Annotated in this window: 45 protein-coding genes (1 of these 45 cut by a window edge); 31 read left to right on the top strand and 14 right to left on the bottom strand. The window is 72.0% G+C overall.

The features are described 5' to 3' along the window. The 10 genes from IEZ03_RS16270 to IEZ03_RS16225 form a co-directional block, all read left to right on the top strand. Positions 1-477, top strand: the final stretch of a protein-coding gene (locus IEZ03_RS16270; protein ID WP_221480679.1) for a MalY/PatB family protein. Its footprint begins 597 nt before the window's first position; only the last 477 of its 1,074 coding nucleotides appear in the window; its start codon lies beyond the left edge, outside the window; its stop codon occupies positions 475-477. A gap of 375 nt (positions 478-852) precedes the next feature. Next, positions 853-1,998: a transposase domain-containing protein gene (locus tag IEZ03_RS16265; protein WP_184883639.1), complete on the top strand. Its 1,146-nt coding sequence runs from the start codon at positions 853-855 to the stop codon at positions 1,996-1,998. A gap of 648 nt (positions 1,999-2,646) precedes the next feature. After that, entirely contained in the window at positions 2,647-3,672 is a 1,026-nt protein-coding gene (locus IEZ03_RS16260) for a ParB/RepB/Spo0J family partition protein (protein ID WP_229808330.1), read from the top strand. 401 nt (positions 3,673-4,073) lie between these two features. Beyond that, on the top strand, positions 4,074-5,105 hold the full coding sequence (locus tag IEZ03_RS16255) for a DUF1702 family protein (protein ID WP_184883643.1): 1,032 nt from the start codon (positions 4,074-4,076) through the stop codon (positions 5,103-5,105). Between the two features lie 110 nt (positions 5,106-5,215). Continuing rightward, complete coding sequence (locus IEZ03_RS16250) at positions 5,216-7,204, top strand: CRTAC1 family protein (protein WP_184883645.1); 1,989 nt, start codon at positions 5,216-5,218, stop codon at positions 7,202-7,204. Then, positions 7,201-8,187 carry an enediyne biosynthesis protein gene (locus IEZ03_RS16245; RefSeq protein WP_184883647.1) on the top strand — a complete coding sequence of 329 codons (987 nt, stop codon included), beginning with the start codon at positions 7,201-7,203 and terminating at the stop codon, positions 8,185-8,187. Before IEZ03_RS16250 ends, IEZ03_RS16245 begins: the two co-directional genes overlap by 4 nt. Continuing rightward, on the top strand, positions 8,184-13,967 hold the full coding sequence (locus tag IEZ03_RS16240) for a type I polyketide synthase (protein WP_184883649.1): 5,784 nt from the start codon (positions 8,184-8,186) through the stop codon (positions 13,965-13,967). The genes IEZ03_RS16245 and IEZ03_RS16240 overlap by 4 nt, the downstream gene beginning before the upstream one ends. 5 nt (positions 13,968-13,972) lie before the next feature. Further along, complete coding sequence (locus tag IEZ03_RS16235; RefSeq protein ID WP_184883651.1) at positions 13,973-14,422, top strand: acyl-CoA thioesterase; 450 nt, start codon at positions 13,973-13,975, stop codon at positions 14,420-14,422. Next, the gene (locus tag IEZ03_RS16230; RefSeq protein WP_184883653.1) at positions 14,419-14,949 is read left to right on the top strand and encodes a flavin reductase family protein; all 531 of its coding nucleotides are present in this window, start codon (positions 14,419-14,421) and stop codon (positions 14,947-14,949) included. Before IEZ03_RS16235 ends, IEZ03_RS16230 begins: the two co-directional genes overlap by 4 nt. A gap of 225 nt (positions 14,950-15,174) precedes the next feature. Next, the gene (locus IEZ03_RS16225; protein ID WP_229808329.1) at positions 15,175-15,987 is read left to right on the top strand and encodes a hypothetical protein; all 813 of its coding nucleotides are present in this window, start codon (positions 15,175-15,177) and stop codon (positions 15,985-15,987) included. A 120-nt stretch (positions 15,988-16,107) separates the two neighbouring features. On the opposite strand, the gene IEZ03_RS16220 is transcribed toward IEZ03_RS16225, so the two are convergent. Then, positions 16,108-16,926 carry a class I SAM-dependent methyltransferase gene (locus tag IEZ03_RS16220; RefSeq protein ID WP_184883657.1) on the bottom strand — a complete coding sequence of 273 codons (819 nt, stop codon included), beginning with the start codon at positions 16,924-16,926 and terminating at the stop codon, positions 16,108-16,110. 64 nt (positions 16,927-16,990) lie between these two features. Continuing rightward, entirely contained in the window at positions 16,991-18,292 is a 1,302-nt protein-coding gene (locus IEZ03_RS16215; RefSeq protein WP_184883659.1) for an ABC1 kinase family protein, read from the bottom strand. Positions 18,293-18,435: 143 nt separating this feature from the next. Here IEZ03_RS16215 and IEZ03_RS16210 point away from each other — a divergent pair, with 143 nt between their 5' ends. Further along, positions 18,436-19,470 carry an alpha/beta hydrolase gene (locus tag IEZ03_RS16210; protein WP_184883661.1) on the top strand — a complete coding sequence of 345 codons (1,035 nt, stop codon included), beginning with the start codon at positions 18,436-18,438 and terminating at the stop codon, positions 19,468-19,470. Between the two features lie 95 nt (positions 19,471-19,565). Here the strand turns inward: IEZ03_RS16210 and IEZ03_RS16205 are convergent, their stop codons facing one another. The 3 genes from IEZ03_RS16205 to IEZ03_RS16195 all read right to left on the bottom strand — a co-directional run bounded on the left by IEZ03_RS16205 (position 19,566) and on the right by IEZ03_RS16195 (position 22,333). Further along, a complete protein-coding gene (locus tag IEZ03_RS16205; RefSeq protein WP_184883663.1) occupies positions 19,566-20,297 on the bottom strand; it encodes a hypothetical protein in 732 nt (243 codons plus the stop codon). 57 nt (positions 20,298-20,354) lie between these two features. Beyond that, on the bottom strand, positions 20,355-21,008 hold the full coding sequence (locus tag IEZ03_RS16200) for a winged helix-turn-helix transcriptional regulator (protein ID WP_229808328.1): 654 nt from the start codon (positions 21,006-21,008) through the stop codon (positions 20,355-20,357). A gap of 98 nt (positions 21,009-21,106) precedes the next feature. Then, positions 21,107-22,333 carry an acyl-CoA dehydrogenase family protein gene (locus tag IEZ03_RS16195; RefSeq protein ID WP_184883665.1) on the bottom strand — a complete coding sequence of 409 codons (1,227 nt, stop codon included), beginning with the start codon at positions 22,331-22,333 and terminating at the stop codon, positions 21,107-21,109. Positions 22,334-22,606: 273 nt separating this feature from the next. Here IEZ03_RS16195 and IEZ03_RS16190 point away from each other — a divergent pair, with 273 nt between their 5' ends. The 8 genes from IEZ03_RS16190 (at position 22,607) to IEZ03_RS16155 (ending at position 32,777) form a co-directional block, all read left to right on the top strand. Beyond that, positions 22,607-23,488 carry a maleylpyruvate isomerase family mycothiol-dependent enzyme gene (locus IEZ03_RS16190; protein ID WP_184883667.1) on the top strand — a complete coding sequence of 294 codons (882 nt, stop codon included), beginning with the start codon at positions 22,607-22,609 and terminating at the stop codon, positions 23,486-23,488. 199 nt (positions 23,489-23,687) lie between these two features. Beyond that, a complete protein-coding gene (locus IEZ03_RS16185) occupies positions 23,688-25,157 on the top strand; it encodes a hypothetical protein (RefSeq protein WP_184883669.1) in 1,470 nt (489 codons plus the stop codon). Positions 25,158-25,207: 50 nt separating this feature from the next. Continuing rightward, positions 25,208-25,858, top strand: coding sequence for a DUF6461 domain-containing protein (locus tag IEZ03_RS16180; RefSeq protein ID WP_184883671.1), 651 nt, complete (start codon positions 25,208-25,210; stop codon positions 25,856-25,858). A gap of 134 nt (positions 25,859-25,992) precedes the next feature. Next, positions 25,993-26,538 carry a hypothetical protein gene (locus IEZ03_RS16175; RefSeq protein ID WP_184883673.1) on the top strand — a complete coding sequence of 182 codons (546 nt, stop codon included), beginning with the start codon at positions 25,993-25,995 and terminating at the stop codon, positions 26,536-26,538. Then, positions 26,538-29,252, top strand: a complete 2,715-nt coding sequence (locus tag IEZ03_RS16170; RefSeq protein WP_184883675.1) for a LamG-like jellyroll fold domain-containing protein — start codon at positions 26,538-26,540, stop codon at positions 29,250-29,252. Before IEZ03_RS16175 ends, IEZ03_RS16170 begins: the two co-directional genes overlap by 1 nt. Continuing rightward, on the top strand, positions 29,249-30,175 hold the full coding sequence (locus IEZ03_RS16165; protein WP_184883677.1) for a polyprenyl synthetase family protein: 927 nt from the start codon (positions 29,249-29,251) through the stop codon (positions 30,173-30,175). The genes IEZ03_RS16170 and IEZ03_RS16165 overlap by 4 nt, the downstream gene beginning before the upstream one ends. After that, entirely contained in the window at positions 30,172-32,205 is a 2,034-nt protein-coding gene (locus IEZ03_RS16160; RefSeq protein ID WP_184883679.1) for an NAD(P)/FAD-dependent oxidoreductase, read from the top strand. Before IEZ03_RS16165 ends, IEZ03_RS16160 begins: the two co-directional genes overlap by 4 nt. 62 nt (positions 32,206-32,267) lie before the next feature. Next, the gene (locus IEZ03_RS16155; protein ID WP_184883681.1) at positions 32,268-32,777 is read left to right on the top strand and encodes a hypothetical protein; all 510 of its coding nucleotides are present in this window, start codon (positions 32,268-32,270) and stop codon (positions 32,775-32,777) included. A gap of 87 nt (positions 32,778-32,864) precedes the next feature. Here IEZ03_RS16155 and IEZ03_RS16150 read toward each other — a convergent pair whose 3' ends face one another. Then, positions 32,865-33,470: a TMEM175 family protein gene (locus tag IEZ03_RS16150; RefSeq protein ID WP_184883683.1), complete on the bottom strand. Its 606-nt coding sequence runs from the start codon at positions 33,468-33,470 to the stop codon at positions 32,865-32,867. 119 nt (positions 33,471-33,589) lie between these two features. Between IEZ03_RS16150 and IEZ03_RS16145 the strand changes: the two genes are divergently transcribed. Further along, on the top strand, positions 33,590-34,882 hold the full coding sequence (locus IEZ03_RS16145; RefSeq protein WP_221480680.1) for a serine hydrolase domain-containing protein: 1,293 nt from the start codon (positions 33,590-33,592) through the stop codon (positions 34,880-34,882). Positions 34,883-34,898: 16 nt separating this feature from the next. Here the strand turns inward: IEZ03_RS16145 and IEZ03_RS16140 are convergent, their stop codons facing one another. The 3 genes from IEZ03_RS16140 to IEZ03_RS16130 are packed head-to-tail and all read right to left on the bottom strand — an operon-like array spanning position 34,899 to position 36,370. Further along, the gene (locus IEZ03_RS16140) at positions 34,899-35,519 is read right to left on the bottom strand and encodes a dihydrofolate reductase family protein (protein ID WP_184883685.1); all 621 of its coding nucleotides are present in this window, start codon (positions 35,517-35,519) and stop codon (positions 34,899-34,901) included. Then, on the bottom strand, positions 35,519-36,025 hold the full coding sequence (locus IEZ03_RS16135; RefSeq protein WP_184883687.1) for an SRPBCC family protein: 507 nt from the start codon (positions 36,023-36,025) through the stop codon (positions 35,519-35,521). Before IEZ03_RS16135 ends, IEZ03_RS16140 begins: the two co-directional genes overlap by 1 nt. A 3-nt stretch (positions 36,026-36,028) precedes the next feature. Beyond that, the gene (locus tag IEZ03_RS16130) at positions 36,029-36,370 is read right to left on the bottom strand and encodes an ArsR/SmtB family transcription factor (protein WP_132046011.1); all 342 of its coding nucleotides are present in this window, start codon (positions 36,368-36,370) and stop codon (positions 36,029-36,031) included. 230 nt (positions 36,371-36,600) lie between these two features. Between IEZ03_RS16130 and IEZ03_RS16125 the strand changes: the two genes are divergently transcribed. The 5 genes from IEZ03_RS16125 (at position 36,601) to IEZ03_RS16105 (ending at position 45,487) form a co-directional block, all read left to right on the top strand. Further along, on the top strand, positions 36,601-38,685 hold the full coding sequence (locus IEZ03_RS16125) for a serine/threonine-protein kinase (RefSeq protein ID WP_184883689.1): 2,085 nt from the start codon (positions 36,601-36,603) through the stop codon (positions 38,683-38,685). A gap of 17 nt (positions 38,686-38,702) precedes the next feature. Next, positions 38,703-40,859 carry a serine/threonine-protein kinase gene (locus tag IEZ03_RS16120; protein WP_184883691.1) on the top strand — a complete coding sequence of 719 codons (2,157 nt, stop codon included), beginning with the start codon at positions 38,703-38,705 and terminating at the stop codon, positions 40,857-40,859. A 118-nt stretch (positions 40,860-40,977) separates the two neighbouring features. Next, entirely contained in the window at positions 40,978-43,227 is a 2,250-nt protein-coding gene (locus tag IEZ03_RS16115; RefSeq protein ID WP_184883692.1) for a BTAD domain-containing putative transcriptional regulator, read from the top strand. 119 nt (positions 43,228-43,346) lie between these two features. Next, entirely contained in the window at positions 43,347-44,660 is a 1,314-nt protein-coding gene (locus tag IEZ03_RS16110; RefSeq protein ID WP_184883694.1) for an endo-1,4-beta-xylanase, read from the top strand. Positions 44,661-44,713: 53 nt separating this feature from the next. Then, the gene (locus IEZ03_RS16105; RefSeq protein WP_184883696.1) at positions 44,714-45,487 is read left to right on the top strand and encodes a P-loop NTPase family protein; all 774 of its coding nucleotides are present in this window, start codon (positions 44,714-44,716) and stop codon (positions 45,485-45,487) included. Positions 45,488-45,520: 33 nt separating this feature from the next. Here IEZ03_RS16105 and IEZ03_RS16100 read toward each other — a convergent pair whose 3' ends face one another. Next, on the bottom strand, positions 45,521-46,891 hold the full coding sequence (locus IEZ03_RS16100) for an erythromycin esterase family protein (RefSeq protein ID WP_184883699.1): 1,371 nt from the start codon (positions 46,889-46,891) through the stop codon (positions 45,521-45,523). A gap of 242 nt (positions 46,892-47,133) precedes the next feature. Between IEZ03_RS16100 and IEZ03_RS37945 the strand changes: the two genes are divergently transcribed. From IEZ03_RS37945 to IEZ03_RS16085, 3 genes are all read left to right on the top strand, one after another. Continuing rightward, a complete protein-coding gene (locus tag IEZ03_RS37945) occupies positions 47,134-47,745 on the top strand; it encodes an SLAC1 family transporter (protein WP_221480681.1) in 612 nt (203 codons plus the stop codon). Positions 47,746-47,946: 201 nt separating this feature from the next. Continuing rightward, complete coding sequence (locus IEZ03_RS16090; RefSeq protein ID WP_184883701.1) at positions 47,947-48,576, top strand: TetR/AcrR family transcriptional regulator; 630 nt, start codon at positions 47,947-47,949, stop codon at positions 48,574-48,576. 170 nt (positions 48,577-48,746) lie between these two features. Continuing rightward, entirely contained in the window at positions 48,747-49,385 is a 639-nt protein-coding gene (locus IEZ03_RS16085; RefSeq protein WP_184883703.1) for a hotdog family protein, read from the top strand. 50 nt (positions 49,386-49,435) lie between these two features. Here IEZ03_RS16085 and IEZ03_RS16080 read toward each other — a convergent pair whose 3' ends face one another. From IEZ03_RS16080 to IEZ03_RS16070, 3 genes are all read right to left on the bottom strand, one after another. Then, positions 49,436-50,530 carry a CaiB/BaiF CoA transferase family protein gene (locus IEZ03_RS16080; protein WP_184883705.1) on the bottom strand — a complete coding sequence of 365 codons (1,095 nt, stop codon included), beginning with the start codon at positions 50,528-50,530 and terminating at the stop codon, positions 49,436-49,438. 69 nt (positions 50,531-50,599) lie between these two features. Then, positions 50,600-51,655 carry a phosphotransferase family protein gene (locus IEZ03_RS16075; RefSeq protein ID WP_184883707.1) on the bottom strand — a complete coding sequence of 352 codons (1,056 nt, stop codon included), beginning with the start codon at positions 51,653-51,655 and terminating at the stop codon, positions 50,600-50,602. Continuing rightward, positions 51,652-52,674: a DUF7064 domain-containing protein gene (locus IEZ03_RS16070; protein WP_425117539.1), complete on the bottom strand. Its 1,023-nt coding sequence runs from the start codon at positions 52,672-52,674 to the stop codon at positions 51,652-51,654. The genes IEZ03_RS16075 and IEZ03_RS16070 overlap by 4 nt, the downstream gene beginning before the upstream one ends. A gap of 205 nt (positions 52,675-52,879) precedes the next feature. Here IEZ03_RS16070 and IEZ03_RS16065 point away from each other — a divergent pair, with 205 nt between their 5' ends. Continuing rightward, the gene (locus tag IEZ03_RS16065; RefSeq protein WP_184883711.1) at positions 52,880-53,329 is read left to right on the top strand and encodes an MBL fold metallo-hydrolase; all 450 of its coding nucleotides are present in this window, start codon (positions 52,880-52,882) and stop codon (positions 53,327-53,329) included. Positions 53,330-53,432: 103 nt separating this feature from the next. On the opposite strand, the gene IEZ03_RS16060 is transcribed toward IEZ03_RS16065, so the two are convergent. After that, on the bottom strand, positions 53,433-54,632 hold the full coding sequence (locus IEZ03_RS16060; protein ID WP_184883713.1) for an ABC transporter substrate-binding protein: 1,200 nt from the start codon (positions 54,630-54,632) through the stop codon (positions 53,433-53,435). Positions 54,633-54,926: 294 nt separating this feature from the next. On the opposite strand from IEZ03_RS16060, the gene IEZ03_RS16055 reads away from it, so the two are divergent. Together IEZ03_RS16055 and IEZ03_RS16050 are read left to right on the top strand one after the other, a co-directional pair. Further along, positions 54,927-55,793, top strand: a complete 867-nt coding sequence (locus IEZ03_RS16055) for a branched-chain amino acid ABC transporter permease (RefSeq protein WP_184883715.1) — start codon at positions 54,927-54,929, stop codon at positions 55,791-55,793. Positions 55,794-55,795: 2 nt separating this feature from the next. Further along, positions 55,796-57,670: a branched-chain amino acid ABC transporter ATP-binding protein/permease gene (locus IEZ03_RS16050; protein WP_184883717.1), complete on the top strand. Its 1,875-nt coding sequence runs from the start codon at positions 55,796-55,798 to the stop codon at positions 57,668-57,670. Position 57,671: the final 1 nt, after the last annotated feature.

Raw genomic sequence — 57,671 nt, 5'->3', positions numbered from 1 at the left:
TCCGCGACGAAGGCGTTCAACATCGCCGGCCTGCGCTGCGCGGTCGCGCACGTCGGCCCGGCCGGGCTGCGGGAGGCCCTCGACGGCCGCCCGCCCGACTACTTCGGCATCGTCGACGTGCTCGGCGTGGAGGCGACCAGGGCCGCGTGGGACGAGGGCGGCCCCTGGCTGGCCGCGCTGATGGACCACCTCGCGGCGAACCGGGACCTGGTCGCCGGCGCCCTGGCGGCCCGGGCCCCGGGCATCGGCTACCGCCCGCCGCAGGCGACGCACCTGGCCTGGCTGGACTGCCGGAGTCTCGGGACCGCGACCGATCCGGGGGTCTTCTTCCGGGAAAAGGCGAAGGTCGAGCTCAGCTCGGGCGAAAGCTACGGGCCGGGCGGGACGGGATTCGCCAGGCTGAACTTCGCCACCTCCGCCTCGATTCTGTCCGAGATCCTGAACAGGATGGCGGAAGCCGTCGCCGACGAGCGGTAGGCGCCGCTCTCCCGGTGGACTACTGCTCGGGTCACATGATCACCCCGAACCGACGTCCAATTTCGCAGCGGTTACCGCGGTGAACCGATCCGGCATTCCGCGGAGCGGATGTGCGCTCTGGCCTGAATGATCTCCAGAGTCGGGTAGTCGAACGCCCGAAGTTTCCCCGGAGCTCACTCGCGTCCCGATTTCGTGTCGCGCAAACGTCCACGTGGCTCACCGCACATCTGGCCACAACTTGCCCTTGACTGCCCAAAAGACATCTTCACTTGGGCGGTGACGTGCACGAATGGCTCACGCGCCGAGACCGGGCCGAGCGAATCGTCCTCGGAAGATCACGGTTCACGAGTGGCGCCGCCGAGCAATATCGTTTACATGGCGAGGCCCCCGCAGGTCGGCGACCTGCTCGCGGACCGGATTGCCGTTGGTGTACTGACCAGCGGCTTTCCGCCGGAGCTCGTCGATCGCGTGGTGGACAGGTTCGGCGTGCGGGAGCGGCGCACCCGCGCGCTCCCGGCCAGGCTCATGGTCTATTACGTGCTGAGCATGGTCGTGTTCTTCCACCTCGGCTACAGCGAGGTCTGGGACAGGCTGGTCGCCGGGCTCAGCTGGGCGCACCCGTTCGCCGCCGTGCCGCCGCGCGGGATGCCGCCCACCCCGGCCGCGATCACCTACGCCCGTAAGCGACTCGGCTGGCGGGTGATGGCCGTGCTGCTGGAGGAGGTGAGCCGGCGGGACGTCCAGGGGGATCCGGGACGCCCGCGCGTCGGCGGGATGCGGCCGGTGGCCCTGGACCAGGTACCGCTGCACGTGCCGAACACGCCCGGGAACGTCAGCGTGTTCGGTCACCCGCTCGGCGGCCGGGGGGCCGGTCCGCTCCCGCAGGTCCGCGTGGTGGCGCTCGCCGAGTGCGGGACGTCCGCGATCCTCGGCGCGGGCATCTCCGGCACGGCCTCCGACGGAACACCGCTGGTCCGCCGGCTCCTGCGGAAGCTGGCCCCCGGTGACCTGCTGCTGCCGGGCGGCGCGGGCTTCCCCTACGACCTGCTGGAGGAGGTCATCGCGGCCGGCGCGCACGTGCTGTGCCGGGCGGGGCCCGAGGAGGAGCTGCCGCGGCTGGGAACGCTCCCGGACGGGACCTACCTCTCCCGCCTCGCGGTCCCGGACGGCTCCGGCGGCTCCGTCGCCGGCCTCGTGGTCCGCGTCATCCCCGGCACCGCCGAAGGCGGGCCGGGGGCGCAGGACGCGGGGCGCCCCCTGGTGACCGACGTCCTCGATCCCGGAACGCTGCCGGCGGCGGCGGGCGGCGCGGCGTACCGCTCCCGCTGGCGCCTGGAGGACTGCTTCAGCACGCTCGACCTGCTGCCACCCGAGGGAGCCGCGGTGACGCTGCGGTCCCGGGACCCGGACCTCATCCACCAGGAGGCGCTCGCCATCCTCTGCTGCTACCAGGCGGTGCGGCTCCTGGTCGACGACCGGTCGGCCGACCGGAGCCGTTCCCCGGCGATCCCGTTAATTTAACGCCATTGCGGTCTCTACAGGTCGATACAGGTTGATACCAGTTCAGACCGGTGGATGCCGGACGGTGTCCGGCCGTTCGGCGGTGCCCCGGCCCGCCGGTCCCGCGCATCCTCGCCGCCGCCGCGCCGAAGCCCGGCCGGGCTACCGCCGAAGAGGCCGCCGGCGTGCCCTGCCCCCGGTCCGCCACGGGGATCAGGCGGGCTCGCCAAGGTGATCTACCTGCGCCTGAACGGCCCGGCCCCCTGCCGTCGCCGGGGTGGTACTCGAGGTACAAGCGTGACATGAAAAAACCCGTGGGCCGCTTCCCATATCCCTGGTCCACATGAGTCACATCCGGCGCCGCAGGCCATTGCGGCTCAGCAGGACCAGGAAGCGGCGGATCATGCCTGCCAGTGGCCCGGTGGCTAACTTAAGACCCTTTGGCCAGGGGGACACGGCAGGTCCGAAAAAGGCGCTGGTCACGGGTTCCGCCCGGCAACGGCCCTGCGCATAATCGCTGTGGGCTCGCGAGCAAGGCGTCAAGGTCTTGGAGGGACGATGACATTGTCCAGTACCGAAGCCGGCCGCCCGATTACCCGACCGCCCGCCGGGAGAAGGAGGGACTCCCCGGCGAACCGCGAAATACGCCTCCAGGTGGAAGGTCCGGTCGTGGAGCCCGCCGGAGCCGAAGAGCCGGCCCCGTTTTCCGCCTCCGACCCGGACTTGCAGACCGTTCCGCTGAGTGCGCTTTTACCAGCCGACTCGCCCCGGCTCGCGGGGGAGGACGAGAAGCACACGCGCCGGCTCATCGAGATCGAGGCCGAACTGCCGCCCATCCTCGTCCACCGCGGCACCATGCGGGTAATCGACGGCATGCACCGCCTTCGCGCCGCGCACGCGAGCGGCAGGAAGGAAATCCGGGTCCGCTTCTTCGACGGCGACGAAAATGAGGCATTTCTGCACGCCGTCAGGGAGAACGTCACGCACGGCCTCCCGCTCAGCCTGGACGACCGCAGGGGCGCCGCCCGGCGGATCATCGCCGCCAACCCGAACCTCTCCGACCGCGCCATCGCCGGGTGGACCGGGCTGTCGGACAAGACGATCAGCGCCCTGCGGAAACGCTCAAGCGCGGAAACCCCGCAGTCGAGCAAGCGCATCGGCGTGGACGGCCGGGCCCGCCCGCTGAACAGCACCGAGGGCAGGCGGCGCGCGATGGAGTTCCTCACCGCCCACCCGGACGCCTCGCTGCGGGAGATCGCCGCCGGCGCGGGCATCTCGGTCGGCACCGCCCATGACGTCCGCAAACAGCTGCGGCGTGGCGAAGACCCTATCCGCTCCCACCCGTCCGGTGCCAGGCCGTCCGGGACCGCTCCACCCGGCCCTTCCCCGGCGTCCCGCCAGGTCATCGCCGTGCGGCGGCCCGCCCGCGACATCGCCGGCTTCGATCCCGGACCGCTGCTGGAGAGCTTCCTCCAGGACCCGGCGATCCGGCAGTCGGAGTCCGGCCGCGGCATGCTCCGGTGGCTGCACAAGCACGTGGTCCGCGAGGCGGACGTCGAGCAGCTCGTCGACGCGGTCCCGCCGCACCGCGCCGACTGCCTCATCACCTTCGCCGAGCACTGCGCGGGGGTGTGGCACTCCATGGCCGACCGCCTGGCGGCCAAGCAGCACCTGCACGACAACCCCGGCGCCTGACAAGGCCGCCGCATTGGGCCGCCCGACCGGGCCGCCTCGCTCCCTCCCGCCATCATCGGACCGGCACCGGAACGCCGGACCGGAACCCTGCCGGCCGGTGCCCGGGAGCCGGTGCATTCAACCCGTGATCGGCGGGGAGATAAGTGCCGGATTCGGCCGCGCCCGCGTCTCAGGATCGCGGCGCGGCCGAAGCCGCCGGCCCGCTCGGATCGTCCCTTAAGGCTCTGAATGGACGACCGGCAATTGCGTTGAGATCCAGCTTCCTGTTCGCCTGCCGTGATCGAGATCGGAGGCTCGAAAGGGTGCAGATAATTCGCCGGGGGCAACGTAAAATCGCCCGGTAAGTTGTTGTGGTCAGTCGGCCTCAGGCAGCGAACGATCTCCACGTTTGAGAGAAATCGATGACTTTCGCCACGGGACGTGCCCTCCATAAAATGCTGGCGCCGCCGCCGACCGAGGTCACCTTTGCGGTGCGCGGCTTCCATACCGGGCAACCGCAGGCCCGCGACTATCTGGAGCAGATCGGCCGCTGGTTCCTCACCGGCCTGGAATACGGCATGACGGTGCCGGGAGAGCACGAGATCGCGGCCCGCCTGGAAACGGTCGCGCGGGAGGGGCGCGGTTTCGCCTATGAAGGCGCCTCAATGGCGCTGGCGATTCTCGACGGCCTTCTTCCGGGCCGCGGCGGACGCCTGCACAGGTTCATCGCCGGCCCGGCGGCGCACCATGTCTATACGGCGCATATCGGGGCCGGCTGGGCGCTGGCCCGGCTGCCGGCCCCGCTGCGGCCGCGGGTCCGGCTCGGCGATCCGCTGCTGCGCCGGCTCGCCCTGGACGGTTACGGCTTCCACGAAGCCTATTTCCGGACCCCGGTCGTCGTGGGGGAGCAGCGCCCGCCCCGGATCCTGCGGCGCGGTCCGGGAACCGCCCGCGACGCCGCGCACGTGGTCGACCAGGGGATAGGCCGGGCCCTCTGGTTCGTCAGCGGCGCCGACGTCGACCGGCTGGCCGGGACGATCGACGGCTTCGCCCCCGCCCGTCAGCCCGATCTGTGGGCCGGCGCGGGACTGGCCGCGACGTACGCCGGCTTCCGCGGCGCGACCGGCCCCGCCGGCGGGGAGGAGGACCCGGCCGCGATCCGGGCGGCCGAGGCGTCGCTGCGCGAACTGGCCGCCCGCGCCGGCCGCCACCTGCCGGACGCGGCCCAGGGCGCGGCGTTCGCGGCCAAGGCCCGGGAGCGGGCGGGCGTGGTCACTCCGCACACCGTCGCGGCGGTGCGGGCGCTGTGCGGGATGGAGGTCGCGGAGGCGGCGCGGTGCACCGACGAGGCCCTGCCCGCCGACCCGGCGGCGGCGGACGCCTACCAGACCTGGCGCCGCCGGATCCGCCGCCGCTTCGCGGAGCTGCCCTCCCCGGCCCGACCCGAATCGTGAAGGCGCCCGGAGCTGCCGATGGGGCGCGTCCGGAAACGCCGCGGCCCCGCCGCCGGCAAGGAACGACGACTGACACCAGCGGATTCGCGCATGTGGAGAGGTAGTACGTGATGTCCCTGCTCAACGGGTGGGCTCGTCGGAACCGCGCCGGCCTGGTCGCCATCGTCTTCGTCCTCGTCATGTTCCACCTCTCCCGGCTGCCGCCGGAGTCCGCCGCGCGGACCAGGAGCATCGCCGACTCGTTCCGCTTCGCGGCGCTCTCGGTGGCGATGCCCGCCGGGTATCCGCAGCAGACCGTCCGGCGGGTCAACAAGGACTACAAGAACATCGAGGCGTGGATCTCCTCGGTCGGCGCGGGGGTCGCGATGAACGACCTCGACGGCGACGGCCTGGCCAACGACCTCTGCATCTCCGACCCGCGCACGGACCGGGTGGCGGTCACCCCGGCGCCGAGCGCCGCGTCGGCGGGCCGCTACCAGCCGTTCATGCTCGACACGGCCGGCCTGCCGATGGACCGGATCATGGCGCCGATGGGCTGCGTCCCCGGGGACTTCAACGAGGACGGGCGCATCGATCTCGCGGTCTACTACTGGGGCCGCACCCCGATCCTGTTCCTGGCCCGCGAGGACGCCGCCGGGCTGTCCGCCGGCGCCTACCGCCCGGTCGAGCTCGTACCGCCGAAGGCCGGCGGCGGCTACCGGGGGCCGCGCTGGAACAGCAACGCCTTCGTGGTCGCCGACTTCGACGGAGACGGGCACGACGACATCTTCGTCGGCAACTACTTCCCGGACGGCCCCGTCCTGGACGACCGGGTCAGCGGCGGCGTGACCATGCAGGACTCCATGTCCCGCGCCTACAACGGGGGCGGCGACCACATCCTGCGGTGGACGGGCGCCACGTCGGGCGCGGCCCCGGGCGTGCGCTACGCGGAGGCCGCCGGCGCCTTCGGCGACGTCCCGTCCCGCGGCTGGCCGCTCGCGGCGGGTGCCACCGACCTGGACGGCGACCTCCGGCCGGAGCTCTACGTCGCCAACGACTTCGGCCCCGACCGGCTGCGCCACAACCGCTCGACCCCGGGGAAGATCCGGCTCATCGCGGTCAACGGGAAGCGCACCGCCATGACGCCGAAGTCCAAGGTGCTCGGCAGGGACTCCTTCAAGGGCATGGGCGTCGATTTCGGCGACCTGGACGGTGACGGCCGCTACGACATCTTCGTCAGCAACATCACCACCTCGTACGCCCTCCAGGAAAGCCAGTTCGCCTTCGTCGACACCACCCGGAACCAGGCCGACCTGCGCAGGCGGCTGCAGGACGGTACGGCGCCGTTCGCCGACCGGAGCGTTCCGCTCGGGCTCGCCTGGAGCGGCTGGGGGTGGGACGCGAAGACGGCCGACTTCGACAACGACGGCGTCCTGGAGGTCGTCCAGACGACCGGCTTCGTCAAGGGCAAGGTCAACCGGTGGGCGCAGCTGCAGGAACTCGCGACCGCCAATGACGCGCTCGTCGCCTCGCCGTACTGGTGGCCCCACGTGCGGGAGGGCGACGACATCGCGGGCGACCAGGCGCCCGCGTTCTTCGCCCAGGGCGAGGACGGCCGCTATTCCAACATCAGCGACGAGCTCGGCATGGCGATTCCCATTCCCACGCGCGGTGTCGCCACCGGGGACGCGGACGGCGACGGCAGGCTCGACCTCGCCATCGCCCGCCAGTGGGACGAACCGCTCTTCTACCGCAACGACGGCCCCGCGTCCGGCGCCTCCCTCGCCCTGAGGCTGATCCACCCGCCCGGTCCGGGGAAGAAGGCGGCAACAGGGGCGGAGGGCGACGCGCTGCCGGCTCCCGGCTCGCCCGTCGTCGGTGCCCAGGTCACGGTGAAGACCGGCGGACGCACGCTGCGGGGCAGGGTCGACGGCGCCAGCGGACACGGCGGGAAACGCAGCCACGAGGTCTTCATCGGCCTCGGCGACGAGCACGGCCCGGTCACGGCGCACCTGGCGTGGCGCGATCGCACAGGCCAGGTCCGCGAACAGGATCTCACGCTCGCCCCGGGGCAGCACGTGCTCCAGCTGGGCGCGCACGCCCAGGAGGTGACGTCATGACCAAGCCGGCTCGTGACCCCAGGATCATCGCTCTCCGGAACTTCGCCGCCTCGATCTCGGTCTTCAACGTCTTCGGATACCTCCTCCTCGGCTTCGAGCAGCCCCCGGCATGGCCGTTCATCGCGATGGCCACGGCCTACGCGCTCGAACTGCTGCTGGAGACGATCGGGGCGCGCGGCGAGCAGCGGGCTCCGCGGTTCCTGGGGAACGGTCTCCGCGGTCTCGTGGAGTTCCTCTACCCCGCGCACATCACGGCGCTCGCCGTGAACATGCTCGTCTACGTCAACGACCGCGTGTCCCTCATGATCTTCGGCGTCGTGGTGGCGATCTCCGGGAAGTGGCTGCTGCGCGCGCCCGTCCGGGGCCGCATGCGGCACTTCATGAACCCGTCCAACTTCGGGATCGTCGCCATCCTGCTGGTCGCCCCGTGGGCGAGCGTCGCGCCGCCCTACCAGTTCACCGAGCACGTCGCGAACCCGGTCGACTGGATCATCCCGGTCGCCATCATCGTGCTCGGCACGATGCTGAACGGCATGCTCACCAAGCGGATGTGGCTGATCGGCGCATGGGTGGCCGTCTTCGCCCTCCAGGCGGTCGTGCGCGGCGTGCTCTTCGACACCTCGATACCGGCGGCGCTGGGCACGATGACCGGGGTGGCGTTCGTGCTCTTCACGAACTACATGCTCCCCGATCCGGGCACGACCCCGCTCCGCCCGCTCTCGCAGGTCGCCTTCGGCGGCGGCGCGGCCGCCTTCTACGGGCTCGTCACCGGATTCCACATGGTGTACGGCCTCTTCTTCGCCACGGTCCTGGTGTGCCTCACCCGCGGCGCCTTCCTGTGGGCCCTCCACATCGCCGCCCGCGCCAGGGACGAGCGCGAGGCGGCGGAGGAGCGGCAGGCCGCGGCCGTGCTGTCCGACGCCGCCGAGCCCGCGCTCCCCGTGCCCTCGCCGAACGAACGGGAAGCCGAGGTCCGGGCATGATCAGGCTGGCGATCGTGGGCATGGGGTGCCGCTACCCGGACGCCGCATCGCCGCGGGAACTCTGGGAGAACATCCTCGCCGGGCGACGCGCCTTTCGCGGGCTGCCCGGCGAGCGGATGCGCCTCGACGACTACTGGTCGGACGACCCCGCGGCCCCGGACCGGTTCTATGCCCGGACGGCCGCGGTCATCGAGGGGTACGAGTTCGACCGGATCGGGTTCCAGATCGCCGGCAGCACGTACCGGTCGACGGACCTCACCCACTGGCTGGCGCTGGACGTCGCCGCCCAGGCGCTCGCCGACGCGGGGTTCCCGCGCGCGGAGGGCGTTCCGCGGGAACGTACGGCGGTCGTCGTGGGCAACACGCTCACGGGCGAGTTCAGCCGGGCCGGGATGATGCGGCTCCGCTGGCCGTATGTCCGCCGCACCCTGGCCGCCGCGCTCAAGGGGGAGGGCTGGGACGACGCGCGGCTGGCCCCGTTCCTCGACTCCTACGAACGGGCGTACAAGAGCCCCTTCGCGCCGGTGGACGAGGACACTCTCGCCGGCGGGCTGTCGAACACCATCGCCGGCCGCATCTGCAACTACTTCGACCTCAAGGGCGGCGGCTACACCGTCGACGGCGCGTGCTCCTCATCGCTGCTGTCCGTCGCCACGGCGGCCCGGAGCCTCGTCGACGGGGAGGTGGACGTCGCCATCGCGGGGGGAGTCGACCTGTCCATCGACCCCTTCGAGATGATCGGCTTCGCCAAGACCGGGGCGCTCGCCAGGAACGAGATGCGGGTGTACGACCGCGGCTCGAACGGCTTCTGGCCGGGTGAGGGCTGCGGCATGGTCGTCCTGATGCGCGATGCCGACGCCCGCGCGGCGGGACGGCGGATCTACGCCGCGATCGCCGGGTGGGGGATCTCCTCGGACGGGAAGGGCGGCATCACCCGGCCGGAGATCGGCGGCTACCGGCTGGCGATCCGGCGGGCCTACGAGCGGGCGGGCTTCGGCGTCGACACGGTCGCGATGTTCGAGGGGCACGGCACCGGCACGCCGGTCGGGGACGCGATCGAGCTCCGGGCGCTGTCCATGGCCCGCCGCGCCGCCGACCCGGCGGCGCGGCCCGCGGCGATCGGCTCGATCAAGGGCATGATCGGCCATACCAAGGCGGCGGCGGGCGTGGCGGGCCTGATCAAGGCGGCGCTGTCCGTCCACCACCGGGTCGTGCCGCCCTCGACGGGATGCGTCGACCCGCACGAGGAGCTGACCGGCGAGCGGCCCGCGCTGCGCGTGCTCCGCAAGGCCGAGCCGTGGCCGTCCGGCCTGCCGGTCAGGGCCGGAGTGACCGCGATGGGCTTCGGCGGGATCAACACCCACCTGGTGCTGGACGGCGGAGCCCCGGCGCGGTCCGCCCCCCTCGATCCGCCGACCCGGGCCGCGGCGTCGTCCGTCCAGGACGCCGAGCTCCTGCTGCTGGACGCGGACGGCCCGGCGGAACTGCGGGACCGGCTCGCCCGGCTGCTTCGCCGCGTCCCCCGCCTGGCGTACGCCGAGCTCGCCGACCTGGCCGCGGTGCTGCAGCGCGAGCTGCGGGAGCGTCCGTACCGGGCGGCGCTCGTGGTCTCCTCGCCGGCGGACGCCGAGCGGAAGCTCGCCCGGGCCGTCGGCGCGCTCGACGAGGGCCGCGTCGACCTGGTCGACCCCGCTTCCCCGGTCTTCCTCGGCCACGCCACCCGGCCGGCGCGGATCGGCTTCCTCTTCCCCGGGCAGGGTTCGGGGAAGGGCACGACCGGCGGCGCGCTCGGGCGGCGGTTCGCCGAGGCCGCGGAGGTGTACGCGCGCGCGGCGCTGCCGTCCGGCGGGGATCTCGTCGCCACGGCGGTGGCCCAGCCGCGCATCGTGACCGGGTCGGCCGCGGCCCTCCGGGTCCTGGCGCGGCTCGGGGTGCGCGCGAGCGTCGCCGTCGGGCACAGCCTCGGCGAGATCTCCGCCCTGCACTGGGCGGGCGTCATGGACGAGGACACCCTGCTGCGCGCGGCGGTCCGCCGCGGCGCCGCGATGGAGCAGCACGGCCGGACGGGCGCCATGGCGGGCATCGCGGCGGGGGCGGCGGCGGTCGAGCGGCTGATCGGCGGGGAGCCGGTCGTGATCGCCGGCTACAACGGCTCCCGGCAGACCGTGATCGCCGGTCCGGCGGAGGCGGTGGAGCGCGCCGGCCGGGCCGCGGCCGCGGAGGGCCTGGTCTGGGCCAGGCTGAAGGTGTCGCACGCCTTCCATTCGCCGCTGGTGGCCCCGGCCGCCGACGCCTTCGGGGAGTTCCTCTCCGGTGAGCGGTTCGGCCCGCTGACCCGGCGGGTCGTCTCCACGGTGACCGGCGCGGAGCTTCCGGCGGACGCCGACGTGCCCGCGCTCCTTCGCAGGCAGATCACCCACCCGGTGCAGTACGGGCCCGCGATCCTTGCGGCGGCCGACCACGCCGACCTCTTCGTGGAGGTCGGGCCGGGCCGGGTGCTCACCGCGATGACGAGCGACATCACGGATGTACCGGCCGTCGCCACCGACACCGACGACGAGTCGCTGGCCGGTTTCCTGGGCGCGGTGGGGGCCGCTTACGCCATGGGCGCGGAGATGGACCATGGCGCCCTCTTCGCGGGCCGCCTCGTACGTCCGCTGGACCTGGACGCCGAGCACGCGTTCTTCGCCAGCCCATGCGAGGCCGTGCCCGAGGAAGCGGTGCCCTCCTTCCGGGAGGAGCCCGCCGAAGAAGCACGGGAACCGGTGGAAGCCGAGGCCGGTTCCGAGGCGGACGACAGCGTGGATGTTCTGCGGCGCCTCCTCGCCGAGCGGGCCGAGCTGCCGATGGGGACCGTGGACGAGGACAGCCGTCCCCTCGACGACCTGCACATGAGCTCCATCACGGTCAGCCAGGTGATGAACGACGCCGCCCGCAAACTGGGACTGCCCGCCGCCCAGGCGGCGGTCAATTTCGCCACGGCATCGGTGCGGGAACTGGCCGACACCCTCGACACTCTCGCCGGCACCGCGCACGCGTCGGACGGGAGACACGACCCCATTCATGGGGTGGCGCCGTGGGTCCGGCCCTTCGCCGTCGAGCTGGTGGAAGAGGACGTCCCCGCACCCGAGGACGGCGAGGGCAACGGGCGGTGGGACCTTTACGCACCCGACGACCACCCGATCGCCGAGTCACTGCGGCACGCCCTGCAGAACGGCGGTGTGGGCTCCGGGGTGCTCATCTGCCTGCCGTCCGGCTGCGCGGTGCCGGACCTGGAGGCGGCGCTCGTCGCGGCCCAGGACGCCGTGGTCGGCTCGCCGGGAGACCGCCTGGTCCTCGTCCAGCAGGGTCCCGGCGCGGCTGGGCTGGTGAAGACCGCCCACCTGGAGGCGCGGCGGATCCGCACCACGATCGTCGACATCGCGCCGACGCCGGCGGCGGTCGAGCGCGTCCTGGCCGAGGTCGCCGGGACCACCGGATTCACCGAGGCCCACTACTCCGACGACGGGACCCGGCGGGTTCCGGTCCTCCGCCCGCTGGCAGTCCGCGCCGATGCCGGCGCGCCGCCGCTCGGCCCCGGCGACGTCCTGCTGGTGACCGGCGGCGGCAAGGGCATCACCGCCGAGTGCGCGCTCGCCCTCGCCGCCGACACGGGCGCGCGGATCGCCGTCCTCGGCCGGTCCGACCCGGAGCGCGACGCCGAACTCGGCGGGAACCTGGCGCGGATGCGCGCGACCGGAGCCTCGGTCAGGTACGTGCGGGCGGACGTCGCCGACCCGCGCGCGGTGCGTGCGGCGGTGAGCGGGATACGCGGGTCGCTGGGGCCGGTCACCGCGGTGCTGCACGGCGCGGGCCGCAACGAGCCCGCCGCGCTGCGCAACCTGGAGATGCCCGACCTGCTCGCCACCTTCGCGCCCAAGGCGGGCGGCCTGCGGGCGGTGCTGGACGCGGTCGAGCCGGACGAGCTCCGGCTGCTGGTCACCTTCGGGAGCATCATCGGCCGGGCCGGACTGCCCGGCCAGGCGGACTACGCCGCCGCCAACGACTGGCTCGCCGCCCTCACCCGGGACGTGCCGCGCACGCACCCGGGCTGCCGCGCGCTATGCCTTGAGTGGTCGGTGTGGAGCGGGGTCGGCATGGGCGAGCGGCTCGCCGTGGTGGAGTCGCTGGCGCGCGACGGCGTCAGCCCGATCACGACGGGCCAGGGGATCGACGTCCTGCGCCGGCTGCTGGCCGACCCGGACGTCCCGCCCGTCGTCGCGGTGACCGGCCGCACCGGGCGACTGGACACCCTGCGCCACGAGTCCGCCGACCTGCCGCTGCTCCGCTTCGTCGACCGGGTCCTGGTGCACTACCCGGGGGTGGAGCTGGTCACGGAGGCCGACCTCACGCCCGGCAACGATCCCTACCTGGAAGACCACAGCCTCGACGGCAACCTCCTCTTCCCGGCCGTGCTCGGCCTGGAGGCGATGGCCCAGGCCGCGGCCGCCTGCGGGGGGAACGAGGGCGTGCCCGTCATCGAGCGGGCCGAGTTCGCCCGCCCGATCGTGGTGCCCCCGGACGGCGCGACGACGGTCAGAGTCGCGGCGTTGGCGACCGGCGGGGAGACCGTGGACGTCGTCATCCGCAGCAGCGAGACCGGCTACGGGGCCGACCATTTCCGGGCCACGGTGCGCTTCGCCGCACCAGAGGCCACGGTCGGTGGGGAAGGGCCCGTCTCACTCGACGGGGAGTTGCCGCCGGTACCGCTCGACCCAGGACGCGACCTCTACGGCGACGTCCTGTTCCAGGGCAAGCGGTTCCAGCGCCTCCGGCGCTACCTGCGGGTCGAGGCGCACCGCGCCGAGGCCGCCGTGGCCACCAGCGACGCCTCCGGCTGGTTCGGCATGTTCCTCCCCGGCGACCTGCGGCTCGGCGACCCCGGTATGCGCGATGCCGTCATGCACGGGATCCAGGTCTGCGTGCCCGACGCGACCCTGCTGCCCGTCGGTATCGAGCGGCTCCGGCCGTACGCGACCGCCGGGGAACCGGCTGACGGGGAGTTGGCGTTCACCGCCACCGAGCGGAGCCACGCGGACGGCACCTTTGTCTACGACGTCACCGTCCGTGCCCCGGACGGAACCGTCGTGGAGCAGTGGGAGGCATTGCGGCTGCGCGCCGTGCGGCGCAGGGACGGCCGCGGGCCGTGGGCCCCGGCGCTGCTGGGTCCGCTGCTGCAACGAGGTCTGGCCGATGCGCTCGGGACGAGGATCGCCGTCGCGGTCGAGCCGGACGCGGGGGAGACCCGCCGGCAGAGCACGGCCGTCGCGGTGGGCCGGGTCCTCGGCCGCCGCGCCGACATCCTCTACCGGCCGGACGGGCGGCCGGAGGTGCCCGGCGCCCCGGCGGTGTCCGCGGCGCACGGAGCGGGGCTGACGCTGGCGGTCGCCGGCGAGGAGCCCCTGGGCTGCGACCTGGAGCCCGTGGTCTCCCGGAGCGGCCGCGAATGGCAGGATCTGCTCGGCTGGCACTCCAGGGTCGCCGGTCTGCTGGCCGGCGAGGACGCCGGCGGGCACGGCGGCGACGCGGACCTCGCCGCGACCCGGGTCTGGTGCGCGATCGAATGCCTGCAGAAGGCCGGGGTCGCGCTGCCCGACGCGCCGCTGACGCTGCTGCCGCCGCGCGGGGACGGGTGGAGCGTGCTGGCGGCGGGCGACATCCGGGTCGCCACGTTCGCGACCACAGTGCGCGATGTGGCCGAACCGGTCGTCTTCGCCGTTTCGACGAAAAGGAAGTGCTGACAACCGTGGAGCACTACTACGAACACCGGCATGTGGTCGGATTCGAAGAGACGAACCTCGTTGGAAACGTCTATTACGTCAATTACCTGCGCTGGCAGGGGCGGTGCAGAGAGATGTTCCTCAAGGAGCGCGCACCGGCGGTGCTCGATGAACTGCGGGCGGATTTGAAGCTGTTCACGGTGAGCGTCGAATGCGAGTTCTTCGCCGAACTGACCGCCTTCGACGAACTCGCCATCAGGATGAGCCTCGCCGAGCTCACCCAGACGCAGATCGAGTTCGTCTTCGACTATGTGCGGATCGAGCGGAACGGGGAGGTGCCCGTCGCCAGGGGCCGGCAGCGCGTGGCCTGCATGCGCGGCGAGAACGGCCGGACCCTCCCCGCCCGCATCCCGCGGCCGCTCGCACTGGCCCTGGCGCCGTACACCGCGGCCGCGCGCGCGACGGTGCTTCCGTGACCGGCCGGGCCGCGCCGGTCGTCGCGCCGGCCGTGGCGGGCGACTCCAGGCTGTTCCGCACGGTGCTGGGCGCCTTCGCCACCGGCGTCACCGTCGTCACGGTGGGCGGCGCCCGCCCGCACGGGATGACCGCCAACGCGTTCGCCTCGGTCTCCCTCGACCCGCCGCTCGTCCTCGTCTGCATCGACCGGAAGGCCATCATGCACGAGGTGATGGCGGCCGCCGAGTACTTCGCGGTGTCCGTCCTCGCGGCCTCGCAGGAGGGCGTCGCCCGGCACTTCGCCGACGACTGGCGCCCGCAGGGACGGGCCCAGTTCGAATCGGTCGACTGGTCGCCCGGCGAGGTGAGCGGCGCGCCGCTGATCCGGGGCGCCGCCGCCTGGCTGGAGTGCGCGCTGTGGCGCAGCTACGACGGGGGCGACCACACGATCGTCCTCGGCCGGTCGCTGGCCATGGGCCGCCGCGCGGACGAGGACGCCCTGCTGTTCCACGGCGGCCGCTTCCGGCGGTTCGCCGAGGAGACATGAACACCGCAATTTATCAATAATTCGACGCACTAAATTCGTTACAATTCATCCGAACCGTCGGACGGGACGTCCTCCCTGGAGGCTCGCATGGTCAAAGGCGAATCTGGTACGCGAACGCGGCAGCCTGTTGTCGCGCCGCAACAATTCCCGGCCCGCCGGGGCCGCATCATCGCACTCAGCGTACTGGCCGGATTCCTGCTCACCGTCGTCTGGTCCGCGGAATTCGTGGACCGGACCATCGGCGACAACGTGGCCAACACGATGCTCGGTCACGACGCGAAGGAGACCCCCATCTCCGGCATTCTCGCCGGGATCGCGTTCGCGTTCGCCTCCGGCCTCGGCGGCACGTTCACCGCGTGCAACATCGCGGCCTTCGGCGCCGTCGCGCCCCTGCTGGGCGAGCGGCCGTCGGTGCGCAGCCGGCTGCTGGCGACGCTGCGCCCGCTCGGCTGGCTGTCGGCCGGCATGATCACCGTGTCCGCCGCCTACGGCTTCATCGTCGGGCTCGTCGGGACGCACATGCCGCAGTTCTCGACGGCGCCGTCCGGCACCGGCCTGTCCCCGCGGAGCATCCAGTCGATGATCGTGTTCGGTGTCATCGGCCTGGTCCTCATCTATCTCGGCCTCGCCGCGCTGGGCGTCGTGAAGGACCCCATGGCGCGGATCTCGGAACGCTTCCCGCACGCCCGGATGGTCCTGATGGGCGTGCTGATCGGGGGCTTCCTCATCGGCCGCCCGTTCGCGATGTTCCGGCAGCTCTTCCGGGACGCGGCCGAGAGCCACAACCCGCTGTACGGAGCCCTCGCCTTCACGCTCCAGTCCGTGGGCAACATCCTGATCCTGGCGGTCATCTTCATGGCCCTCGCCCTGCTGGCGGGCAGCCGGATCCAGCGCTGGTTCGCCGCCAAGCCGGCCCGGGCCGCCGTCATCACGGGTGTGGCCTTCCTCGTGGCGGGCGTCTTCACGTTCCTCTACTGGGACGTTCGTCTCCTGGCACGCCGAGAGCTGATCTGGTACCCCGTCGCCCCCTGGGCGTGAGATCGCGGCCGAACTCGCCGGAGCCACCGGGCGACGAACAGGGGCCGGGCCGTCCGCGCTGGACGGCCCGGCCCCTTCGTTCGGTGACGCCGGACGCGCGGCGCGCACCCGCGCCGCCGGTCAGGCCTTGACCGCCACCAGCTCCAGGTACTCGGCGCGGGCCACCAGGGTCCCGTCCGTGGCGCGGTTGACCCGCTCGTACTCGGCGACCGCACCCTCGGTCAGCTGCCGCAGGGCCTCCGGGGGCAGGGACCTGGTCGCGAAATGCCAGGGCGCGAGATGCCCGGCCATCAGCTCGACCTGGTCCGTCGCCGACCGCGCGCACATCTCGTGCACCCGGACGGTGGCGCTGAGCGAGGCCACCCGGTCGCCGAAGAGCTCCCGGCAGTGCTGCTCGCCGCCCCACGCCACCGGCGGCGCGGGCCGCGGCGCGGGCTTCGCGGGCTTCGGCATGACCGACGCCATGACCCGCTGGAGCCGCGCCACGATGCCGTCCGGGGTCCAGTTCGCCATGGCGATCCGCCCGCCGGGACGGCAGACCCGCAGCAGCTCGCCGGCCGCGCGCCGCTGGTCCGGCGCGTACATGGCCCCGAAGCTCGACATGACCACGTCGAATGCGCCGTCCTCGAACGGCAGCTCCTGCGCGTCCGCGACCTCCACCTCCAGGGCGAGGCCCTCCACCGCCGCGCGGCGCGACGCGGTCTCCAGCGCGCTCGCCGCGATGTCGGTGGCCGTCACCCGCGCGCCGCGCCTGGCCGCGGCGAGGGCGCTGTTCCCCGTGCCGGCGGCGACGTCCAGGACGCGGTGCCCGCTGTGCACGTCCGCGGCCCGGGCCAGCAGTTCGCTCACCAGGAGGTCCTGCACCGCGATGGGGTGGTAGTCGACCGCCGTCCACATCTGGCGCGTGCGTTCGGCCATGGTCTGCGTTGGCGTTGCCATCCTGACTCCTTCTGAAATCGGATGAATTTCCGACTTTCCAGTTAAGGGTCGCGTTATCGAAAACCTATGGCAAGGCAATGCGCCGCTGCTCATCCGGCGGCTCGGCGAGCAGGCTCTCCATGACGTACGGCGCCGCCTCGATCTGGAAGTCCATCGTCGGATGGTGCTCCTTCACCAGCCCTTCGAGACTGAGCAGGCAGAGCATTGGGAAAATGAACTCCGGTTCGGCGAAGAGCCCGCAGCGGCGCTGAATATCGAACAGCTCCACGCAGAAGACCGACAGGTTGAAATCCCGGACCCGCGCCCCCGTGTTCCGCTTGACCAGGTCGGCGACCGCGGTGCGGAATTCGTCGATGGCCGCGGCCGACGTCGCCCCCCGCACGGTCGCGTGCAGGATGTCGGCGCAGCCCTCGCCGTCTCCCTCGATCATGCCGCCGAAGAACCCGGTGAAGCTCCGGGCCGCCTCGGCGCCCAGCGTGTAGGTGAAGCCGGCGTCGAGGAGCACGACCGTCCCGTCGGGCCGGAAGTACGTGTTCCCCTGGTGCAGGTCGACGTGCACGAAGCCGCCGGAGAACAGCAGGTGGTACACGGCCCGGACGAGGACCGCGACCTCCTCCTCGCGGACCCGCGCCGGCAGCCGCTCGATCGAGGCGTGCGCCAGCCCGTCGACGAACTCCATGGCGATCACGCCGTCCCCGCAGAGTTCCGGGACGACCGCGGGAACCCGCACCTCGGGCATCTGCGCGAGCAGCTCCTTCATCCGCCGCAGGCTGTCCGCCTCGGCGGCGAAGTCGAGCTGCCCGACCAGGCACCGCCCGATCTGCTCGGTGATCTCGGCGACCGGCACCCGGCGGAAGGCGGGGACCCTGGTCACGGCCCTGGCCAGCACGCCCATGATGGCGAGGTCCGCGCCGATCGCCTCCTCGACGCCGGGGCGGCGGACCTTGAGCGCGACGGTGCGGCCGGTCAGCCGCACCCGGTAGACCGACGCGATCGAGCCGCTGGCCACCGGCGGGCGGGCCAGCGCGTCCGCGATCTCGCCGGGCAGCGGGCCGAGGGCGCGGCGCACGGTGCCGGCCGCCGCCGCGGCCGTCATCGGGGCCACCTCGTCGTGGAGCCGGTTGAGCCCGCCCGCCACGGTCGGGCCCACCAGGTCCACCCGGGTCGCCATGATCTGGCCCGCCTTGATGAACGCGCCGCCCAGCCGTTCGATCAGCCGGACCAGCTCGGCCGTCAGCCGCCGGGCGCGCGCGGACCGCCGCGCCGTGAGCACGATGACGGCCATGCGCCCGCCGGCGAGCAGGCACAGCCCGCAGATCCGCGCCAGCCGGCGACCGATTCGGAGGTAAGTCGACCGGCCGTTCATATCAATTCCTCTCCCTGGCGGACTTCAATGACAGCACCGGCCTGCAGTCAAACACCGCCAATGGCCATTCATCAATGTTGCGGTTATGTTTGACCGGCATGCCGATAGCCCGCCGGGCATGCATACGGCCCAGGAGGATGGAAATGCTTCCGTGGTCAGCCGGAATGTCCGGCCGTCTCGACGAGCACGTATTCGAGAGCGAGCTGCTTCGCGGCAATCCGCTGGACGACCCATGGCGGCGCCCGCTGTGGGTGTACGTCCCGCCGTCCTACGAGGAAATGCCGGACCACCGCTACCCGGCCGTCTACATGCTCCACGGATACCTGGGGCACGTGGAGATGTGGCGCAACCGCGCGCCGTTCCGCAAGACGTTCGTCGAGGCGGTGGACGAGCTGTTCGCCTCCGGCGCGGCACCGCCGGCGATCGTCGTGTACGTCGACGCCTGGACCGCCTACGGAGGAAGCCAGTACCTGGACTCGCCGGGCACCGGCCGCTACCACTCCTACCTGTGCGACGAGATCGTGCCGTGGGTCGACCGGCACTACCGGACACTCGCCCACCGCGACCACCGCGGCACAGCCGGGAGGTCGAGCGGCGGCTACGGGGCGATGATCACCCCGATGCTGCGCCCCGACCTCTTCGGCGGGCTCGCCTCGCACGCCGGGGACGCCCTGTTCGACTACACGTGCGTGGCGAAGTTCCTCGGCTGCATCCGCTTCCTGCGGCCCTACGACGGGGACATCCAGCGCTGGTGGAAGGAGTTCCGGCAGCGCGGCGTCCCGGCGACGCCCGCGGACCGCTCCCTGCTCATCCTGTACGGCGTGTCCGCCTGCTTCTCGGCGCGGCAGGACGGCACGCCCGAGATCCCCTTCGACCCGCTGAGCGGCATGCTGATCCCGGAGGTCTGGCAGCGCTGGCTGGACCTGGATCCCGTCCGGATGGTCCCCCGGTACGCCGGCGAGCTGCGGTCGATGCGGGGCATCTGGGTGGACGGCGGAGCAGCCGACGAGCACTACCTCGACCTCGGCGCGCAGGCGTTCGACCGGGCCCTCACCAGGGCGGGCGTCCGGGAGGAGACCGTCCACTACGAGCTCTTCCCGGGCGGCCACGGCGACCTGGACCGGCGCCACCTCATGTCACTGGACTGGCTCGCCCGCCGCCTCGCACCGGACCGGTGAGCGGGCCGTCCCGCGGCGTGCCCGGCCCGGGTGGCGCGAGCCGCTCGATTGCGAGACTTCCGAGGTTGAACGGTTCTCCATGACCCGCCGCGCGCTCAGGCGGCCCGACCGTCCAGCGCCGCCTCGATGGTCTCGCCGAGCTCGTCCGGCCCGGTCTCGAACGCCGCCGCGGGGACGTCCACCGGCTCGGTGGTGCGCCGCAACTCCGTCCAGTGCCCGGTCTGCGGACGGGACACCCGGATGCGCCGGGGCAGCCGGCCGGTGTCCGGATCGCCCAGCTCCAGGACCTCCCACCGCCGGACGGGCGTGCCGAGCCGCTCGACGGCCCGCGCCACGACCATGCGGGTGGACCGGTCGGTCGCCTCGGTGACGGTCAGCCCCGGGGTGCAGGACGGCCCGGGGTAGCTGCGGGCCGAGGCGCCGTCCCACCGGCTCCACGAGATGTCGGCCGGCGCTCCTTCCCGGCCGGGGCCGAGGCCCGGGTAGCGCCAGGCCATGAGGTCCAGGTAGCCGATGTCGGTCAGCGGCAGGCACCCGAGGACATGGCGCTCCACCAGCTGGATCGGCGTCTTCATGGTGGGCACGTAGGTCACGACGCGGCAGCTGCCCGCCGCCGCGTCCTCGGTGATCCACACGTGGGTGCCGGCGAGGGTCGCCGGATGCGAGACGAGCAGCACCGTGACGGCCGTGTGCCCGCCGAACCGGCGGCCGATGAGGTAGCGCATGTTCCGCTGCCCGATCGTTGCCTCCACGGAGAACGCGTAGGACTCGCGCGTGCCGACGCTGAGGTTCGGCGGGTCCGGCTCGCGAACGTACGCCTCAGTCACCGGTACCTCCCTTGTACGCGTCTCGCACGACCTGTGCGCGCATGGTGAGCGGCTCCTCTAGGCCATCAGGCCGAGCAGGCGCGAGCAGCGGATGATCGCGTCCTCGGCGCCGTCCAGGACGAGGCGGTTGGTCAGCGTGGCCTCCAGCGGGTTCAGCAGCCCGGCGCCGATCTTGACGAAGGTGACCGAATCCGTGGTGAGGACGAGCGCGGGCTCGGTGGTCGCCTTCCCGTGGACGACCGTCGCCCCGCCGTCGAGCACCTGCACGTGGAAGACCTCGTCACCGATCCGGAACTCGTACTGCTCGTCCGGTCCCGCCATGTCCCGCTGGATCATCGCCTCGATGGCGAGCGCCGCCCACCGGGGGCGGACGATGTCGCCGGGGAGGGGCTCGTCCAGCGTGCCGAGGCCCCAGCGGGCCAGGGCGAGCACCGTCTCCCGCAGGCCCTCGCCCTGCTCGGTCAGCTCGTAGACCCGGAGTTTCGAGCCCGCGCGGGGCCGCTGGCGGACGATCCCGCACGAGGTGAGGAACTTCAGCCGGTCGGCCAGCAGGTTCGTGCCGATGCCCGGCAGGTTGGCGAGCAGCTCGTTGTAGCGGCACGGCCCGGCCAGCAGCTCCCGGACGATCAGGAGCGTCCAGCGCTCGCCGACGATGTCGAGCCCGGCGGCCAGACCGCAGTACTGGCCGTAATTGCGGCGATGCTGCTTCACGACCGTGACCTCCGGTGGACTCGCTTGCCGACCATGCTCCACCACGGACCTCCCGGCCGCACCGCGTACCGGGGGCCCGAACCGGCGAGCCGGCCGGCTCACGTGTAGAAGGACGGCTGAGGCAGTTCGCCGAGCAGCGTGTACCGTCCGACCTCACGTGCCTTGTAGGCCACCGGGTCATGCAGGCTGTGCGTCCTCAGGTTCCGCCAGAACCGGTCGAACCCGTACGCCGCGGAGGTCGACCTGGCGCCCATCACCTCGAAGACGCGGGTGCACACGTCGAGCCCGTCCCGGATGATCCGCTGCTTGGCCGCGGAGATGCGGACCGCCGTCTCTCCCCGCATCTCCATCGTGACGGCCTCCCGCGGCCCGTGCAGCAGGCCGGAGAGCCGCTCGTTGACCTGCTCGATCAGCGCCTCGGCCGCCCACAGCTTGGAGCGGAAGTCCCCGTACGCCTCCAGGATGTACCACTCGTCGGTCGCCGCGTCCTTGTCGTCGCCGCCGTACGGCCAGGGCCGCGTCTTGGTGCGGGTGTATTCGGCGGCCGACTCCATGGCGCCTTCCGCGATCCCGAGATACAGGTTCGTCATGACGAGCTGGAGCGTGAGAAGTGAGAGCGAGCCGTACACCATGGGCGTGCTCTTCTTCTCGGCGTCGCCGATGGCGTCGTTCCACGGCACGATCAGGTCCGTGGCGGTGATGCTGCCCGATTCCGTCAGGCGCTGGCCCATGTTGTCCCAGTCGTGGTTGTAGACCAGGCCCGGCGACTTCGAGTCCACGATGACGAAGAGCCTGCTGCCGTCCTCCAGCGCGCAGGTCAGGCAGGTCAGGTCCGACACCAGGCTGCCCGAAGCGAACGACTTGCCGCCGTTGAGCCGGAGAGCGTCCCCTTCGTCGGTCGCGACGATGTCCTTGTCCCTGGGATTAATGGCGCCGCCGTAGAAATAGCGGTTGCGCGTATAACGCTCTTCGTCGCGGGCGATCTGCTCCTCCGTGCCGAAGAAACGCGTAGCCCAGGACCACAGATAGTGGTACCCCAGCAGCTGGCCCACCGAGCCGTCCGCCTTGGACACCTCCCTGCACACCCGAAGCGCCGTCGTCCAGGTCTCCCCGCCGCCGCCGTGCGCCGCCGGGCCGAGCAGCGTCACCAGCCCGCTCTCCTTCAGCAGCTCGACCTCCCGGTAGGGCGCCTTTCCGTCCCGGTCCCGCTGCGCGGCGTCGCCGGCGAGTATCCCGGCCACCCGGCGCGCGCGGTCAATCCACTCGCCGGGCGTCGTGGGATCGCCGCCCAGTTCCCCGGTCTGCCGCTCGGTGGTCGTGGTCATGATCCGCGTCCTTCTCAAAAGCGGGCCGGCGTTTCCGCTGACCCTTTGCAAGGAAATGAGATATTGCGGAGCCTAGAACCTGCCCATGAATATCGTCAAGAAAGCTCAGGCCGGTGCATTTCTGAAAAGGTCATTGCTGAACACTTGCCCCTGACCCGCCGACACGGCTAGTTTCATCGCACACGGGCACCCGCGGTATGCGCGGTGACCCCGCCGGCCGCACATGCGCGCCACCGGCGGCGCGACGGGAGGATGCCCATGTGTCCTGCGACGATGGACCGGCAGTCCGCCGATTGGCCGCCGGTGATCTCCGAGGAGTCATGGACAAGGGTCCGTACCGCCCTGGAAGCCGCCACCGACCGATTCGCGAACCTGGTCTCGTCAGTGCCGGACCCGAACGTGAGAGCGACGTCGGAATGGTCCGTCACCGACGTCGCCGCACACGTCACCAATATCGCCGGGCTCTACGTCCCGATAACGTCCACCGATCCTGAGCGCGCTCCGGAGACGAGGCCGCCCGGCCGCATGGCCGACACCACGCTGGACACCGTGGCGGAAATGAACGCGGCCGATCTGCGGGAACTCACCGAACGAGACCCCGGGAGACTCGCCGACCTGCTGCGCGAGAGAATCGGCGCCCTGCTCTCGGCAACCGCCGAGACCGCACCGGATACGCCGCTGCCGTGGCTGGGAGGCTCCCGCGTACCGGCCGCCGGGCTGCTCGCCCATCTGCTCAACGAGATCCTCATCCACGGACGCGACATCGCACGTGCCGTGCGGCAGCCATGGTCCATCCCGCCGGAGGACGCGGCATGGTTCCTGGAGTTGTTCTTCGTCGGAGTCACCACCTACGGAGCCGGTCACATCCTGGAAATCCCGGAGACCGGTGAACCGGTGCGGACCGGCCGGCTGGTGGCGGAGTTCCGCTCCCGCCACACCACACCGGTCACCGTCGTCGTCCACAACGGCCGGGTCACGGTCGAACGCCCCGGCCGCAGACCCGACGTACGCGTCTCGTTCGACCCGGTGACGCTCAACCTGATGCTGTTCCACCGCGTCGGCAAGCCGCGGGCGGTACTCACCGGCAAGGTCCGGATCCGCGGCCGGCGCCCCTGGCGGCTGCGCTACTTCTTCCGCACCATCCGCATCCCGTAACGATCCCCGTATTTCCTGAACGGGTCCTACGGCCGTTGCCGGACCGGGGTCAACTCCCGACCGGATCCGTTCCTTTCGCGCACCGGGCCGACCTGCGTGGTTCGCGTGGGCCACGAGCCGGCACGGATCCGTGAAGCCGTTCTGAAGCCGTTCTGAAGCCGCCCGGCGGTTTGCTGCGTGGGTTGGCAACCCCCCGGCCATGCAGGAATTGCGGACGGGACGGCAGGACGGAGAAGCGAAGCCCATGGGTCCGCAGAGGCCGAAAAGGCCGATCTCGGTGTTCAGCAGTCACATTGCCCGTTGCCTGCTTGCATCACTTCTCCTGCTGACGATGGCCTCGGTCGTGATTCCGGGTGCCGCGGCAGCGGACGCGAAACCGAAGGCGCCTGCCTCACCGGAAAAGCGTTCCACTCCCACCCAGCCTGTCACCGAGTGTTTCGATGAGACGCCGAAACGTCATCGCATCTGCGTCAGGGGATGGTCGGGCGAGGCTGCCGCCCGCCGGGCCCAGCAGGTACGGCGGCGCCATCCGGAGATGTTCCGGGATGCCACCCGGGAGAGCGCCGCGGCGGTGGAGCCGGCCGCCTGCGGATTCGGTTCGCCGTGGACGTTCGACCCGGACCCGGAGCGGTTCCTGTCGTGCGGCGAACTGTGGTGGGAACTGTTCGCCTACGAAACCAACGACGACGGCACGGTGGAAATCACCGGCTCCCTCAACCTGAACAACCGGCAGTGGAACGGCTATGGCCGCACCAGCACGGCGTGGACCCACGGCCTCACCATTCGCGTCCTGGAAGGGCGCGGCACGCTGGCCACCGGAAGCCCGGTCGTCATCACCTCGCTGTGCGGGACCGCCGCCGGCCCGAACTGCCGGGTGGCGGACACGGCCCGGCCGGCCTCCCTCACTCCTGGCTCGGTGCATTCCTTCGAATGGACCGAAGAGGCAGTCGGTCTCGCGCCCGAGTCGGCGGAGGGGAACGTGGTCGGGCAGGAGAACCTCGGCGTCCGGTTGGCGTCGGACGACGCGTCCGGGACACCGTGGGAGTTCGACGACAACGAGCTGTGGGGCCGCTGCGACAACGCCCTCGGCGGCCAGCCCCCGGGATGCGTCAACCCCTATGCCACGCCGACCATGCTGGTCGAACGGGTGCGATACGGCGCCGCGGCCGAAATGATCGCGTGGGCCCAGCAGAACCTGGAAGGCGCCTGGGGCGTGGAGGACGGCGGTCGGCCGCTGCACCGGCTCACCGGGCCGCTCAGCGAGGACAACCGGGAGATCATGTGCGGCCGGCTGTCCGGTTTCGTCCGGGACCCCGTCCTCGACGCCGCGCTGAGCACCTACAACGACCAGGACACCTGCGACGAGTTCCCGTTCGCCAGCACGTACGAGAGCGGCCCCATGGAAGAGGACGTCAACGGCGATGACAAGCCGTACGTCACGACAGGGGCACAGTGCGCGCAGGTGACCGCGTACCAGACCGCCAGTACCGGGGATCTGCCGACCGACTTCGCGAGGGTGCGGGTCTCCGGTGATCCGACCGGCCGCGAGCTCTGCATACGCGGACACATTCCCGGCCGCCTCAACAGCGGTGTCGGGGGCAAGTACATCGCCACCATCAACGAGTTCCGGATTCTCGACCGGGACGCGTTCTGGCTCACCGTCCAATGAATGGTTCCGCGGCGCCGCCGGTGCATCGATGCCGGAGAACGGGAGACGGCATGGTCGGGCCATCGGTGCATCCCGCCGAGGCGCAATGGGGCTGGATCCGGCGCCGGCTGCCCCTGGCCGGCTGTCTGACCTTCGTCCGCGACAGATCACCGGAACAGCTCGTCGATCATTTCGACTGCGACGCTCGAACCGCCTCCATGAGAACGCTCGCGCGGGCGATGCAAGAACACCGGGACCGGGACCATGTGCGGGCCGGCCGTTCCGGTGAATGGGCCTTCGCGATCGAGCCGCGCTCCCTCGCCGGATACCTCGACGGGGTCGCCCGGCGCCTGTCCGCCGGCACCGAGGCGGCGGTGGTGTCGTGGACGGCCAAACCGACGGACTATTTCGGCTTCTTCGTGGACGGCGCCCTGGCCACAAGTTTCGAACCGGTCGACCCCAGCCGGCGCGATGGAGCCACTCCCGACCGTTTCCTGCCCCAGTTGAGCGAGTTCGGCCCGGGGCGACCGGTGCCGCGCCTCCCCTCGGGGCGAAGGGATCCGCGAGCGCTCAGCCGCCGACGCCGCGACCCTGTCGTCGAAGCCCTGGCGGTGCTCACCCTGGCGGAAGGCGTCCTCGTTCCCGAAGCCCTCGCCATCGGCCCGCTCCTAACGTGCCCGTACCGCTCGCGGCCCCCCTCGCCGACCGCCGGGACCTCATGAACGCGCCACCCGGTCCGGCGGGACGGCCGATCCATTCCGATTCTCTGAATGTCATTCGCAAACCTGTATGGACGGAGACGCATCATGTGGGCAAATCATCGCCGTCGCGCGAGCCATTCGTCGAGGGGGCGTCGGTGACGCGGTCGGGTGGTCCGGACCCGCGTCCCGGGCTGACCCGGCGCGCGGTCCTGTACGCGGCGGGCGCCACCGGCGGCGTCGCCGCGATGGGCGCGTCGGCGAAGGCCGACCTGCTCACGGAGACGGAACGCAAGATGGTGCTGCAACTCGCCAAAGCGGGTTCGGCGTACCCGATGGAGCCCCCCTCCTTCGGGGAGAAGGGGACCGCGATGTCCCGGGCCACGATGCCGCGGCTCCGGGAGGCCGAGGCGCGGCTCACCGCCGAGCGCGCCGCCCTGGTCAGGAAGGGCGCCCAGGCGCTGATCGCCCAGGGCCTGCTCGGGGCGGGCCGCGCGCAGCTTCTCGCGGGCGTGGGCAAGGCGGCCAACGGCCAGGGCAAGGACGCGCTGATCGCCGCCGTGCAACTCGCGGTCGCCACCGTGTCCAAGCACTTCGACCCGGCGAAGGACCATCCGGCGAACGACTGGGTCGCGGTCCTCGGCCGCCTCGCCGAGCGGGGGATCCAACCGCGGCCGCTGCGCCATCAGAAGGAGCGCGACTGATGCTGGGCCCCGCAGTGCGAGAGCGGCTGAACAGGGCGAAACGCAAGATCCTGGACGAGTACGGACACGACCCGAACGTCACGGCGGCGGGTGCGGGGTTCCGCAGGCGCGCCGGGCAGCAGACGACGGAGCCGGCCGTGGTCGTCATGGTCGGCCGCAAACGCCCGGAAGGGCTCGTGTCCCGGTCCAGGCTGCTGCCGAAGCAGGTCGACGTGGGCGGTGCCCCGGTCGGCGTCGACGTGATCGAGGCCGGCCCGTTCCAGTGGCTGCACAAGGACGCGCCGGCGGCGGCCGACTCCGGGGTGACCAGCCCGATTCCCGAGCGGATGCGGCCGCTGCGGGCGGGGTGCAGCGTCTCCGCTTCCGACGAGGTCACCGCGGGGACACTCGGCTGCTTCGTGCGGGACAACACCGACGGGACGGTATGCGTCCTGTCGTCCAACCACGTCCTGGGCTTCGAGCAGAGCAATCCGCCGCCCGCCCGCACGATCGTCCAACCCGGCCGTTACGACGACCTTGAGAGCGAGGGGATCGCGACCCTCAAGCGGGTCGTCCCGACTCCGCAGGCCGGCACCAACGTCGACGCAGCCATCGCCCAGCTGACCGACCAGCAGGAAGGGCGCGGCTGGGTCCGGAACATCGCCCGCGACGTCATACCGTCGCTGTCGGCCGCGAACCCGGCCGTCGGAATGATCACTCTCGGCGACCAGGTCGGCAACATCCTCATCACGCGGATGGACGCCGCGGTCCGGGCCCTCAACGTCACACCGATCCTCCGCGGGACGCCCCGCGACGCGCTCACCGCGGCGGCCGCCCCCATCAAGGGCGTGGTGGCCCCGCAGGTGGGCATGGACGTGGAGAAGGTCGGCCGCACCACGGGATACACGTCCAGCCTGATCCAGGCCGTCGACGTGGAGGCCGGCATCGGCGAACACCGGTTCTACGATCTGGCGTTCTGCCCGTTCTTCGGGCTTCCCGGTGACTCGGGCTCGGTGGTGCTGCTCGGCGCCTCCTTCCCATGCCCGGTTCTGGGTATCACCGGCGACTACTACGGGCTGAGCCTCGAGCAGGAGCGGCGGTACACCGACCGGCTCAGCCATGAGTTCATGTCGCAGACCAAACTCGGGCAGCATCTGGCCGCGCTGCCCTACCTGAACGAGACGCGCATCTTCGAGCGGCTGAACGGCAGGACGGGCTCGGCGGAGGAAGTCCAGGCCGCTCGGCATTACTACGGCAAGTACCACGACTTCCTGATCGCCGTGCTGGACAACCGGGATTCGCCGGAGGTGATCACCCAGGAGCACCTCGACGACGCGGCGACCGCGATCCGCGGGCTGGAGCAGACGGTCCTCAACGGCCAGGAGATCCAGGCGGCCTGGGATCTGCACGGTCTCGCGGTGCAGAACGGCCTGGGCAGGAATCGCGCCCAGGTCCAGGATCTGATGGCCGATGAGTACTGGGTGGAGCAGGTCAAGGTCATCCTGGATCAGATCATCGATCTGATCAGGGACACGCGGCTCGAGATCATCCTCCGTTTCGAGTGCAAGTCCACCAAGGCCGTCGGCAATTATTACGGTCTCCCATTGGAAGACGATGAGGAGCTCACCGGCAGGGTCAAGCAGGAGTTCTTCTTCCGCACGCCGTTGGGCCGGCTGCTCGCCAGCCTTCCTTATGTGAACGAACTTGAGGTCCAGGAACGAATGAAAGGCGAAGGCGGCGACGACGAGAAGGTAGAGGCGGCTTACTACTACGACAAATACCACGATTACATGGTCTCGGTGCTGGACGACCCGAACTCCTCCGAGGTGGTCACCGCGGAGCACCTCGATGACGCGTTCGCGGTCGTCTACGGCCTGTCGCAGACCGTTCTGACCAATGAGGAGTCCGCCCTGGCGACGGACCTCTACTACCTCGCGCTGGTGCCGACCGAGGGAATGACCCGCCGCCAGATCGTGACGTACATGGACGACCCGGCGCTGTACAGGATGGTCTACGACGGCATTAAGGCCGTGCCCACCATCGAGGTGCACGACCCGATCGACCTTCCCCCCGTTCCAGTGGAAGATCCCGCCGCGTATTGGAAACTCGACGGAAACGGCTCCGACGCGTCCGGCAACGGCCGCCCCGTGACCACGCGCGGGACGTCCTCCTGGATCGGCGACGGAAAGAAGGGCGGAGCGCTGCGCCTGTCCGGCGGCTGGGCCGACACCCCGCAGCCGGTGGTCGACACGACCAAGAGCTTCACGGTGGCCGCCTGGGCGCGCCTGGGCGCCGCCCCGGCGCCGGGACGCCAGCTGGACCTGATATCGCAAGGCGCCAGCCCGGACATCGGCTTCGCCCTCGGTGCGCTCACCGACCCGGACGTATGGTTCTTCACCATCGCCTCGGCCCAGGGGAATCCCGCGCCGAAGGCGTGGGTCGAGTCACCGGCGGCGTTCGCCGCAGGGCAGTGGGTTCACCTGGCCGGTGTGTACGACGCCGGTGCCAGGTCGATACGCATATACGTCAACGGGCGGCCGGGGGCGGCGGCCAGGATCACCGTGACGGGCGCGCCCGCCGGCGGGGTGCAGATCGGCCGGGCCCTGTGGTCCGGGGCCGCGACCCCGGGCAACTACTGGCCCGGCGACGTCGACGAGGTCCGGCTGTACTCCCGCGCCCTCTACGCCCCGCACCTCACCGATCTCGCCGGCGTCCCGCCCACGGGGCCGACGTGACCACGGAGGAGGTGGCCGCCCGCCTCACCGTGCTGGCGGCAGCCCTTCCGCGGCCACTGCGCGAACCCGTGCGGAGCCTGGTCGCGCGGCCGGGGAAGCTGCTGCGGCCCAGGCTGCTGCTGGCCTGCGCCCGGTTGGGCGCACCCGAGCCCTCCCGGGTCGTCCGCCTGGCGGCCGTCGTGGAGCTGCTGCACCTCGCGTCGCTGCTCCACGACGATGTCGTCGACAAGGCGGGGACGCGGCGCGGCGGGCCGGCCGCGCACGCGGTGGTCGGTGCCGAGCAGGCGATGCTGGCCGGGCTGGCGGTCTTCGCGCTGGCCGGGACCGAGGCCGCCGACCTCGGGGCGGGCGCCTCCACGGCGGTGGCGCGGGCCGCCGCCGCGGTGTCGTACGGGGAGATGCTCGATGTGGAGCGGGCCTTCGACACGATGCTGCCGATCGAGGACTACGTGGAACTGGTGGAGCGCAAGACCGGCGACCTCTTCCGGCTCTGCTGTCGGCTCGGCGCGACCGAGGCGGGGATCCCGCCGCAGCAGGTGCGGGCCGTCATCCGGTTCGGGTCGGCGCTCGGGGTCGCCTTCCAGATCCTCGACGACTGCCTGGAGATGGAATCGGACCACGACCCCGGGAAGCCGACTGGCAGCGACCACGGGCTCGGCCTGTTCGGCGCCCCCACCTTGCTGGCACTGCGGGCCGATGAGTCCGGCGGCCTGGCCCGGCTGCTGCTGGCCCCGGACTTCGGCCCGGACGCCATGGCCGCCGTCCGCGGGCGGGTGGCCGGTCTGGGCGGTGTGGCGGCGGCGAGGGGGCTCTCCCGCGACTGGCGCGCTCGGGCCGTCGCCGCTCTCGGCGATGTTCCCGACGGTCCGGCGCGCAGCGAGCTCGTCCGGTTCGCCGACGGTCTCGTGGCGGGTGCCCGGTGACCCGGGAGGTCGACGTCCTGGTCGTCGGCGCGGGCCCGGCCGGCACGGTGGCCGCCCTCGAACTGCTGCGCCAAGGCGTGTCGCGCACCCTGCTCGCCGGGCCGGACCGCGCGGAGGCCGGCTACGACGTCATCGTCGGCGACGCCGCCCATCGCGCTCTCGGCGCCGCGGGGGTCGAGCCGCCGATGCGGCCCGTCGACGCGGTCGAACTGCGGCTCGGCGGCCACGGACCGCACGTGCTGCCGGACGCCGTGGCGGCCGTCTGCGACCGGCGGGAGATCGGCCTCGCCCTGACGGAGGCCGCGCGGCGGGCCGGGGTCGAACGGGTGCCGGACATCGTGACGGAGATCGTGCGGGCCGAGGACGGGCGGCACCGGGCGGTGGCCGGCGGCACGATCGTCCTGGCCCGGCATGTGATCGTCGCCGGTGGAGCGCCGGCCTCCCGCGCGGAGGGCACCGTGTGCGCGCAGCGGCTGGCCGGACTCGACCTCGACTCGCGGATCACCCTGTTCCTGCCCGAGCCGCGGACCATCGACCCCGCGGAGCGGGCCGTCTGCGGCTGGCTGGCACCGGGGACCGAGCCCGGCACCGCCACCATCGGCGCCGCCGGCTTCGGGCGGGACGGCGCGGACCGGCTGCTCGCCACGGCCGGGGCGACCCTGGCCGCCGCCGTCCCAGCGCTGGCGGCGGCACGTCCGGCCGGCCCGCGGATCAGCGGGGTGATGAACGGCTCCTTCGCCCCCGACAGGGCGGTCACCGACGGCCGGCTGCTGGCCGGGGACGCCGCCGGGCTCGTCAACCCGTTCACGGGTGAAGGGCTGAGCTATGCGGTGCAGAGCGGGCTGCTGGCCGCCGGCGCGGTCGCCGGGCACCTGGACGACCCGGCCGCCGCCGGCCGCAGTTACAAGCGGAAGCTGAAGCGGACGTTCGTCGGGTACTTCGAGACGGCCAGGCACGCCTCCCACCGCTACCACCTCGCGTGGCGCGTCCTGGTCTCCACCGCCGGGAGCGACCGGCCGGTGTTCGCCAAGGTCCGCCGGGCGGTCCTGCTCCCGGAAGGGTTCTCCGGCCTGACGGCCGCGGAGCGGATGCCGCTCGGCGCGGCCGAGCTGGCGGTCCTCGCGCCCTTCCTCTTCGCCAGCGACGAAGTCGCCGTTTCGACCGTGCGAGAGGACTGGCCGTTCATCGCGCGGCTGCTCATCGCCGGGGAGAGCGATCCGCAGCGGCGGCTCCGCCCCGCGGTGCCGTTCTTCGGCGCGCTGATGGCCGCCGGGGAGCCGCCGGACATCGCCCGCTCGACCCTGGCCGCCGCCATCGAGCTCGCCACCCTCGGCGCGCTGACCTTTCTCGGGCCGATGCCGGCCCGGCCGGAACCCGGCAGGGCCGTCGACTGGTCGCTGGCCTCCTCGGTCCTCGGCGGGGACTTCCTGCTGGGCCGGGCCACGCGGCTCGTCGCCGACGCCGCACCGGAGGCGTCCTGGTCGTTCGCCGACTGGCTGGCCGAACTCTCCGGCCGGCGATCCGCCCGGATCCACCCCGGCCACGAAGCTCCGGCGGCCGCGGTCTTCGCGGCGCTGCTGGAGTTCCCCGCCCGGCTCGGCGGGCAGCTCGGCGGAGCCTCGCCCGTCACCGTGGAGGCGCTCCGCACCTACGGCGAGCAATGCGGCCATGTCTTCCTCCACGCCGAGGACCTGCTGGCGCTCCAGCGGCGGCGGACCAGGCTGGACATCGACCTGCGGTCGATGCTGGACGGCCGGCTGTCCGCGATCCCGGACCTCATACCCGGATCGTCCACCGGCCTCGGAACGCTCCTGTCGCCGACCGTCCGCATTGCGGCCGTCGAGGCGGTGACGACCGCCGGCCAGGAGGCGTACCGGGCCGCCTCGGCCGCTCTCGACGCAGTGCCCGACGCCACTGCCACCCGAATCCTGCAAGGCTTCCTGGACGCCATCGCCGAACCCTTGCTGTCGACCGATCGGCCATTTAAGCGCGCTCTCGAAGTCGCCCGGTCAGGGCGGATGCCCGTGTGACGAGCAACGACCGATATCAATTACGAATGACCCAGAGTCCCTCATGGGAAAGGAAATTCATCATGGTAAGTCCGTCCCTTTCCAGCGTCCGGCGGCAAGGGCCTGGAATCACCTCCCGCATCCGGCGGCTCACGGCCGCGATCGGCGTGGTGATGGCCGCGGGTCCGGCCGCGCTGATGATCGCGGCGACCCCGGCGGCCGCACACCCCGCCGAGGGCGGGGTCGCCGCCGCACCTTCCGGGAGCGCGGCCGCCGAAGTCGTGATCCGCAACTCCTGGTTCGAGTTCCTGGGCGCGAGGGCGGGAGCGAACCTCACCGTCTGGAGTGACCACGAGAAGAACATCTGGATCTGCGACGACTCCGCGGCCGATGGAGTCGGGCTGGGGATCGAGGTCGATCCCAGCGGCCCGCAGGATCCGATCATCTACTACAACACGGCGGCCAGCGGCTGCCTGGAGCACGAATTCTGGTACTCGGTCCGCAAGTTCCGCTTCATCGTGGTGAACCACGACGGAAGCGTCAACGACAACAGCAATCCCTGGATCATGGAGACTCCCTTCCCGGACTTCTGAGTCCGCAAGGAGCCCATCGATGGGTGCCCCCGGTCAGGTGGCGGCGTTCGCCGCCGATCCAGCGCGTTCTCGTGGCCTGCCCGGGGGTCAGCCTCGGTGGCGGTGCCAGGCTTTTTCGATGGTGGGGGAGAGGAAGAGCAGGAGCATCGTCCAGTAGTTCAGGAGCGGGAAGGCCACCGCGAGGACGAGGGCGACGGCGAGGAGCGCGGCGGCGGTGACCGAACCGGGGAGGGAGCCGGGCGGCGGCGGCGCCGTCTTCGACGCCAGTTCGGGATCGGCCCGGACGACGAGTTCCAGCCCGGTCTGGAACAGCACGGCGAGCAGGATCGTGGCGATGTAGAAGCCGGCCGTGAATCGGTCGCCGCCGTAGACGCCGACCATCTCCGTCGGGAACGGCAGCACGATAATGGTGAGCAGCCACCCGACATTGCACATGATCAGCGGCCGGGAGTAGGCCCGCACGTGCCGGAAGAAGTCGTGGTGCACCAGCCACAGCCGGCAGATCACCGCGAAGCTCAGCAGGAACCCGAAGATCTCCGGCTGGTGCTCGGTGACGACCTCGGTGGCGCTCAGCCCGTTCTGCGCCGCCTGGGGCACGACGTCCACCAGCGGCAGCACGAGCAGCGTGATGGCGATCGCGACGACGGCGTCGGTGAAGAAGACGAGCCGGTCGGGATCTCTGGGAATGGCCACCGTGACAACTCTGGCAGCCGGCACGGCCACGACCGGTAAAGGACTCGGAAACGCTCCGGAAGGTACGGCGCCGATTCTCGGGCCGCTGCCCTGTCGCCTCGGCCGTCTACGTTGGGGCGATGGGAATGGAGATCGATGAGATCGAGGAGTGGCTGCGAGAGCGGCTGCCGGGAGTGGCGGAGCGGCACGGGGTGCCGGGCGTGGCGGTCGCCGTCGATGCCGGAGGGCGGCTGGTCGAGGCGGCGGCGGGGCTGCTGAGCACGGCGACCGGGGTGGAGGCCACGGTCGACTCGGTGTTCCAGATCGGGTCGATCACCAAGACGCTGACGGCGACGCTGGTGATGGGGCTCGTCGCGGAGGGGCTGGTGGAGCTCGACGCCCCGGTGGCCAGGTATCTTCCCGGGTTCCGGGAGGCGACCGTCCGGCAGCTGCTGTGCCACACGTCCGGGATCGAGGGGGACGTGTTCACCGACACGGGCAAGGGGGACGACTGCCTGGAGCGGTATGTGGAGATGCTGGCCGACGTGCCGCAGCTCTTCGAGCCGGGGGAGATGTTCTCCTACAGCAACGCGGGTTACTGCGTGCTCGGGCGGATCGTCGAGGTCGTGCGGGGCGAGCCGTTCGACCGGTGCATGCGGAACCACCTGTTCACGCCGCTGGGCATGACGCACGCGGCGAGCGACCCGTACGAGGCGATCCTGCATCGCGCGGCGGTGGGGCACCTCGGCGGACGGCCCGTCCCGGTCTGGGCGATGGTGCGCTCGAACGCGCCCGCCGGGTCGATGCTCGCCATGACCCCGCGCGACCTGCTGGCCTTCGCCCGGGCGCATCTCACCGACGAGGGGCTGCGGGCCATGCGGGAGCCGCAGGTCGCCCTGCCGGACATCGACTGGGGGACGGCCTGGGGCCTGGGCTGGACGCTTCACGACCTCCCGGGCGGCCCGGTCTTCGGCCATGACGGCAACACCGTCGGGCAGTCGGCCGTCCTGCGGGTCGACCCCGCCCGCGACGTGTGCGTGGCGGTCTTCACCAACGGCGGCGACCGCAAGCCGCTGATGAAGGAGATCCTGGGCAGGGTCGTCGGATCGCCCGCCGAGCCCGTCCCGGATCCCGCGGTGCGACCGGACGCCGGGCGCTGCGCGGGGGTGTACGTGTCGAGCACCAGCGAGACCACGGTGAGCGCCGACGAGCAGGGACGGCTGTGGCTTGAGCACGTCCCCCTCGGCGTCGCGGTGGAGCTCGGCGACGAGCCGTACCGGACGGAGCTGCTCGGCTGGCGGGGGGACTCCCTGCTGCCCGCGGAGCCCGGCCACAAGCCCGTCGCGTTCCTGGGCGACGACGGCGAGGGCCGTGCGCGCTACCTGCACACGGGCAGGGCGGACGTTCGCGCGGCCGGACGATCCGGAGCCTGAACGCCCGCCGTGCGCCCTACCGCTCCCGGACGGCGTAATCCACGTGCGTCACCCGCGGGGAGGACTCCGCCCGGACCTGCTCCAGCGCGATCCGGCCCGCGTCCACGCCCTCGAACAGGCGGACTCCGGAGCCGAACAGCACGGGCGACAGCGCGATCGAGAACTCGTCGATCAGGCCGGCGTTCACGTACTCCAGGATCGTCGTGCCGCCCCCCGCGACACGGACGTCGCGGTCGCCGGCGGCCTCGCGGGCCAGGTCGAGCGCGTGCCCGATGCCGTCGTTGACGAAGTGGAACGTGGTCCCGCCCGGGCGCTCCCACGGGTCGCGCTTCTCATGCGTCACGACGAAGACCGGCGTGTGGAACGGCGCCTCCTCGGGCCACGCCTGCGCACCGCCGTCGAACATCCGCTTGCCCATGACGCTCGCGCCGGTGCGCTCGAACGTCTCCCGCAGGATGTCGTTGTCGCGGCCTTCCTCGCCGCCCTTGCCGAGCTTCAGGTTCGCCCGGAAGAACCGCTGCGGGAAGACCCACCGCTGCAGTTCCATCCACTGCCGCCCCATCAACTCCTCGGGGGACTCGGGGGCGATGAACCCGTCCAGCGACATCGACACGCTGAAGAACACCTTGCCTGCCATCAGCCCTCAGCTCCCTTCCGAACGGTCTCGGTGACGTAGCCGGCCAGGTTGTCCAGGGTCTGCCGGCCGCCCTCGATCGCGTGGTACTTCTCGACCGCCTCGTCGCGCAGCTCCCTGGTGGGGAACACCGTGCGCATCTCAAGCCGGGTCGCCGCACCTTCGGGCTCGAACGTGAGGACCGACTCGAAGGCGTTCGGGTCATCAGGGGACTCGCCGTGCAGCAGGGCGATCCGCTCCGGCGGGGCGATCTCGGTCCAGGAGATCCACTCGGCGTAGTCCGTGCCGTCCGGTCCGTGCATCACGAAGTCCCACTCGCCGCCGACGCGGAACTCGAACGACCGCGTGGTGGTGCTGAACCCCTCCGGGCCCCACCACTGCGACAGGTGCCTGACCTCGGTGAACGCCTCGAACACCAGGTCCGGTGGGGCGTCGATGACCCTGGAGATGACGATCTCGCGGTCGGCCGTCGCGGACCGCGCCGGCGCACCCCGTCCCGTTGCGCTCATCAGCTATTCCTCCTGCCTTGTCTGCTTCAGGTCCTGCACGTACGCGTCCAGGCGGTCGAAGCTCTCGTTCCAGAACCGCTCGAACCCGCCGGTCCACTCGTGGACCGGCCGCAGCCCGCGGGCGTCGAGCCCGTACAGGCGCTGCTTGCCCGCCCTGCGGTCCCGCACCAGCCCGACCTCCCGGAGCACCCGCAGGTGTTTGGACGCCCCCGGCTGGGTCATCCCCAGCTCCCGGGCCAACTCGGTCACCGGCCGCTCACCCGATCGCAGCAGCATCAGGATGTCCCGGCGCTGCGGCTCGGCGATCGCGTTGAAGACGTCCGACGTCGTCGCTGCTCGTGCCATGGCGCCATCATATGCCTATATCGGCATGTGTTCAACACGGAAGCGCCGGACCCGGTCACATGAACCGCCTTCGGATACGAGCGAACTCTCCGGCCGACGGCCGCGTCTATTGGGACGCGAACCCGCCCGCCGCCCCGCCGACGATGGAGAAACCCCACTATGATCTTGCGCCTGATGCCGGGCACGGCGGCCATCCCCGGCCCCGGCCCCGCGGCCGGGGAGGGAGCCGAGTGAGCGGTGTCGCGCCGGTACGGACGGGCGACCCGGAGCGGCTCGGGCGGTACCGGATCGTCGGGCGGCTCGGCGGCGGCGGGATGGGCACGGTGTTCCTCGCCCTGTCGCCGGGCGGGCGCGCGGTCGCCGTGAAGGTCGTGCGGGCCGAGCTCGCGGAGGATCCCGGTTTCCGGCGCCGGTTCGTCCGGGAGGTCGACGCCGCCCGCCAGGTGAGCGGCTTCTTCACCGCCGCCGTGGTCGACGCCGACCCCGAGGGGACGCCGCCGTGGCTGGCCACCGAGTACGTGCCCGGGGTCTCCCTGGAGGCGGCGGTCGCCGCGCACGGCGCCTGGCCCGAGGCGGCGGTGCTCGCGCTGGGCGCCGCGCTGGCGGAGGCGCTGGAGAGCGTGCACGCGGCGGGCGTGGTGCACCGCGACCTCAAGCCCTCGAACGTGCTGCTGGCGGCGGACGGCCCGCGCGTGATCGACTTCGGGATCGCGCGGGCGGCCGAGGCCACCGAGCTCACCGAGACCGGCATGGTCGTCGGCACGCCCGGCTTCATCGCCCCCGAGCAGCTCCTGGCCGACGAGGTCACCGCCGCCGGCGACGTCTTCGCCCTCGGCGCCGTGCTGGTGTTCGCGGCGACCGGCACCGGCCCGTTCGGGGCGGGGCACGCGCACGCCCTGAACTACCGGGTCGCCCACGAGGAACCGGAGCTGACCGGTGTGCCGCCCGCGCTGGCGGACGTCGCCGCCCGCTGCCTGGCCAGGGATCCCGCCCGGCGTCCCGCCGTCCCGGACCTGGTCGGGGAGCTGAGCCGGCTGGCGGGGACCGGGCAGGCCGCGGGCTTCTTCACGGAGGCGGGCTGGCTGCCCGGCCCGGTGGCCGCGGACGTCCTCCGCGTCCGGTCCGCGCCGCTCCCGCCCGGCGCCCCCGGCCCCTCCGTCTCGCAAGGCGCGCCCGTTGCAGGGGGAGGGACGCGGGCGCCCGGCCCCGCGCGGCGCCGGATCCTGGCCGCGGTGGCCGCCGCGGCGGCGGTCGCCCTCACCACCGCGGCGGTCGTCCTCGCCCTCCGGTCGTTCGGCGACGACGGGGAGGCCGAGGCGGCGGGGCCGCCGCACCGCAAGGAGCTGTGGACCTTCCCCATGGAGGAGGGCATGCGCCTGGCGCAGGTGGTCGGCGGCACGGCGTACATCGACGACCAGGAGGGCGGCCTGTACGCCCTGGACGCCGAGAACGGCCGGATGCGCTGGAAGCACGCGCATCCCCTGGACGAGGACGTCCCGACGGGCCCGCTGTTCCTGGGTGCCACCGACTCGGTGGTGTACTTCGGCGCCGGAAGCCACACCTACGCCCGGGACCCCGGCAGCGGCGCGGAACTCTGGAAGTGGAAGGACCACGGCATCCATCCGTCGGTCGAGACGCTCGGCGACAAGGTCTACGCGTCGGACGTCCGGCTCATCGCGCGCGACTCCCGCACCGGGCGGGAGATATGGCGGAACGTCTACGAGGGCTTCTCGAAGGAGGGGCCGGTCGTCTCCGGAGGAGTCGTCTTCGCGGTGGTCAATGACGGCACCCTGCGCGCGGTGGACGCGGAGACCGGCGCGGACCTCTGGCGCCTCGACGTCGGGGACCGGCTCGACACATCGCCCGTCGCCGCCAACGGAGCCGTCTACTTCGGCGGCCGGGACGGTTCCCTGCACGCGGTGAACGCCGCGACGGGCCGGTACGCGTGGAAGCGGGAGTTCGAGGGCGCCGACTGGGACCCCGCCATCGCCGAGGGGGCCGGCGCCCCGATCATCGCGGACGGAGTCGCCTACTTCGAGAACGACGGCTACGTGTGCGCCTTCGCCGCCGACACCGGTGAGCCGCTGTGGCGGCACGAGCCGGGCGTGGACGAGGCCCATCTGGTGTCGGTCCGGAACGGGACCGTGCTCTTCGGCGACGGTGACGACGACGGGGCCGGGAACCTCTACGCCCTGGACGCCCGCACCGGCACCCGCCTGTGGAAGGAGCACCTGGGCGGGAGTCCGAGCGTCATCGACGGACGGCTCTACGTCGAGGACGGCGGTGTGCTGCGCGTGCTCTCGGACGCCGGCTGAAGGAGAGGAAAAGCGGAGTGGAGGCGTACGCGCCACTGGAGGCGGGCGACCCGCAGCGGATCGGGCCGTACCGGCTCGCCGGGCGGCTCGGCGGCGGCGGGATGGGCCAGGTGTTCCTGGCGTCGCCGCCGGGCGGCCGCGCGGTCGCGGTGAAGGTGGTGCGGGCCGGGCTGGCGGAGGACGCCGGGTTCCGCCGCCGGTTCGTCCGGGAGGTCGAGGCGGCCCGCCGCGTGAGCGGCCCCTTCACCGCCGCGGTGGTGGACGCCGACCCGGACGGGACGCCGCCCTGGCTGGCCACCGAGTACGTCCCGGGACTGTCGCTGAAGGCCGCGATCGACGCGCACGGCGCCCTGCCGGACGGGACGGTCCGCTCCCTCGGAGCCGCGCTCGCGGAGGCGCTGGAGAGCGTGCACGCCGCGGGCGTGGTGCATCGCGACCTCAAACCGTCGAACGTGCTGCTGGCGGCGGACGGCCCGCGCCTGATCGACTTCGGGATCGCGCTGGCCTCCGAGAGCACCCGGCTGACGGTGACCGGGGCGATGGTCGGCACGCCCGGCTTCATGTCACCCGAGCAGCTGCGGGGCGGCGCGGTCGGCCCGGCGAGCGACGTCTTCGCCCTCGGCGCGGTCCTGGCGTACGCGGCGACCGGGGCAGGGCCGTTCGGCGGCGGCTCGGTGCACGCCCTGAACTACCGGGTCGTCCACGGGGACCCCGACCTCGCCGGCGTGCCGTCCGGGCTGGCGGACGTCGTGGCCCGCTGCCTGGACAAGGACCCCGGCCGGCGTCCCACCGTCCCCGGCCTGGTCGGGGAACTGGGCCGCGCGTCGCGGACGTGGCCGCGCGACGGGGCCGGCTGGCTGCCCGAACCGCTGACGGCCGAGATCACCCGCATCGTCCCAGCGCCGCCCGCCGCCCCGACCGCACCCGACGCCGCTCCCACGGCCGTTCGGACGGCGCCGTATCCGGGCCCTCCCACCGGCCCCTCTCCCCGGCGCGGGGGGCGGTGGCTCACGCAGCGCCGCGTCCTGCCGGGCCTCGCCGCGGTCACCGTCGTAGTCACGGTCGCCACGACGCTCGTCCTCACGGCCGGCGAGCCGGACGCCGACCGGACGGACCGCGCCGCCGAGCCCAGCCCGCCGGTCCTGAAGCAGCTGTGGTCCTACGGGGCGCAGCCGAACTGGACGCCGGTCGTCGAGGGCGGGACGGTGTACTTCGGCGAAGGCGACGGAATCGTCCACGCCGTGGACGCCCGAACCGGCGACGGACTGTGGAAACGCGACCGGGCATGGGGCAGCGGAAACTCCCTGTTCCTTTCCGGGAGCAGGATCTACGCCAGCGGATACACCGACTCCTCGCTCGACGGCGAGCACGGCCGCGTGTGGGCGCTGGACGCCGGTTCCGGCCGCAGGCTCTGGGAGTACCCGGTCCGCGCGATGCTGCTCGGCGAGGTGCTTTCCGGCCGCCGCCTCTACTTCTACTACCGAGGGTCCGATGACTGGCGGTCGTCGGTGGACGCGCTCGACACCGCCACCGGCAAGAAGCTGTGGAGCCACGAAGCCGCAGTCGTGTGGGAGATGACCGCCCACGGTGACGTCGTCTACTACGTCGCGAGCAGCAAGGAGAAGCCGAGCCCGCAGCTGCAGGCGCTGAACGCCCGCACGGGGAGACCGCTGTGGAAAGCCCCCTTCGCCGAGGACGTCCACGCCAGGCCGGCATCTCTCACCGTCCTCGGCGGCGTCCTTTACGCGGTGGGCGAGAACGGCGCCGTCTCGGCCCACGACCCGGGCGACGGCAGGCGCCTGTGGAGTTCCCCGACGGGCCTCCGCGACTTGGACGATTCGGCATCCCCCGCGGTGGCCGATGGCTTCGTCTACGTCGGCGGCAACAACGCCCAGGAAGACCAAGGCCAGGTGTTCGCCATCGACGCGAAGACCGGCGCGGTGAAGTGGCGCAGTGACGTCCCCCCGTTGAGTTCGTCCCCCACCATCTCGGCCGGGACGGTCTACATCAGCACGAATTCCGGGGAACTGCATCTGCTGAACGCCGACGACGGCACCTCTCTGGGGAAGGTACGGCTGGCGAACGACCGCGCCCCCAATGCAGTGGTCTCCGACGGAGTCGTCTACTTCGGCGCCGGCGACGGCCACCTGCGCGCAGCCGCCATCACCCGCTGACGGCACCCGCTTGGTCTGAACATGTCGAGGAGGGCGGGCGTCGAGGAGTACCGGGAAGGCAACATCGACGGGGGCGGCGCCGCTGCGTCCCACGGCGGTGCGCCGGCTGGAGGAGTGCATGCTGGACGTCGGTTTCTCGGTGCTGGGCCCGGTGGAGGTGCGAAAGGACGGCCGTCCGGTGCCGCTCGGCGGCGGCAGGCAGCGTGCGCTGCTGGTCGCGCTGCTGCTCGACGCCGACCGCGTGGTCTCCATCGACCGGCTGGTGGACGAGCTGTGGGGCGACCTGCCGCCCGAGTCCGCCCGTACCCAGGTGCACACGCTCGTGCACCGGGTACGGCGATCGCTGGGGGACGCCGGTGCGCTGATCGAGACCAGCCCGCCCGGATACGTGTTCCGTACCGGCTCGGCGCGGATCTCCGTGGCGCTGGACGTCGCCGAGTTCACCGGCCGGACCGAGCGCGCCCGGGACCTCGCCGGCCGCGGGCGGCCGGACGAGGCCGTCGCCGAGTTCCGCGCGGCGCTCGCGTTATGGCGCGGCCGGCCCCTGGACGGCGCCCGCGCGGTGTTCGTCCCCCGCGAGGCGGCACGGCTGGACGAGCTGCGCCTCGCGGCGATCGAGGAGCGACTCGGCCTTGAGCTGGCGCTGGGACGGCATGCGGCCGTGGTGGCGGAACTGGCCGCGCTGGTGGCCGAGCACCCCCTCCGGGAGGAACTCCGCGCCCGGCTGATGCTGGCCCTCTACCGTTGCGGCCGGCGCACGGAGGCGCTGGAGGCCTACCGCGCCGGGCGCGCGTTGCTCGTGGAGGAGACCGGCCTGGAACCTGCGGCCCGGCTGCGCGAGCTGCACGAGGTCATCCTGAGGGGCGACCGCGACCCCGAACCGCTCATCGCCGTCCCGGAACGCCCCCAGGAACCGCCTCCCGCCGGCCATTCGAGGCCCGCCGAGTTCGAGCTCGCCGTGTTCGAGCCCGGAACCGCCGAACCCGCCGCCACCGAGCCGGCCGGGCCCGCCGCAGCCGGCAGCAGGCGGATCCGGGTCATCGGTGTGGGCGCGGCGATGGCGCTGTCGGCCTGCGCCGGCGGATCGGCCGCGGCGGACCGGTTCACCGCCGAGGCGCCCCCGCGGTCGCCGACAGCGCAGTTCGTGCCGGGGCCCGCCTGGGTGGAGGCACCGCCGAAGCCGGTGCCGGCGGCCTTCTTCGGCACGACGATCGGAACCAAGAGCGGCGCCATGCCGGGCTTCCGCATCGGGGCGGCGCGTTTCTGGGACAGCCGTACGCGCTGGGCGAACGTCCACCCCGAGCCCGGCACGTTCGACTGGAGCAACCTCGACCGGATGGTGGCGGGCGCCGAACGCGCACGCCTTCCGATGCTCTACACGATGGGCATCACCCCGTCCTGGGCCGCGGCGCCGGACGCTCCCCGCAGCGCGTACGACGACGGCTCTAGGACGGCCCCGCCCCGCGACCTCGCCCACTGGGACACGTACGTGCGGGCAGTGGCGTCCCGCTACAAGGGACGAATCGGCGCCTACGAGATCTGGGACTTCGCCAACACCCCCGAGCACTACACGGGGGACTTGGCGACTCTGGTGGAGATGACGCACCGGGCCGCCGCCATCATCAGGAAGAAGGACCCGCGTGCCACGGTGGTGTGCCCGTCCTTCGGGAGGTTGTGGACGTCCCAGGGGCGCCAGTCCCTCGCAAGGTTCGCGACCCTGGGCGGATACCGCTCCTGTGACGCCGCCGCCGTCAAGCTTCATCCGCGCAGGAACACCGGACGTCCAGAGGAAATGACGCAACTGGCCGCCATCGTCTACAACGTCCTGCACAACGCCGGGGTGCACCTGCCCATGTACGCCACGGGGCCGGGCCATTCCGTTCCCACGGAGAAGTCCCTGCCGGAACACGACGCCAACAACTACGCGGTGCGCTTCTACCTGGCGGGCCTCTACGCCCGCTACACCCGCATGTACTTCTACAGCTGGGGGGTCCGGGTCCCGCCCATCGTGCTCCAGGTGGAGGGGAGCGCGCCGACCCGCGCGGCGCTGTTCATCGACCGGCTGCAGGACTGGCTGGACGGCGCGTCCGTCCGGTCGTGCGGGCAGGGGCGGGCCGACGGCCTGCCGGAGGGGGTCTGGCAGTGCCGGTTCACACTCCCCGGTGCGCGGGGCGGCGGGGAGGCCGCCGTGCGATGGACGGCCGAGGGGTCGGCCGCGATGACCCTTGAGCACGGCGTGCGGAGCGTCGACCATCTCGACGGGCGGTCCATGCCGGTGCGCGCCGGGCGGGCCGTGGTGATCAGCGAGCGTCCGGTCCTGATCCGCTTCAGCGGAGCGCCCTCACCAGCGGGGACAGCCACCGGATAGCGATCGGATAGGCGCGGCGCGCTACCGATTGGTGCGGATCCGTCGACGGGTGGCACGGATCCCGTGCTCCCGGGCCTCCGGGCACGAGTCACCAGAGGGAAAGAACGGAGAACGTCGCCATGCTCCGGAACTTCATCGGCCTCAGCACAGCGGTCGCGGCTCTCACCGTGCTCAGCACGATCGGCGCACCGGATCCGGCCGCCGGCGCCGCGGCCGGCCCGGCGCAGGGGGGCGGGTCGCTGCGGTCGGGCGGCTGGACGGCCGATCCGCCGATCCCCGTCGGCAAGGTCGGCTTCGGCGTCGACATCGTCGGCGTCACCGACGGGAGCATGCCCACCATCGACGTGGGCGCCGTCCGGCTCTGGGACGACGCGACGCGCTGGTCGAAGATCGAACCGCGGCAGGACGCCTACGACTGGTCGACGCTCGACGCCCTGGTCGAGGGGGCGCGGTCCAAGGGGCTGCCGGTCCTCTACACGATGGGCCAGACCCCGCTGTGGGCGAACCCCGACGGAGACCGCTGCAGGTACGGCGAGCCCTGCACCATCGACCCGCCGGACGACCTGCGCGACTGGGACGACTACGTCCACCGCGTGGCGACCCGTTACAAGGGCCGCATCGAGGCGTACGAGCTGTGGAACGAGGCCACGCACCCCGAATACTTCGGCGGCACCGCCGAGCAGATGAGGGACATGGCGCGCCGCGCCTACCAGATCATCAAGTCGGTGGACCCGTCCGCCATCGTCGTCAGCCCGAGCGCGACCATGCTGCACCGCGCCGAAGTGCAGAACTGGATGCGCCGATTCGCCGAACTCGGCGGTTACGACTACGCCGACCGGGTCGCCCTCCACCTCTACCAGGACGGGACCGACAACGTGATCGTGTGGCCGGAGCGCGCCGAGACCATGGTCGCCACGGCGCGTTCGGTCCTGGCCGGCCGGGGCGTCACCAAGCCGATATGGGACACCGAGACCACCGAGGAACCCGAAGCCGACCCGTTCCCCGGCACCGACCGCCAGGCCGCCGACTGGGTGTCCCGCTATTTCCTCATGGGCCTCCACAACCGGCTCGGACGTTCCTACTACTACGGCTGGGGCGGGACCGAGCTCGGACTCAAACTCCAGGACGCGGGACAGGAACCGACGCTCGCCGGGCACGCGGTGACGCAACTCGTCGGCTGGATGAAGGGCGCGTCCATCCGCTACTGCGGCCACGGCACCGCCGACGGGCTCCCTTCCGAAATGTGGCAGTGCGGCTTCGTCTACCAGACCGGTGAATACGCCGTCGTCCGCTGGACCCGGCAGGGGTCGGTCAGCTATCCCACCGGCCCGACCACCTACGAGGCCGAACGCATCGGTGAGTCGCCGCAGCCCGTCCAGCCGGGCCAGTCCCTGCAGATCACCGGCACCCCGGTCATCGTCCGCTACCGGTGAGGGACGACGCGATGAACCGGCGTCCCGTGTGCGCCGTGCTGGGAGCCCTGGCAGTGGTCCTGCCCGGCTGCGGACAGGACGCGTCCAAGGACCCTCGGCAGGAAGCCCACCGGCACTTGGAAAAGGCCATCAGCGGTTTGGAACAACCCCACCGGGCCGATGTCGAGGTCAGAGTGTTCGTGAACGGCATGGGTTTCCCGCCGATCAGGATGAACGCGGAGATGCGGGGCACTCAGCGCTCCGATCCCGGTCAGCACGCCACCGATCTGGACCTGCGGTCGGTCACCACCACGGTCGAACGGCAGTACAGCGAGGACCTCGTCCGGGACGGGGCCGTCCGCGTGATCGTCTTGGGCGGCCGCACGTACGTCCGCAACTCGCTGCAATCCGCAGAATGGCGAACCCTTACCGGGCCGGCGAGGATGGTGGGGAACCGAGGACTCGATCCGGCCGGCACCGGGGCGATGCTGCGGACGTCCATGGTCGCGGCGATGTTCCGGAACAAGGGCCAGTCGGCCGGGACGCCGGTCCCCACCACAACCTCGGGCGTCACCATGCGCAGATACTGGATCTCCTGCACGGTGGACGACTGCCTCAAAGACGACCCGGATATCCGCGACCTCGCCCGCAAGGTCTATCCCCGCGAGGCGGTGATCCAGATGAGGCTCTTCATTGACGACGAGGACCGCCCCCGGCTCCTGGAGGTCGAAAGCGAATTTCCCTTGGGCAACAAGGACATGACCCGGGGAGTGCTCCTCCGCTTCAAAGCGAAGCTCGCACTCCATGACCACGGCAAGCCCCAGCAGATAACCGCCCCTGCACAGTGACCCCGGAAGCGATGCCCCGGCGCCCCCGCCCTCTCAGAGTGGTCGGGCGGGGGTGACCGCTTGGCGGTGGACGACCAGGTCGAACCACTGCCGCGCGGTGCCGCCGGTGGCGTGGGAGTCGTAGGGCAGTTCGGGGGTCTCGGCGGCGATGCCGCGCGTGGTGATCGGGGACCGCAGCCACGCGCGGACCGGCGCGGGTGCGGCTGCGCGCAGGTCCATGAGCAGTTGGTCGAAGCGGGTGGCCTGGCCGAAGGGGTGCTCGACCCACTCCTCGCGCGGAGGCGGCATCAGAACCGGGCCGCTTTCCCCGGCGATGGTCCCGTGGTCGAAGGTGAATCCGATGGACCGGTAGCGGTCCCCGAACCAGCGTCGCAGGTACGACCCGACGCTCGCGAAGGCCATCTCGCCCTGCTCCGGGCTGAACAGGCGCATCCCCGGGGCGGCGGCGGTGTGCGGGGTGGCCGCCCAGTACACGACCTTGCCGTGGTGGTGGCCGCGCCACCAGCGCAGGTTCTCCGCCGCGCGGGCGTCCCGGAAGGCGTAGGAGGTCTCACGCGGGATGTAGTAGTTGAGGTAGAAGGAGCGGATCTGCTTGGCGGCGTGCACCGCCAGCGAGTACGCCCGGTCGCCGGGCCGGTGCGGCAGCCGCTCGACCATGTCGTACAGGTCGCGGGCGTGCTCGACGTAGGGCTCCTTGTCCGTCACCTCGTGCATGTACCAGCCGGCGTGGGCCCAGGCGTCCTGCTTCCTCGGCCGGAGCCACTTCATGTGCCTTCGCAGTTGGGGGACGAGCGACGGCGCGGCCTTCGCGACGTGCGCGCCGACGATGTCGTAGGCCGGGAGCCAGGTCGTGTAGTACTCCACGCCCACGAACCTGACCTGGTCGTTCTTCTTGCGTCCGGTGTTGAAGTCGCGCAGCCAGTTCAGCGCGTCGGCGGTGTCGCGGTCGGCCCAGGCGCCGCTCGTCCGCCGCAGCAGCGCGTCGACGTCCCCCTGACCGGTGCGGATGTACCGGTCGATCTCCAGGCCGAGCGTCCAGTCGTCCTCCCAGGCGATGGACCGGAACCCCATCCGCTCCACCAGGTAGCGCATGGTGCGGTGCTTGAGCCCGGTCACCTCCCGCAGCCCGTGCTGGGGCTCGCCCAGGCCGACGATCGAGGCGTTCCCGACCGAACGCCGCAGGGGCTCCAGGTCGTCCAGCGGCGCGCCCGGATCGACGGTGCCGAGCCGATGCGCGTTCCGCTCGATCCACTCGGTCACCGCCCGCGTTTCCAGGACGGCGGACGCGGCCGCGGGACGCGCGCCCGTCTCGGCGGCGGCCTGCGCGGTGAGGCCGACACCGGAGAACAGGACGACCGTCCCCGCGGCGGATGCGGCGAACCGCAACGCTGTGCGCTGTTGCATGGCGGATTCCCTTCCAGCCGGGTGTGCTGCGACCCCGCACACACTCGCCGCAACGTCCGTCCCGCCACATCCGCCCACGGGAGGCTCCACGCATACCCCCACCGCCGTACCCGCCACGCCTCACCCACCCCGGAAGTGATCAACTTGTGGTGTCAAGCGGGACGCTGACGTTCCTGCGGCGCTCCTCGGAAGCTGGGACCGGTGGAGGGGCGTGGTGTGAGGGCGGAGTACGGTACTGGTTTGTGAGCCTCAGCCGCGCCGGTTCCCGGCTTGCCGCGGTGAAGCAGGCGGCGGCCACCCTCTACGCGGGAGTCGGCATGTTCGTCGCCGCCCGCATGCTCATGTACCCGCTCCGCCCGGCCGACCTCACCCCGCCGTACTGGGTGGCGATGGGCGCCACCGCCATCACCGTCCTGGCCGGGGCCCGCATCGTGCAGATGGCCGACACCCCGATGGTCACCGCCACCCGCGGCCTGATCGCCGGCTCGTCGGTGGTGGTGTGGGCGTTCGGCACCTGGCTCATCCCGCCGCTGGTCGCGGCGGGCTGGTGGCGGCACGTCGTGCACCGCGTCCCGCTGCGCTACGAGGCGACGCTGTGGAGCGTGACCTTCCCGCTCGGCATGTACGGCGTCCCGACCCCGGCTGGCCGACCGGCCACGGCCGGGACGCCGACGCCGACGATCCGCCGCCGAGCAGGGGGTGACGCCCGGCGCCAGGTCAGCTGCGTGAACTCCACAGAGACTAACCGGTCAGTTGGTCAGCTGCAGGGTGGGCCCGGAGGCCGTTGGTCTGGGACGGCGGCGCCGCTGCCTGCTTGGAAGCCTTCTGGGGCAAGCAGAAGGCGTGGGCGCTGAGGTGCAGAGGGTTTCGCTGGGAACCGCCGGATTCGGACCGAACCCACCGCATGGTCGGTTACACTCAAGTCGATTTGATCTCGCAGTCGCGGGTCGTGGAGTCCGCCCCGGACGCCGGCGCAGCTCAGAGCGAACCGGGGCATCCTCGCGGGAAGGACGAAAGAGTGATCGGCAGCAGTTCGGAGCGGAGGCGGGTGCGGTATGCCTAGGCCGTCGCGCCGGGTCGACGTGCGCGCCACCGCGGCGCGCATCTTCCGCGAGCACGGGTACCTCGCCGCGACCATGGACCAGATCGCCGACGAGGTCGGGCTCAACAAGGGGACCCTGTACCACTACTACCCCTCCAAGAGCGCGATCCTGTACGAGCTGCTGTCCGAGCAGGTCGACGCGACCCTGGACATGCTGGCGCGGGTACCGCTGACCGGCAGCAGCACCGAGCGCATGCGCTTCTTCGTCCGCGAGCAGGTCGCACACGTCGCCACCAGCCATGACGAGCTGGTCGTGTTCTTCCAAGAGGTCCCGTGGATGGACCAGCGGCTGTCCGCCGAGGACGCGCGGTCGATCCGGCAGCGGATCTACCGCTACGAGGAGTTCGTGAAGTCGCTCCTGGCCGAGGGCGTGCGCACCGACGAGTTCCGGCCGCTCGCGCCGTCGACGACCCTGTACTCGATCATCGGGATCCTCGCCTACGTGCCCAACTGGTATCGCCGTCCCGAAGACGGCACGGACGACCTCCTGGTCGAAGAGGTCACCGACTTCGTGATGGGCGGCATCTGCGCCGCACCGCCCGAGAAGCCGGCCACCGGAGCCCGCCGCAATTCGCGGAAATGACCCGTCCGGTCCCGGTGGGACACCGGCTCGGCGGCAGAGCATCTTCGTCTCGAGCATTGCCAACCGACTGGCTGGTTGGTTAACTTCTGCGGAGCCGGCGGGCGGCGGAGCCCGAGGGAGGAGCCGGAGCCCATGGACGCCGAGATCGAAGCGCTGCGCCGCGAAGTGCGGTGGCTGCGCGATCACGAGGAGATCCGTCGGCTGCGCTGAGCCCGGACTGGGCCGCGTGGAGCAGGGAGGCGGCCGGTCGGGCCGCGGACGGCTGGCCCGCGATGGTCGAGGAGCTGCGCGCGCTCCAGGACGCCGCCGCCGGCGCCGTCCCCCCGGCGGACGCCGTGCGGGAGGCGAGCGTGCTGCTCGCACGGGCCCGGGAGCTGCTGGAACGGCACCGGGGCGCCGCGGCGGACCAGATCTTCGGCCGCCTGCTGGAGCTGCCCGGACGCGGGCAGACCCTCAGCCCGCCGCTGTGGATCACCCGCCACGCGGACGACGAGATCACCGCCACCACGTGGTTCGGGCCCTTCCACGCGGGCAGCCACGGCGCGGTCCACGGCGGCGCGGTCTCCCTGATGTTCGACGACGCGCTCGGCCGGGTCGCGGACCTGGGCGGAAGGCCGAGATCGCGCACCGCGTACCTGCACGTCGACTTCCGCGGCATCACGCCGCTGCGGCGCCGGCTGGCGGTCCGGGTGCGGATGAGCGGGCAGGAGGGACGCAAGCGGTACCTGCAAGGCATGCTGCACGACGGCCCGCGCCTGTGCGCGGAGGCCACCGCACTGTTCGTGGAGATGCGCCCGGGACAGCAGTGAGCGATGCCCCGGGCGCACGGCCGATGCCCTGAAGGGGGCCTGGCCCGGCCCTAGGACTGGTCGGTCAGCACCTCTTCGACGGGGACCGGGACCGACGGGGGCTCGGGGAGCCGGGCCGGTGTGCGGGAGAAGCGGGGCGCGGGAGCGGCCTGGGTGAGCCCATCGCGGGTGACGGTCGTGGCGCGCGCGGCGACGTGCGGGTGGCCGGGTGCCTCGGCGAAGGAGAGGACCGGTGTGACGCACGCGTCGGTGTCGGCGAAGGTCTTCGCCCAGTCGTCCCGCGTCCGGGTCGCGAACACCGCGGCGAGGACGGCCTTGAGCTCCGGCCAGCGCTCCCGGTCGTTCTGCGCCGGCAGCTCCGCGTCCGCGAGGCCGAGCCCCTCCAGGAGCGCGGCGTAGAACTGCGGTTCGATCGCCCCGACCGCGACATGACGGCCGTCCGCGCAGGTGTAGGTGTCGTAGAACGGGGCGGCCCCGTCGAGCAGGTTGGCTTCGCGCTCGTCGGTCCAGGCGTCCTGGGCGAGGAGGTTCCAGACCATCTGCGAGAGCAGTGCGGACCCGTCCACCATCGCCGCGTCGACCACCTGGCCCTGCCCGGACCGCTGGGCCTCCCACGCCGCGGCCAGGACGCCGATCACCAGGAGCATGGAACCCCCGCCGAAGTCCCCGACGAGGTTGAGCGGGGGCACGGGACGCTCCCCGGCGCGCCCGATGGCGTGCAGCACACCGGTCAGCGAGATGTAGTTGATGTCGTGGCCGGCGCGCTGGGCCAGCGGACCGTCCTGGCCCCACCCCGTCATCCGCGCGTACACCAGCCGGGGGTTGCGGGCGTGGCACTGCTCCGGGCCGACCCCGAGGCGTTCGGTCACTCCGGGGCGATAGCCCTCGAGGAGGACGTCGGCCCACTCGGCCAGCCGCAGCACGTTCTCCCGGTCGGCGGGGTCCTTGAGGTCGGCCGCGACGCGCCTGCGGCCGCGCAGTGTCGGATCCCGGTCCGCCGCTCCGATCTGGAGGCCGCCCGACGGCCGGTCCACCCGGACGACGTCGGCTCCCAGATCGGCCAGGATCATCGCGGCGTGCGGCCCGGGACCGATGCCGGCGAGCTCCACGACCTTGAGTCCGCTGAGGGGTCCTTCTCGGTGCACTCTGGCCTCCCGGTTGTTCGGATGAGTCGGTGGAAAGCGACGCCGGCGCCGACCCGAAGGGCGGAGCGGTCAGTCCTGGTCGAGGTGCGCCCGCGCCAGGTCGGTCCACTGGTCGGTGGTCGAGGCGAACCGGCGCGGATCCTCCCCGCCGTCCATCGCGCCGGAATCGAACCTCATCGCCGTGCGCAGGCACAGGCACGCCAGCCGCCAGGCCGCCAGCGAGCGGTAGAGGCTCAGGCGGCCGAGGTCGGCCCCGGACATCCGGGCGTAGACCGCGATCGCCTCCGCCTCGGTGACGGAACCGGGCGCCGCGGTCGGGACCGTCGCGCCGAGCATCGCACCGGGCGGCGGGTTCCAGTAGTTCAGGAGCATCCCGAGGTCCGCCAGCGGCTCCCCGAGCGTGACCAGCTCCCAGTCCAGGACCGCGCGGACGGAGCCGTCCGCGCCGGTGATCGCGTTGCCCAGCCGGTAGTCGCCGTGCACGATCCGGCCGCGCGCGTCCCGCGGCAGCCGGTCCGCGAGCTCGGCTCCCAGCCGGGCGAGGCGTGCGGTGCGGCCGCCGTCGAGCGGGGAGTCCAGTGCCTCCAGATCGGCGAGGACGGCGCGGAAGCGGCGCAGCTGCCTGCCGTTGTAGTCGGCGCGCGGGCCGAGGTCCCCGAGCCCGACCGCGTCCGGATCCACCGCGTGGAGCTCGGCGAGCACCGAGACGATCTCGATGGACGCGCGCCGCAGGCCGCCGGGGGTGAGCACCCGCCGCGCCTGCTCGGCGCGGTCGAGCACGAAGCCCTCGACGAAGTCGGTGACGTGGCACGGCACGCCTAGGGGGTCCGCCGCGCCGCCGGTCATCCGGACGCGGGGCACCGGCACGGCGGTGTCCCAGAGCGCCGCCATGGCACGTGCCTCGCGCGCGGCGTCGTGGGCGCGGCCGCCGGAGTGACCGGCGGGGGCGTGGCGGAGTGCCCACGCGTGCCCGGCCCGGTCGGTCATGCGGTAGGTGAGCATGCTGTAGCCGCCGGCGATCCTGTCGAAGGCGATCGGAGGCTCCGCCTCGGGCAGGCCGTCGCGGAGCCAGTCCGCGACGTCCTGGGGGACGTGGTCGGACAGCGGGGGAGTGGTCGCCGTCATGAGGGCTCGGCGGTCTGCCGCATGCCGAGCGGGAGGCCGTCGACAAGCTGGTCGAGGATCTCGACGACGCCGAGCCCGGTCCGCCCGTCGTCGGTCCTGAACTCGTACGCCGAGTAGCCGATCCGGGTGTCCAGTGCCGCTCCGTCCTCGTCCCGGCGGTGGTGGCGCAGGGGGAAGAAGCGGTGGGGCGTCGCGGCCGTCGCGGTCAGGGTCACCGGGCCGTCCGGGGTCGACAGCGCGATCACGACCTCTTCCCCGAAGCCGTCGTCGGTCCAGCGGACGCGGACGTCGCGGAGGCCGGCCTCGGTGAGCGCGCCGTCCTTGACGAGGGCGGCCTCCCTGGTCGTCTCACCGCTGCGGCGCGCCACGATGAGCGCCATGACCTGCGTCCCGTCGTCCAGGTTCGCGATGGCCCAGCGGTACCAGTGCGGCCCGGCCCAGTCGCGCGGCCCCCACGAATGGTCGCGCAGTCCGCGCCCGTCGACCTCGATGCGGCGGCCGTCCACGGTGACGGTCCCCCGCACCGCGATGAACTGCTCGAAGTGCCCGAGCGCCATCGACTCCTCGACGTAGTTGGCCGGGTCGTCCCCGTTCGTGCCGAACGGCGGGCCCTGGCCGCGGACGTCGAGTTCGATCCGCACGGTGCGGCGCGGCGCCTCGCGGAACGCCGCCGACGGGGTGGTGAGCACGCGCGGGTCGGCGAACGACGCGAGCCGTCCGTCGAAGGTCAGCCGCTGCCGCCGGAGCGGCTCGACGATCTCGAAGGCGAGGTCGCCCGCCGTGAGCCCGCCGGGGGCGGCCGCGGACAGGCGCCGGTAGTCGAAGAGCGCCTCGCCGGGCAGGAACAGCATCACCCCCGCCTGGGCCGCAGGCCGGTTCTCCTGGATGGCGACGCGGAGCCAGCCCACCGCACCGCTCTCCGGACAGGCGAAGTTGTAGTAGGTGCTCTCGTTGTACGCCGGGTCGTCGCCGGCGACGTGCCGGTACTCGTGGTGCGGTTCGATCTGCTCGACGAACATCGACACGGCGGGCCTCCTAAGCCAACTGTCTGGTTGACAACCTAGGAGAGGGCCTGCGTTCGGGTCAAGGTGCCAGCGGGCTGGGGAGCTGGGCACATGGCGGAGGTGATGCCGATGGCGCCGTCCACTAAACTAACCGGACAGTCGGTTATGTTCTGGGTCACGCCAGGGTCGTCGGCGTATCGCCGGAGGGGGAGGTCGCGTGATGGGCCGTCATGAGTGGGCGCGCACCGGAGTCGAGGAGGTGGCGCCCGGGGTGCACCGGATCCCGCTTAGGATGCCGGGTGACGTGCTGGCGGCGACCAATGTCTACGCCATCGTCGGTGCCGACGAGATCGGCCTGGTGGACGGCGGGTGGTTCGCCGAGCCGGCGTGGCGGGACCTGGAAGCGGGACTGGCGGCGCTGGGCGCCGGGACCGGGGACGTCGGGGCGGTCGCGGTGACCCATGCGCATCCCGACCACTACACCCTGGCGGTGGAGCTGCGGCGCCGCACCGGGTGCACGACCTACCTGGGCGCCGGCGAGCGGGCGACGGTCGAGGCCATCGGCGGCGGCGGCCGCGGGCTCGCCCTCGATCGGGTTCGAGCCGGTCGACGACCGCCACCTTCCGCTGGCCGGAGCACCGCCGAGACGCCTGGACCGGCGCGACGGTGAACGGCCCCCGGCTTCCGGCGTGTCCCGACCGGCCTGCCTCTGGAAGAAATGACGAGCGGGGCACCCCTGGAAGGGATGCCCCGCTCGCCGGGGTGCCGCCGGCTCAGCCGGCCGGGACGACCATGCCGTCCTTGACCGGGCTGTACGGCACGAAGACGAAGTCCTCGGGCGTCACGTCGGGGAAGTGGTTCTCGCTGGAGAAGCCGACGGGCATGACGTAGTTGGGCATGTCCTCGGGCTTGGCGTTCTCCACCGCCTTGGCCATCTGCTCGGGGTCGAAGCCCCCCGCGAGGTCGGCGGCGTACGCGGCGAGCATCACGTCGTCGTACGCCACGAGGTAGGTGTTGATCGGGAACGGCAGCTTGCCGCCCGCCTCCTTGAGCACCGCGTCGTAGAAGGTCTTGAACGCCTTCGACTCCGTCTGCGGCGTGCCCTTCACGTTCGCGGCCAGCTGCTGGAACTCGATGCCCTCGAACGCCGACGGGTCGGCGATGTCGGCCAGGTTGTTGGCCGAGAACGTCTGGGCCGAGTACGTCGGGATGTCGACGCCGAGCTTGGTCCGCGCCGAGACAACCGCGGCGGCGCCCGGGAAGTAGCCGGCGAAGACGAGCGCGTCCGGCTTGCCGGCGAGGGCCTGCTGGAGCTGCGCCGTCGCGTCGACCGCGCTCGGCGGGACGCCCACGAAGGTGGCCTTGATGCCGGCCTCCTCGAAGGCGGGCTTCGCCACCGCCTCGAACGCCTGGCCCGAGGAGTCGTCGGAGTCGACCACTCCGACGCTGGCGTGGCCCTCCTGCTTGAGCTTCTGCACGAGGCTCTCGGTGTAGTCCGGGATCGTGTGCGCGTTGCCGAACACGAGCGGGTACTTCTTCGGGTCGTTGAAGGTGTTCGCCGTGAAGTGCTGGGACACGAACACGCCGGCGTTGGCGAGGATGGGGATGCCCGCAGGGATCTCGGCGGCGCTGCCGGGCAGGACCGCGTGGGGCTTCCCGCCGCTCAGCAGTTCCTGGAGCTTCGCGGCCAGCTGGTCCGGGCTGCCGGCGTCGTCGGTGATGCTGACCTCGAGGTCCTTGCCGAGCACGCCGCCGTTGGCGTTGACGACCGCCACGGCGGCCTTGTTGCCGACGGACATGGCCTGGCCCACGGGGGCCACCGGGCCGCTCAGCGCCTGGAAGATCTCGATCTTCATCGGGCCCGCGGACGATGGCGTACCGCCGTCACCGCCCTCGCCGGAGTTCCCGCACCCGGAGGCGGCGAGCATCGCGACGGCGGCCGCCGCCGCCAGTCGAGTCCAGTTCGACCTCATGGGCCAACCCCTTCTGATTCATACAAATGATCATATACCTCTATATGATTCAAGATGTGACCGTAGCCACACCGCGGAAGCGGAGTCAAGGTCTGCGGCCCGATGAGCAGGCAAGGGCCGTGCCCCCGCCGGGGTCGGCGGCCTGAGATCAGTGCCCGGCTCTCCGCGGCGCCGGTCCCGTCCGGCGGGAGGATTGCCTTAATGATTTAGTTGATTTAGATATGAGGTGCGGCATATGGTGCCGCCACCAGCGCGGTCCGGCGACCGCGGAACCGGCGTACGGCAGGGGCTCTGATGACGATCGTGTGGGCGGGGTTGTCGTTGGGCGCGGTCTACGCGCTCATCGCCATCGGCTACAACATCACGATGACGTTCGGGGGCGTCTTCAACCTCGCCCACGGCGCGTTCGTGGTCCTCAGCGCGTTCTTCTCGTGGTTCGTCATCGTCGACCAGGGCTGGCCTTGGTGGACCGCGGCGCTCCTCGGGACGGCGGGCGGCGCCCTCCTGGCGGGGATCGAGGAACTGGTCGCGGTGCGCCCGGTGCTCCGGCGGGAGAACGGGCACGCGCTGCTCGTCACGACGGTCGGCGCGTTCGTCGTCATCGAGGGGGTCCTGATGGCGACCTGGGGCGAGGAGCCCAAGTCGATCCCGTTCTTCGGAGGCCAGGAGGCGATGACCCTGCTCGGCGGCCGGGTCGCGCGGGTGGACCTCTGGCTGATCGCCGCCGCGGTGGCGATCGGGGCCGGGCTGCACCTGTTCTCCCGCCGCAGCCTCTGGGGGCTGGCCGCGCGCGGCGCGACCACCGACCCCCAAGCCGCCAAGCTGCGCGGCGTCAACGTCGCCGCGCTGCGCACCGGCGCCTTCGCCCTCGCCGGGGCGCTCGCGGGGCTGCTCGGCCCGCTCATGACGCCGAAGACGGGCGCCAGCGTCAGCATCGCGATCACCCTCACGGTGTTCGGCTTCGTGGCGCTCGCCGTGGGCGGCTTCGGCAGCTTCCTAGGATCGATCGTCGGCGGTCTCGTCATCGGGCTGGTGCAGAGCTACAGCAGCCGGTATCTCGGGGTCGAGTACCCGCCGCTGCTCCTGTTCGCGCTCCTGCTAGCGGTGCTCGTCGTGCGGCCCACGGGCCTGTTCGGCCAGCGCGGCCTGAGGGCGGTGTGACCATGGCGGCGGACAGGCTTCGATCACTGGTGACCGGGACGCCCCTCCTCGCGGTCCTCGGCTTCCTCGTCGTCCTCATGCTCCCCGCGATGGGACTCGACTTCTACTGGCAGCGCCAGGTCATGCTGATCGCGGTCTACACCCTGATCTGCAGCGGGCTCAACCTCAGCTTCGGGTACGCCGGCGAGCTCGCCCTGGGGCAGGTCGCCGTGTTCGCGTCCGGCGCGTACGTCGCCGCGGTGCTCTACAACCACGGCCACACCGACATCCTGCTCGCCTTCCTCGCGGCGGCCGCGGTCGCCGCCGTCGCGGGCCTCATCTCGGGGGTGCCGGGCCTGCGGCTGAGCCACTGGTCGCTTGCGCTCGTCTCCTTCTTCTTCATCCTGCTGATCCCCAGCCTGGTGTCGATCTTCGAGGAGCAGACCGGCGGCAGCGCCGGGCTGCCCGGGGTGATCGGCCCCACGCTCTTCGGCCGCCAGCTCCTGGGCGCGGACTTCTTCCGGCTCGCGATCGCGGTCACGTTCGTCTGGATGCTGGTCTTCCGGAACATGGTCGTGTCCCGGTTCGGCACCATGCTCCGCGTCCTCGCGTCCAGCACCACCCTGGCGGAGACCATGGGCGGCTCGGTCTACCGGCTGCGCCTGCAGGCCTACGTCCTCGGCGCCCTGCCCGCGGGGATCGCCGGCGTCCTCTACACGTACATGACGGGCTTCATCAGCCCGGAGGCGTTCACGATGACGCTGACCATCGCGTTGCTGGCCGCCACCGTGCTGGGCGGCGCGGACAGCGTGTGGGGGGCGCCCGTCGGGGCGGCCGTCCTGGTGCTGGGGCCGCTGCAGGCGGCGTCCTTCGAGCAGTACTCGACCGCGGTGTACGGCGGCTTCCTGGTCGTCGTCGGCGTCGCGTTCTCGGCGGGCCTGGCCGGCATCAGCCGGCGGCTGCTCCGGGGGTTCGAGGTGCGCCGGCTCAAGCGGCGCCCGGCCGCGGACGCCCCCGAGGCCGGGGCGGGGAAGGGCGAGCTCACGATTCCGGGCGAGCAGCTCGAGATCACCGGCGTCACCAAGGCCTTCGCCGGCCTCAAGGCGCTGAACGGGGTCGACCTGACCGTCGAGCCCGGGACGATCACCGCCGTCATCGGCGCCAACGGCGCGGGCAAGACGACGCTGCTGAACGCGGTGTCCGGGGTCCTCCGCCCCGACACCGGGAGCATCGCCCTCGCCGGCCGGGAACTCACCGGGCTGCGGGCCGGCAAGGTCGCGCGGGTGGGCGTCGGGCGCACCTTCCAGACACCGCTCATCCCGTCCGGCATGTCGGTACTGGAGGTCGTCGAGACGGGACGGCTCCGGCACGGCGGCCTCGGGCTGATCGGCGCCGTCCTGCGGCTGCCGCCCTTCTACCGGGTCCGCAGGCAGGACCGGGAGGCGGCCCTGGCCGCGCTGTCGTTCGCCGGGCTGGAGCAGCGTGCCCACGAGGGCGCCAACTCGCTGCCGCTGGGCACCCGCAGGCTCCTCGAGGTCGTCCGCGCGGTGGCCGGCGAGCCGCACATCCTGCTGCTCGACGAGCCGGCGGCGGGACTCGACGACGACGGCCTGCACGAGCTCGCGACGCTGATGCGGCGCACCCGGGACGCGGGCGGGACGGTGGTCCTGGTCGAGCACAACGTGCCGTTCGTCATGGACATCGCCGACCACGTCTTCGCCATGGAGCTGGGCGAGGTCATCGCGTCCGGGACGCCGGAGGAGGTCCGCCGCGACCGGCGGGTCATCGACAGCTACCTCGGCCGCCGGGGCGGGGAGCACGGGCCGCCCGGGGCGGCGGGGGATCGGTCCCCGTCCGCCGACGAGACGGCATCCAGCGGGACGGAGGTCGGGTCATGAG

The organism is Actinomadura livida (assembly GCF_014648675.1).
GTDB classification, from domain to species: domain Bacteria; phylum Actinomycetota; class Actinomycetes; order Streptosporangiales; family Streptosporangiaceae; genus Spirillospora; species Spirillospora livida.
This window is presented reverse-complemented; position numbering and strand designations above follow the sequence as displayed.

Bases quoted from the DNA above. Each gene is read 5' to 3' on its own strand.
- IEZ03_RS16210 (WP_184883661.1), top strand. From the start codon at position 18,436: ATGCTTCCGTGGTCAGCCGGAATGTCCGGCCGTCTCGACGAGCACGTA.
- IEZ03_RS16115 (WP_184883692.1), top strand. From the start codon at position 40,978: ATGCTGGACGTCGGTTTCTCGGTGCTGGGCCCGGTGGAGGTGCGAAAG.
- IEZ03_RS16070 (WP_425117539.1), bottom strand. From the start codon at position 52,674: ATGTTCGTCGAGCAGATCGAACCGCACCACGAGTACCGGCACGTCGCC.
- IEZ03_RS16135 (WP_184883687.1), bottom strand. From the start codon at position 36,025: ATGAGCGCAACGGGACGGGGTGCGCCGGCGCGGTCCGCGACGGCCGAC.
- IEZ03_RS16065 (WP_184883711.1), top strand. From the start codon at position 52,880: ATGGGCCGTCATGAGTGGGCGCGCACCGGAGTCGAGGAGGTGGCGCCC.
- IEZ03_RS16145 (WP_221480680.1), top strand. From the start codon at position 33,590: ATGGGAATGGAGATCGATGAGATCGAGGAGTGGCTGCGAGAGCGGCTG.
- IEZ03_RS16140 (WP_184883685.1), bottom strand. From the start codon at position 35,519: ATGGCAGGCAAGGTGTTCTTCAGCGTGTCGATGTCGCTGGACGGGTTC.
- IEZ03_RS16155 (WP_184883681.1), top strand. From the start codon at position 32,268: ATGGTAAGTCCGTCCCTTTCCAGCGTCCGGCGGCAAGGGCCTGGAATC.
- IEZ03_RS16055 (WP_184883715.1), top strand. From the start codon at position 54,927: ATGACGATCGTGTGGGCGGGGTTGTCGTTGGGCGCGGTCTACGCGCTC.
- IEZ03_RS16195 (WP_184883665.1), bottom strand. From the start codon at position 22,333: ATGACCACGACCACCGAGCGGCAGACCGGGGAACTGGGCGGCGATCCC.
- IEZ03_RS16100 (WP_184883699.1), bottom strand. From the start codon at position 46,891: ATGCAACAGCGCACAGCGTTGCGGTTCGCCGCATCCGCCGCGGGGACG.
- IEZ03_RS16245 (WP_184883647.1), top strand. From the start codon at position 7,201: ATGACCAAGCCGGCTCGTGACCCCAGGATCATCGCTCTCCGGAACTTC.
- IEZ03_RS16110 (WP_184883694.1), top strand. From the start codon at position 43,347: ATGCTCCGGAACTTCATCGGCCTCAGCACAGCGGTCGCGGCTCTCACC.
- IEZ03_RS16220 (WP_184883657.1), bottom strand. From the start codon at position 16,926: ATGGCAACGCCAACGCAGACCATGGCCGAACGCACGCGCCAGATGTGG.
- IEZ03_RS16265 (WP_184883639.1), top strand. From the start codon at position 853: ATGGCGAGGCCCCCGCAGGTCGGCGACCTGCTCGCGGACCGGATTGCC.
- IEZ03_RS16050 (WP_184883717.1), top strand. From the start codon at position 55,796: ATGGCGGCGGACAGGCTTCGATCACTGGTGACCGGGACGCCCCTCCTC.
- IEZ03_RS16215 (WP_184883659.1), bottom strand. From the start codon at position 18,292: ATGAACGGCCGGTCGACTTACCTCCGAATCGGTCGCCGGCTGGCGCGG.
- IEZ03_RS16060 (WP_184883713.1), bottom strand. From the start codon at position 54,632: ATGAGGTCGAACTGGACTCGACTGGCGGCGGCGGCCGCCGTCGCGATG.
- IEZ03_RS16130 (WP_132046011.1), bottom strand. From the start codon at position 36,370: ATGGCACGAGCAGCGACGACGTCGGACGTCTTCAACGCGATCGCCGAG.
- IEZ03_RS16075 (WP_184883707.1), bottom strand. From the start codon at position 51,655: ATGACGGCGACCACTCCCCCGCTGTCCGACCACGTCCCCCAGGACGTC.
- IEZ03_RS16090 (WP_184883701.1), top strand. From the start codon at position 47,947: ATGCCTAGGCCGTCGCGCCGGGTCGACGTGCGCGCCACCGCGGCGCGC.
- IEZ03_RS16170 (WP_184883675.1), top strand. From the start codon at position 26,538: ATGCTGGGCCCCGCAGTGCGAGAGCGGCTGAACAGGGCGAAACGCAAG.
- IEZ03_RS16250 (WP_184883645.1), top strand. From the start codon at position 5,216: ATGTCCCTGCTCAACGGGTGGGCTCGTCGGAACCGCGCCGGCCTGGTC.
- IEZ03_RS16185 (WP_184883669.1), top strand. From the start codon at position 23,688: ATGCAGGAATTGCGGACGGGACGGCAGGACGGAGAAGCGAAGCCCATG.
- IEZ03_RS16240 (WP_184883649.1), top strand. From the start codon at position 8,184: ATGATCAGGCTGGCGATCGTGGGCATGGGGTGCCGCTACCCGGACGCC.
- IEZ03_RS16255 (WP_184883643.1), top strand. From the start codon at position 4,074: ATGACTTTCGCCACGGGACGTGCCCTCCATAAAATGCTGGCGCCGCCG.
- IEZ03_RS16190 (WP_184883667.1), top strand. From the start codon at position 22,607: ATGGACCGGCAGTCCGCCGATTGGCCGCCGGTGATCTCCGAGGAGTCA.
- IEZ03_RS16180 (WP_184883671.1), top strand. From the start codon at position 25,208: ATGGTCGGGCCATCGGTGCATCCCGCCGAGGCGCAATGGGGCTGGATC.